Here is a 56,160-nt window from a genome sequence, read left to right as displayed (position 1 = left end):
CTATCTAATAGCGGTGCAACGCTTGGAGTTCCTAAGATATTAAAAATTAATGCGAATGCCAATGATGGTGTGGTTGGTTTTGAGTCGTTAAGCAAAAAACTCATTATAGAGTTTGCCTACTACTTCTTGAAAAGCATTACCGAGAGTCTCCGTGATAGGATTAGGCAAGGATCTGGCCAGCCCAATTTAAATACAGACATTGTCGGGGGTGTATTTATTCCCCTCCCGGAGCTAGAGGAACAGCGGGCGATCGCGAATCATATAAAAGAGCATATGGATGAGTATGAAGCTGCTGAAAAAGCAGCCGAAACTTTAATAGCTCTACTAACGGAGCGACGCTCCGCCCTGATCTCCGCCGCCGTCACCGGTAAGATCGATGTACGTGGCTGGCAGCCACCAGCGGGCTCATCGGCCACCAGTGAACACACGCAAACGGAGTTGGTATGACGCAAGGCCGCAGCATCCGACTCTTCCTGGTGGATGGCACGCCCAATGGCCTGCTCACCGCCGAGATCATGAACTGGACCGGCCACGTGCTGACCGGGCCGCGCAGCAAGCTCAGCGAGCTGGTCCAGCGCCCCGAGTGTGGCCGCACCGGCATCTACTTCCTGGTCGGCCCCGACCCCGACAACAGCCTGCGACCGCTGGTCTACATCGGCGAGAGCGACGACGTCGGCACCCGCCTCAAGCAGCACAACCGGCCCGAGGACAAAGGCGGCAAGGACTTCTGGGAGAAGGTCTGCCTGGTCACCAGCAAGGACCAGAACCTCACCAAGGCCCACGTGAAGTACCTGGAGAGCCTGCTGATCCAGAACGCCGGCCAGGTCGGCCGCTGCAAGCTGATCAACGGCACCGCCCACGAGTACATCAACCTGCCTGAGTCGGACCGCGCCGATATGGCCTTCTTCATGGAGCAGATCCGCACCGTGCTGCCGGTGCTGGGCCTCGACTTCTTGCGTGAATCCTTCGGTAACAAGGCTAAGGCCGAGCCCAGCGACGATGCCGGCGTTGACTCACCACGGCTCTATATGCAGATCACCAAGCAGGGTATCCAGGCCAGTGCCCAGGAGTACGAGGGCGAATTTATCGTCATGCAGGGATCGACGACGCGGGTTGACTGGGTGGCTCAGCCGGGCGGATATGGCGCCTTGTTTGCCCAGCTCTGCGAGGAAGGTGTGCTGTCCGAGCCGGAGGGCAAGGTGCGCCGCTTCACCAAGGACTTCGCCTTCTCCAGCCCCAGCGCCGCCGGCGCGATTGTAGCGGGCTACAACGTCAATGGCCGGACCACCTGGAAGGTTGACGGCAGCGGCATTACTTATGGCGAGTGGCAGGACCGCCAGGTGAGTGCAGCGGCAGCGGCCGCGGCCGCTCCTGAATAGCGATAGGGAGACAACATGGACGTTGAACGTATGAAAGCCTTGCTCGAAGGCGCTGCCCGGCTTCGGAGGCCATCCCGCGAGCGCACCCTCTTCGATATAGGGGCTCGTGGCTATTTCGAGAACCCCACCACGGACTTGCTGGCCTTCTTTCTCGACCCCGAGGCAGAGCATGGCTTCGGTAACGCTGTTCTCTCGGCGCTGCTGGACAGCCTGCCCGAGGCGCTGCAGCCCGCCGCCTGTGAGCGATACCTGACGCGCCCTCCTGTTCGCGAGTGGGTGACCTCCCGGCATCAACGCATTGACCTGGTGCTGGAATCAGACCGCTGGGTGCTGGCGGTGGAGCACAAGGTCTATCACGGGCTTCACAACGACTTCGCGCACTATGGCGAGGATATCGCGCTGCGGTTGTCGGGTCAGGACAGCCGCCAGGTGCTGTGCGTCGTGCTGTCGCCGGGTGGGCAGGCGCCGAGCAGCCCGGGTTGGCTGGGCCTTGGCTATCCCGACTTCCTGCGGCGCCTGAGATCGGCGGCAGGCTCCCTCTACGAGCAGCACGGCGAGAGCAAGTGGCTGCTGTTCCTGCGCGAATTCGTGATTCATCTGGAGAACCTGACCATGACCGATACCCTGACCGACGCTCAGGAGCAGTTTGCACTGGAGCACCTCGGAGAGATCGAGGCGCTGACCAAGGCAAAGAACGATGCGCTGGTCAGTCTTCGCCTTCGATTACAGGAGGGGCTCAACACCCGGCTTGATGACCTGGGCCTGCCGATCACCTCCTGGCAGGAGAATTGGCCTGTCGGCCCGGCCTTACGCTTTGTTCCCCATGGCTGGCAGGGATACTCCAGCGTGGTCATTTATCTGGAACCGCAAATCCCGAAGCAGGTTTGGGTCCAGACCTATATCGATAGGCGAAACGGAGACCTGGCCGAACTGGCAGGCAAGGGTATCGACTGCAATCAGTTCGATGAGCACAAGGTCGGCAGGTCTGTGTACAACTTCTATCATGGTTTCTCATCAATGGACTGGGACGCGGTCGAAGAGGCTGTCGCTTCTTACCTGCGTGCCATCATGGCCATGGAGCAGGGCTGGCAGCGCGAGCAGCTGGAGGAGGTCCAGGGTGACTGACTCTCTCCAGCGCTCCGTGAAAGGCACCTTGCCCTCTCAGAAGCATGACCAGCAGATCCAGGTCGCCATTGAGACTTACCTGCAGGCGCGGAGCGAGATCCTGGCGCTGGGCCGCGAGGTGCCAGAGCGGATCGGCGGCAACGACAACATCATCGGCCGGATCGGCGAGTTCATCGGGCTGCGCTTCCTGGAGGCGCTGGGCCAGCGGCCTGCCCGAGTGTCGGGTAGCGCAAACCCAGGCTATGACCTGGTGGAAGGCGCCTGTCGCACCCAGGTTAAGGCGATCACCCACGAGAACCAACGGGGTCGCAGCGTGCGGCTGACACCTGGCTGGACACAATTTCTGCTGATGGAGTTGGGGGAGCACTACACGCCCGACAGGATCGGGTTGCTTACCTTGGAACAACAGCAGCAGGCCCTTGGTGCCGGATTCGCCAAGACCGAGACGCCAGTGGTCAGCTTGACCATGCTGAGTGCCAAGGGGCTGATAGGCAGCTATGGTCGAGTGTATGACCGTGAGGAGATCGAGGCGCTCGGCATCTGATCGCGTCACACCCACCGCTTAGCAGTAACACCAACCACAGGGGAGATCATGGCGGACGGCAGGGAAGCCCGCTTCCAGCAGGACATCATCGAGGCCATGACGGCCCAGGGCTGGGAGACTGGTACGGCCAGCGGCTACGACCGTGCGTCTGCGCTCTATACCGAGGACCTGCTCGGCTACCGGTGAATGCGAGGATCCGGAGGTGATGGCCACTGATCCCTTGGTATAGTCGGATCCTACCTGACGAGGTTAACCATGTGCGGTCGCTTCGCCCTCTATAGCGATTTCCCCAGCCTGGCGCGCTCACTCAAGCTGCCGCTGGCGGAGGGTGAGCTGACGCCTCGCTACAACATCGCGCCGGGCACCTGGATTTCGGCGGTGCGTCGGCATGAGGACGGTTGCCAGCTGGGCCTTGATACGCTGTGGTGGGGCTACCGCCCCCACTGGGCCGACGACAAGGCCCCGCAGCCGATCAACGCGACCGTCGAGAAGGTCGCCACCTCACCCTACTTCCGCGGGGCCTTCGCCCATCACCGTTGCCTGGTGCCGGCCGACGGTTGGTACGAGTGGTTGGCCGTGGACGGCCGAAAGCAGCCCCACTACCTGACTCGCGGCGACGGCGAGCCGCTGTGGTTCGCCGGCATCTGGACAGATCGCCCGGACGGCAAACCCGGTTGCGCCATCCTCACCGAGCCTGCCCGCGGCATCGCCAAGGCGATCCACCCGCGCATGCCACTGACCCTGGATCAACAGAGCCTGGAGCCCTGGCTCGATCCCGAGCTGACCGACCGCGAGACGATCCGCCACCTCGTTCACCACCTCCAGCACGAGCGGCTGACTCACTGGCCGGTGAGCAACCGGGTCAACAAGCCGGTGGAGGATGACCCGGCCTTGATCGAGGAGGAGCGATGAAGCGCGATCGTGTGCAGGTGGTGGATACCTGCGGCGGGCTCAATATTCCATCGCAAGCATCGGAACCTTATGCCGTGGGATGGTCTGAAAAGGCTCATGAATGGCAATGGAGTGACCTGATGAAACAGAAGTTTTCGCTTGCGGCGCTGCTGGTCGGCACCCTGGTCCTCGCCGGTTGTGCCGGGTTTGAGGCAACCTCGAGTGGTGATACTGCCAATGAGCCCCTGGAGAATACCTACTGGAAGCTGGTGACGGTGGGTGAGCACCAGGCGGTGACCATCGATGAGGCCCGCGAAGCGCATCTGGTGCTGCATGCCGAGGATGCCCGCCTGGCAGGCTCCACCGGTTGCAACCGCATGATGGGCGAGTATGAGCGTGACGGCGACCGGTTACGTTTTGACCGGGTAGCCACTACCAGGATGGCCTGCCCCGGAGAACTGATGGAGCTCGAGCGTGAATTTCTCGATGCGCTCGGCGAGATCGCCAGCTGGCAGGTCGAGGGCAAAAACCTGACGCTCCTCGATGATGAGGGCGAGGCACGTGCCCGCTTCGAGGCGGTGCATCTCTACTGAGCGGATACCGTCACTCACTCATTGCTTGGCCGCCGCGGTGGTTTCCGGCCGTAGTGCCAATGGCCGTATCTCCTGGAAGGCTGAGGGCAGCGGCATGACTTACGGCGAGTGGCAGGACCGGCAGGTGAGTGCAGCAGCGGCGCAACCTGAAGAGATGGCGCCAACCTGATGGTTGAGACTTGGCAGCGGGCCTGTGCGTCCTTATACTGCTTCGTAACAACACCCCCCACGCCTCTCCCTGAAGCGCACCTTGGGGGGTTACTTTTTTCTGGAGGCCGGCCTTGCAGTTCAACAAGCCCCCGCTGAGCTTAGATGATCAGCTCGACCGGCTCATCCAGCGGGGGCTGTCGGTGCCGGATCGCCAGCGGGCGCTCCACTATCTGCGTCATCTCAATTACTATCGGTTGGGCGCCTATTGGTTGCCCTTCGAGGCCGATCACCAGACGCACCGCCTGCGCCCCGGCACCACCCTGGACGACGTGCTGAACCTCTATGTGTTCGATCGGGAGTTCCGGCTGCTGGTCATGGACGCCATCGAACGCATCGAGGTCTCGATTCGCACCTGCTGGGCCTACCACATGGCCCACACGCATGGGCCCCATTGCCACCTGGATCCGACTCTGTTCAAGTCACCTCACCGTTCTTGGCGTCACGAGGAGCGGCTCCGCGCCTTGGAAGGCGAGGTGCGGCGCAGCCAGGAAACCTTCATTCGCCACCTGAGCGCCACCTACGATGAGCCGCTGCCTCCGATCTGGGCCCTGGTGGAGATCATGACGTTCGGCCAGCTGTCACAGTGGTACGCCAACACACGTCAGCGCCGAGATCGTAATGCCGTGGCACGCGAGTACGACTTCGACGAGAGCGTGCTGACATCGGTGTTGCACCACCTGAGCACGGTACGCAACCAGTGTGCCCACCATGCTCGCCTGTGGAACCGTGAGTTCACCTTCCTTCCCAAGCTGCCAAAGGATCGGCCTGCTTTGGTGCTGGGCACTCTATCCTTCGACGCGTCGCGTCGTATCTACAATACCCTCACCCTGATGCTGTACCTGATGGATGTGGTGAACCCCCACCACCATTGGCGGGAACGGCTGATCAGACTCATCGATCACCATGCCGTCAATGTGGCCGAAATGGGGTTTCCTGACGACTGGCGAGATCGCCCTCTATGGGCAATGCATCGTCCTAAGTAGCCTTCTCCTTGCATCTCTGAAGCGCTAGGCTGTTACGCATAATTACGCCAAGCGCAGGGGATAATATGGCGGACAGCAGGGAAGCCCGCTTCCAGCAGGACATCATCGAGGTCATGACGGCCCACGGCTGGAAGGCCGGCACGGCCAGCGGCTACGACCGTGCCTCGGCGCTCTACACCGAGGATCTGCTCGGCTACGTGCGCGAGGCCTGGCCCGAGCGCTGGGAGAAGTTCCGCAAGGCCAACCCCCAGACGCCGGAGCAGGTGTTCGTGCAGAAGGTGGTGCGCGAGCTGGACCGGGCCGGCACCCTGGAGGTACTGCGCCACGGCTTCAAGGTGCCGGGGGTGAAGTTCGACCTGTGCAGCTTCCAGCCCGACCATGGAATGAATCCCGATTCGCTGGCCCGCTACCGCGCCAACCGCCTGCGGGTGGTGCCCGAGGTCTCCTACTCGCCCCACGCCCGCGAGAAGGGCAAGGGCGGCGGCGACAGCTACAATCCCCGCCTCGACCTGGTGCTGTTCGTCAACGGCATTCCCACCGCCACTCTGGAACTGAAGAGCCAGTTCAAGCAGACGGTGGAGAACGCCAAGCGGCAGTACCGGCAGGACCGTCCGATCAAGGATCCCGTCACCCGCAAGCCGGAGCCGCTGCTGACCTTCAAGCGTGGCGCCCTGGTCCACTTCGCGGTGAGCCAGGCCGAGGTGGCGATGACCACCAAGCTGGCCGGCAAGGAGACCTTCTTCCTGCCCTTCAACCGCGGCACGGAGGAGGGCGGTGCCGGCAACCCGCCCGCGCTGGATGAGGCCAGCTACGCCACCGCCTACCTGTGGGAAGAAGTCTTCGCCCCGGACGCCTGGCTGAAGGTTCTCGGCCGCTTCCTGCACCTGGAGAAGAAGACCACCGAGGACTTCCACGGCCGACGCCAGACCAAGGAGACGTTGATCTTCCCGCGCTATCACCAGTGGGAGGTGGTCAACCGCCTGGTGCAGGCCACCCTGGCCGAAGGGCCAGGACGCCGCTACCTGGTGCAGCACAGCGCCGGCTCCGGCAAATCCAACTCCATCGCCTGGGTTGCCCACCAGCTGGCCAACCTCTACGCCGAGGATGGGAAGAAGCTCTTCAACTCGGTGATCGTGGTCACCGACCGCACCGTGCTCGACAGCCAGCTGCAGGACACCATCTACCAGTTCGAGCACGCCCACGGCGTGGTGAGGCCCATCACCCGTGACATCGGCAACCAGAGCAAGTCCGAGCAGCTCGCCGAGGCCCTGGCCAGCAACACCCGCATCATCATCGTCACCATCCAGACCTTCCCCGCGCTGTTCGATGCCCTGGACAAGCGGCCCCAGCTCACCGAGGGCAACTACGCGGTGATCGCCGACGAGGCCCACTCCTCGCAGACCGGCAGCTCGGCCAGCAAGCTCAAGGCGCTGCTCGCGGCCGCAGGAGAGGCGACAGAAGGTGATGATGGTGAAATCAGCGCGGAGATGATGCTCGACGCCGCCGTGGCCTCGCGACGCCCCAGCGAGCGCATCAGCTACTACGCCTTCACCGCCACCCCCAAGGCCAAGACCCTGGAGCTGTTCGGGCGCCCGCCGGACCCGGACCTGCCGGCCGGCGCCGACAACAAGCCCGAGCCGTTCCACCTCTACTCCATGCGCCAGGCCATCGAGGAGGGCTTCATCCTCGATGTGCTCACCAACTACGTCACCTACAGCACCGCCTGGAAGCTCGCCCACCCCGAGGGCGAAGATAAGGAAGTCGATTCCAAGAAGGCCTCACGGACCCTGGCCAAGTGGGTGCGCCTGCACCCCTACAACATAGCCCAGCGGGTCGAGGTGATCGTCGAGCACTACCGCGACAACGTCCGCCACCTGCTCGACGGCCAGGCCAAGGCCATGGTGGTCACCGCCAGCCGCCAGGAGGCGGTTCGCTACCAGCTGGCCATGCGCGATTACATCGCCGAGAAGGGCTACGACGACGTCCACCCCATGGTCGCCTTCTCCGGCAGCGTGCCGCCCGACGAGGTGATTCCCGAGGTGGTCACCGAGACCAGCAAGCTGCTCAACCCCGGACTCAAGGGCCGCGGCCTGGCCGAGGCGTTCGACACCGACGACTTCAACGTCATGATCGCCGCCAACAAGTTCCAGACCGGCTTCGATCAGCCCAAGCTGTGCGCCATGTACGTGGACAAGAAGCTGCGTGATGTGGACTGCGTGCAGACCCTCTCGCGGCTCAACCGGCTGTTCCCCGGCAAGCAGACCTTCATCCTCGACTTCTACAACGACGAGCAGGAGATCCTCGACGCCTTCGCGCCCTACTACCGCAAGGCCGAGCTGGCCGATGTCTCCGATCCCAACGTGGTCTACGATCTGCAGCGCACCCTGGACGCCAGCGGCATCTATCACTGGCCCGAGGTGGAATCCTTCGCCAAAGCCTTCTTCGACCCCAAGGCGCCGGCCTCCAGCCTCAGCTACCATTGCCGCCCCGCCCAAGAGCGCTTCAAGCAGCGCTACCAGCTGGCCCTGGAGCAGCTTCAGGTCTGGAAGGAGGCTCGCCAGGCCGCAGAACAGAATGGTGACGACAAGGGCCTGAAGCGCGCCGGACAGGAGCTCAAGGAGGCAGGCACCACCCGCGACGAGCTCGACCTGTTCCGCAAGAACCTGCAGAGCTTCGTGCGCACCTACGAATTCCTCAGCCAGATCGTCACCTTCGATGATCCCGAGTTGGAACAGCTGTGCGTCTTCGCTCGCCATCTCCACCCGCTGCTGCGCACCGACCGGCTGCTGGAAGAGGAAAGCATCGACGTCAGCGAGCTGGAGTTGACCCACTACCGCCTCACCAAGCGTGAGGAGAAGCGCCTGCGCCTGGAGGAGGCCGAAGGCGACTACGGCCTCACACCGGTCAGCGAGGTGGGCTCAGGCAAGCCCCACGATCCCGAGAAGCAGCGCCTGGCCGAGATCATCGAGCGGCTCAACGACCTCTACGGCGCCGAGGTCAGCGACGACGACAAGCTGCACTTCGCCAATGGTATCGCCGACCGCATCGAGCGTGACGAAGCGGTAATGGCCCAGGTACGCAACCATAGCGAAGACCAGGTGATGCACGGCCTTTTCCCGAAGAAGGTCACCGACGCTGTGCTTGATGCCCTGAGCGACCACGAGAAGCTAAGCATGCCGCTGCTGGAGGATGAGGAGACGGGGAGGCAGTTTGCGCTGTTGATTTTGAAGCTGCTGGCGGGGAGGTCGAATCGTGACTCGCGTGCTGAGTAAAAACTTACGGTAGGAGTCTGTCATGGCGGATAGCGATCCAAAACCGACATGTCGGAAAAGGCAGCATGCTCGTTGATTGGTGTTATATAGCCACGTCAACGAAAATACAACGAAAAATCAGTGGTTTGATGTGGCGGTATAAGAATGTTGAACGCGCGCGCTCGTTCAAGTCAATAAACGAGCGCGCTGTCTAATACCTGTTAAGCATCAACAAGATTAGGGTGGCATTGTGAAGCCAGCAGAAAAAATCAAAACCCAAAAGATTGTTGATAAGATCGAGGCTGGCGATTTCGATGAAAACGATATTGATAATCTTTTCATGAAGCTGCGCGCTTATGCCTCCAATCACAGGGTCTTCAGAGAGATAGCCGACTTCGTAGCTCATAATGATAATCGGGACAGAGGGCTGGCAAACCAGGCTCTTGAAACCATGTATCTCAGAATGAGGTTCTTCCTAGAATACAATTCACCCAAAAAGACACTGGATTTATCACAGCCGTTTCCGCTTTGGATCAAACGCTTGATCATATTTCAGGTTGAAAAGTGCGAAGAAGAAATTCTAAAGGAAAGATTTAACGTAACTGCTTCTCGGTTAAAAAGCAGGATAGAAAACAGCTTTAAAAGCGATAAAAAGGCAAAAATCGCTCAGTATAAAGACGGCAAGCTATCGGAAAAAACTTTCGAAGCAATTCAGCACGTCATGAGCTTTATCAGCGGCCATGCCGCTTTTACTCAGGATCAACTGATTGACGAGTTGGTAGGTGTCCTCGATGCTAATCGCTTACGATTTGACACCGATGTAATCCTTTCTCTATCGGACAAGATAACGCTGTGCACGCTTCTGCTCTTCCATCAGTCAGAGTTTGACATCCGGGGCCATAAAAAAGCGCATTGTGAAGTCGCTGCAGAAAAAAGCTCGATATCACACAACGTACAGTTCGTCGACGTGCAGGGAAACCCTGTTGAACACCATGAGACGTTCGGCGCACTATCCGTTATGGGTACGGTCACGGTTAAAAGGGATGAACAGGACCTAGGAATCTCACACTGTGTAATGTCTACAAATCTCGACGTGGAGTCTTGGTGTTCCGAAAATCTTTTTCGTGTAGAGCCTTTAAGCGATGAAGTACCAAATCACATGTGTAAACGCATCCGGCTAGACACCGACCTGGCAATTGACAAGGATTTTAAACTGGCAGCCGCAAATGCTTAACAAACGGCTGCACAGCGACCGATTTTCCGCCGCTTCGCGGCTCCAAACCGGCGCGTGAGCCGGGCGTTAGTGATACGGTGAGCGTAAACAAAGATATTTTGGAGACGAAATGAATCGATGGAAAGAAGCCTTTGAGAAACATCCCGTACATGAAACTCTCTCGTGGCTCGACAATGCAGCTAGCTCAAATGCTGAAAACCTTTCTGAAGGCGAGGTAGAAGAACAGCGCCGTCTTAAAAAAATCATTGAGAGATACCGGGCTGTCTTATCGTCGATTGATCCCGAAATAGTGCCGGTAAACCAGTTGGATTCACTAAACAATCAGCTACGCCATCAAAATATTACAAACCAAGTAAATGCTTACCTACAAAATGGGAAACCATCGAATTTAGTCTCAGTTAATGACCAGGTCTCCAAGCATCTTACCCAGTTATCCCTATTTCAGTCTCTTTCTGAAAGTTCTGAGTTACAGGACAAAACCTCTTATATAGATAGCGTAGTCGATAGCACAATTAATGGTCTAGCAGCAAAAAAAGAAGCGTTAGAGGAGCAGTTAGATAATGTCGAGTCGTTAACGAAAGAGCAGACCAAAAAGCTAGAAGCACTCTCGGAAGAGATAAAGAAGAAGCAGGTAGAATTAACCAATCTCTCATCAGACTGGCAGAATCAATTCTCTGCTTCACAGGAATCCAGAAGCCAAGAATTTAGCAAGTGGAGAGACGCCTTTTCCTCCGAGAAAAGCAAGGAAGTTCAAGACATAATTGATAAATATAGTGAGATTCTTGATGACCAATCTGCTAGGAGTAAAGATGAGTTAGATAAGATCATCGTAGATTCAAAATTAAAGCACCAGTCGATACTAGATCTATATGAATTAACCGCTGGAGATAGTGTTGGTGCGGCATACATTAAAAGTGCCGATGACGAAAGGGGGCAGGCGAATTTATGGAGGGGAGTGTCAGTTGGATTTATAGTAATTACGGTTGTATGGCTAGTATTTTCATTTTTCTATAATGCAGAAAAATGGAATATATTAGACTCTAATACAGATGTCGTAGCTTCCCGAAACGATAACACCTCTCGGGAATCAAGTGAAGAGCTCTTGAATGTTCCTGATGCGGAAACGCAGAATAATGACTTCCCTTGGCACATTATGCTAATTGCATTCTCGATATCTGGGGTTCTATTGTGGGGTGCGGCTTACTCCGCTCAGCAATCAACCAAGCATAGGAACAACGAGAAACGAGCCAGATGGTTTGCGTTGGAAGTGAAAGCTTTTGACCCATTTATAAGCTCGTTGGAGCCTCAGCAGCAACAGGAACTCAAGAGGCAGTTAGCCGAGCGGATTTTTGGTCAAAATTCAACCGCAGATGAGGACTCCAAGGTGGTCGACGAACACGCGTTGAGAGCGGTTACTGACGCATTTGGAAAAGTGCTTTCAAAGTTGCCAAAATAATCACTAACAATCGGCTGCACGGCGACCAGCCTTCCGCTGCTTCGCAGCTCCAAACCGGCGCGTGAGCCAGGCGTTAAATTTGCACTGGCTGAGTGTCCTCTTTTAGCCGTAAGAGATCAGCATGCCTTTGAGGCGAGCGGTTTTTCGCTCCCCCTGAGGCATGCTATTCGGGAGAGAGGAAGATCTCAAACGGTACACAAGCGGTACACACACCAGCTTCGTGTGCTATCCTCAACTTTCGCTAAGCTACTGATTAAAAAGAACTATACCTTTCGCTCGATTACGGTCGCTTTTTCTTGTTTGTCAGTAACTTATTGTTTTAAAAGCGAACTCATAATCCCTTGGGCGCTGGTTCGAGTCCAGCTGGCCCCATCGCTATCAGGCAATTCCTCAGCTTTGCCTGTTGTCCTGGATTTCCGCGTAGCCGAGTCATCCTTGAGAGCTCCCGAACACAGGCAGCCTGAACGCAGGCCGCCTGTACGTCGTTCGATAACTGCGGATCAGACGCTGTGGATCGCCTAGAAGTCGCCGTCGGCGCACTGTAGGCAGGTCAGGCCGAGCCGGCGCCAGCCGGCCACCACGGCGTCACGGTCGTCGATAACGAGCCAGGGCCGGTGGCCATCCTCGCGCATGCACTCGAGTAGCTTCGCCTTGACCTCTTCGTCGGCCACCTCGTCATCGCCTGCCGGGCGCAGATAGAGCGCGTCGAAGGGAATGGCATTGGCGACCAGCCAGTCCCGGGTGTGGGCCGCATGACTCGCCGGGCGGCCGGAGCAGATCAGGATGCGCTGCCCCTGGGCCTTGAGCAGGTTCACCAGACGGACCACCGGCTCGATCACCGGCGCTTTGGCCATGTGCTGAAAGAACGGGTCCCAGTGCTTCACGGCGCCCAGTACCCAGGGGGCGACGGTCTCGGTGTCGAGCTCCGCCAGGGTGCCATCGACATCGACGATCACGGCATCGGTGGCTCCTTGACTGGAGCCCCAATGCTCATTCGAGAGAGTGGTGGCGTGCTGTTGGTCGAGCGGGCTAGAGGATATCTTGGCGGTCATCGTGGTTTCCAAGTAGATGGAAGGTCCAGCCCAGTGGGCCGGGACGTATCAAGAGCGGTCGGGCGTTGGGCAGCCGGGGACCTTCGGGGCGTCCGCGAACGAGTCGTTGGATCACCCGGTAGACGCCTGAGTGGGCGATGATCAGTGGGTACGGGTGAGCGGCAAGAGTAGCGTTGAGCGCAGCGACGACCCGTGCCTCGAAGCTCTCCCAGCTTTCGCCGCCGGGCGGGATGCTCATATAGGGCGGCTGATGCGCCAGCGGTGCGCACTCCAGCTGCCCCCAGTCGCGTTCGTCGAGCCCGGCGAGGCTCGCGAAATCCTGTCCGGGCACGGCAAGTTCGGTAGTCTGGCGGGCACGCAGGCGTGAACTTGTCACCACTTTCGACCAGGGTCGTTCGAGCAGCGGCCGGGCCGATCTTGCCTGGTCTTCACCCAGCCTCGTTAGCGGCACATCGGTGCTGCCACCTATCAGGCCATCGCGATTGAGAGGCGTCTCGCCGTGGCGCATGAACACAAAGGGGCTAGCCAGCAGCATCGCACACCTCGCTGGCCGGACGCAGACATCCAGTGGGGGTGGCCATGGCGAGTTCCCGTGCCGGAGGCGAGAGCGGGAAATCCTGCTGCCACTCCGGGGTCAGCTCGGTAAACAACGGCCACAGTTCCCGTGCCTGGAGCATGCTCATCAGTGTGGTGATGTCGGTCAATCGAGGATGGACATTCCAGCGTCGCCATGCGGCCTCGCCGGCGGCGACCTGGCGTCGGCGAGGCGGCGTCAGATAGCCGCTGTGCAGGGTGTGATAGCCGGGCCAGGTATTGCGGTGGCCATCGTCATCGACAAGCAGTAGATGCGGCGCGGCGGGTGGCGGTGCGGTGAGCAGTTCACGGAGCCTGGCGTCAATGCCTGGGCGGCGGAGTGTGGCCGGCAGCGCCAGCAGGCGCGTCAGCGCCTGGCGGCAGCCGTCGTCGAGGGCCAGCCGAGTGGCCCCCTCAGCGTTGCCATGCGTCGATTCCTGGTTATCGATGAACCACAGCGCTATCTCGGCGGCGCGACCGGAGGCCGGAACTGGCATCACGGTAGGACGCTCAAGGTGATCTGCCATGGCGGCCTGGGCTGCGGCCAGGGGCTGATCGTAGCGCCCGTAGGAAGCGTCCAGCAGGGCAATGGCGGCCGGCGGCGGTGGGTCGAAGGGAAACACCGCAGACTCCAGGCAGGTGTCGCCTGAGTAGAAGATGCCTTGGCCCAAGGCCAGATGCAGCCAGACACCATCTAGCGAGTGGCCGGCCTGGCCGGTGGTGACGCGTACACCGGCAATCCTCTGCTCTCCGCGGGAGGCAAGCGCTCGCCAGCGACGTCCGGCAGGCAGGGCCCTGGCTGTCTCGCTGGTGCAGTAGAGCGGAATATCGCTGGGTAGTTGTGCCAGGCTCCCGACATGGTCGGGGTGATCGTGGCTGAGCAGGATGGCATCGGGCCAGCCCCGGCGTTCAAGGTCGCTCACCCACTCGCAGGCTGCCCCTGGGTCCAGGGGACCTCCGGCATCGAGCAGCAGGCGAACCTTGGCCGTCTCTATCAAGATCGCCGCCGGCGCCTTGGCGCCGAGGCCACTGAGAACGGTGATCTCGACATGCTCTTCGCTGGAAATCTGGGTCATGCGTCCGGCTCCAGGCACCAGGCGCGCTGGATCGCGACGCCGACCGCACTCTCGGCGGCCAGGTGTGTCGGTGAATAGGCCTGCAGCTGGGTGCCGTCAGCGAGCCTCAAGTGCACTTCGTAACGTTCACCGCGAAAGATCGAGCTCACGACGCGGGCGCCTACCTGGCTACCTGAGCCGCTGTCGGGGTGGCTGCCCGACACAGCCCCGCGGGGCACAGTATCGATTGGCGTCAGGTGCACATGCTCCGGGCGCACCACGACACTGGTCGTCTCGGTGCCTTGCCCCTTGCCCCAGGCCCTGAGGGAGGCATTGAGGCATTCACCGCTGACCGCGGTGGATGGCGTCAGGCCGGGCAGCTCCATGACGCTACCCTGGCCGATGAAGCCGGCGACCCAGGGGCTGCGCGGCTGGCGATACAGGGTTTCCGGGGTGGCGAGCTGAATCAGCCTGCCGTCCTTCATCACCGCGATACGGTCGGCCAACGACATGGCCTCGCCCTGGTCGTGGGTGACATAGACCAGGGTGGCCCGGGTGCGCCGGTGAAAATCGCGGAAACTGTCTTCCATGGCGGCGCGCAGGTGGCGGTCGAGGTTGGCGAGGGGTTCGTCGAGCAGCACCACCTCAGGGGAGGTGACCAGGCAGCGGGCCAGCGCCACGCGCTGACGCTGGCCGCCACTAAGGTCCTGGGGGCGGCGGCTGGCATAGGTCGCGAGTTCGACCAGCGCCAAGGCCTCGCCGACGCGACGCTGATACTCCTGGCCGCGAATGCCCTGGAGCTTGAGCGCATAGCCCACGTTGTCGGCCACGCTCATATGCGGCCACAGGGCGTAGGCCTGGAACACCATGCCCATGTGGCGCTCTTCCGGAGGCAGCGGTCGGCTGCCGTCGTCGAGGTGACGCCCGTTCAGGGTGATGCGCCCGGCGCTCAATGTCTCGAAGCCGGCCAGGGTGCGCAGCATGGTCGTCTTGCCGCAGCCGCTGGGGCCGAGCAGGGCGACGAACTCGCCCGGGGCGATGTCCAGCGACACGTCGTTCAACGCCGCCTGGCTGCCGAAGTGCTTGGTGGCGCCGACGATGTTCAGGCCGCGGTGGCCATCGCTGGCCTCGCGAATGTCGGCGTCACCTGCCGGCAGAACAGAATCCCTGGCCTCGGCGGGAGCAAGGGGGTACGCCGAACGGCGTAAGGTTGACAGAAGATTCATGACTTCACTCCTTCCAGGGGACCACGCCACGAGGCAGGCGACCGGCCATCAGGTTCAGGGTAAGCATCAGGGCGGCCACCAGGACCACGACCACCACGGCGACCGCCGAGGCCAGCACACTGTCGCCGCCCTCATCGAGGTTGAAGATCAGTACGCCGAGGGTCTCGTTGCCGGCACTCCATAACAGCGCCGATACGGTCAGCTCGTTGACCGCGGTCAGGAAGACCAGGATGCCGCCGGCGGCGAGGGCCGGGGCGGTAAGCGGCATGATGATGGTCACCAGGCGCCGCCAGGGGCTGGCGCCGGCCAGCTGCGCGGCCTCTTCCAGTGAGGCGTCGAGCTGTCCCAGGCTCGCCGTCACCGGCTTCAGGCACACCACCATGAAGCGCGCCAGGTAGGCGACCAGGATGATCGCCAGGCTGCCGTAGAGGCTCACCTCGATCAGCGGCAGGGGACGCACGAAAAGCAGAATGCAGGCCACCGCCAGGACGACACCCGGCAACGCATATGGAATCTCGATGACGCCCAGTAGCCAGGCTTGCAGCCGCTCTGGCATGCGTCCCAGGCGATAGGCCAGCGGCAGGCACACTGCCATCAGCACCAGGGCCGCACCGCCGGCCAGCCATAGGCTGTTGGACATGGCTCGCCAGGTCACGCCCTGGCGACCCAGCATTTCGCGGTAGGCATCCAGGGTCGCGGTGGTGGTGTTCAGAGGCACGCCCATGGCCGGTACCAGTGAGCCGACCACCAGTGCCGTGAGCGGGGCGAGCAGAATCATCGCCAGCACCAGACCCATGCCCGCTTCCAACGGGACCCGAGAGCGTCCCAGAGAGAAGTCGTGAGCGCGTCCGCCGTGGCCGATCAGTCCGAACCGGCTGCGTCGTAGCAGGTGCTGCTGCAGGGCCACGCCGGCCAGTGCCAGCAGCCCGATCAGCACCGACAGCCCGGCCATCTCGGCGAGCACGTTGGTGCCGAAACTGGCCATGCGTTGATAGATCAGGGTCGGCAGCACCAGATAGCCGGCGGGAATGCCGAGCATGGCTGGGATGCCGAAATTGCCAAGACTGGCGGTGAAGGCCATGGCGCCGCCGGCGACCAGACCCGAGCGGGTGATGGGCACGATGATCTGGCCCCACACCTGACGCTGGCGGGCGCCCTGGATACGAGCCGCCTCGACCAGTTCTCGGGGTAGCGCCAACAGGCTTGTACGCAGCGCCAGAAAGACCAGAGGAGCGCTCTGGATGCCTAGCAGCAGACCGATGCCGGCCGGTGAGTACAGGGGCTGAGGGCTGCCGAGCTCCGGGGCCAGACCGAGGCTTGCCAGCAGAGGGCTTGCCGGGCCGAACAGCTGTAGCCAGGCCAGGGCCGTGACCTGGGGCGGAATCATCATCGGCAGCATGAAGCAGAAGACCCAGATGCCCTTGGCACGCACATCGGTCAGGGTGATGATGAAGGCGAAAAGGCTCCCGAGTGCCAGGGCGATCAGCATGCCCAGGGCAGAGGTCACCAGGCTGTGCCACAAGGCCTGCCAGGTGTCGGGGTCGCCGAGGACCTGGGCGAGCGGCGCCTCGTCCCTGAGCTCAAGCCCACCCAGCGCCTCGATGATGAGCCGGGCGCTCGGCGCCAGGCTCAGCAGTACTATCAGGATCGTCAGGGCGGTCAGCAGTCGGCGCTGGCGGTCCGCCCCTCGAGAAGCGTTGTCCATCATCAGTCGCCGAATAGCTCGGAGAAACGAGCCTTGGCGGCGGCTTCTTCGTTCAGGGCCCGCTCGCTGTCGAGCGGCATCAGCGTAATGTCCTCACGGGCCGGGAAGCCGGCCGGCGGTGCGATGCCATTGCGTGCCGGCAGATAGCCCATCTCGCTGACCAGTTGCTGGCCAGACTCCGAGAGCACGAAGTCGACGAAGCGCTGGGCCGCTTCGACATCGTCGGCACCCTTCATGATGGCTACCGGCTCGGTGACGGCACTTGAGCCCTCCTCGGGGAAGACGAAGGTCACCGGCGACCCCTTGACGGCCTCGCGAATCGGCAGGAAGTCGACGACCACGCCGTAGGGCTTGGTGCCGGAGGCTACCGCCTTGAACACGCCGCCATTCCCGCCCTGGGCCTCGGCGTCATTGGCCGCCAGTGCCTCGACGTAGTCCCAGCCAAGTGCGGCATTGTCGGTCAGGCTAGCCAGGTGAATCAGCGCAGCACCCGAGTAGAGCGGACTTGGCATTGTCACCTGGCCCTTGAGTGCCTCGTCGGTCAGGTCCTGCCAGCGCTGCGGGGCTTCGGCCGCGCGGTTGTTGTAGACGATGCCCGTGGTGATCAGCTTGGTGCCGTAGTAGTAGCCATCGCTATGGTATAGCTGTGCATCGAAGGCATCGCGCTCGGGGCTTTGGTAGGGCTGCAGCAGGTCATCGGCGATCAGCGATTCCATGGTCACGGCGTCGGCAATCAGCAGCACGTCGGGACGGCTGACGCCGGCCTCGAGTTCCGAGCGCAGACGCGCCATCAGGCGGGTGGTGCCATCGCGGACCCACTCGACGTCGATATCCGGGTTGGCTGCCTCGAAGGCGTCGACGGTCTGCTGGGCATCGCTGCTGGGCTGGCTGGTATAGAGCGTCAGGGTCGTCTCGGCGGCCTGGGCCGAGGCCGTCATCATGGCGAGGCTGGTGACCGCCAGGAGCGGCGTGAGATAGCGGGCGACGGTGGCAAGGTGACGTGTGGTGGACATGAAGCGTTCCTTGGGGCGATGGCGTGGGCGAATCATCCAGCCTGTGCGGCTCGGATGGCCGTCTCGCGATGGCGGGACCGGTGCGAGAACTGCCCTCAAGGTAGTGTCATCTGTTTACAACATGGTGACAGTAAGCTTTCGTTTGAAGGCGGTTGGCTTTCGTTTTTCCGCCACTGACTTTCGCTGACCGGAGCCTCAATGGATCACCATGAACGCCGCCGTCACTTGTTGACCCTTATTCATGAGTCGGGCAGCCAGTCGCCGGCAGCCCTGGCACGGCACTTCCATGTTTCGGTGCAGACCATTCGTGCCGATATTCGGGCGCTTTCCGAGCGCGGCCTGGTGCTCCGTCGCCAGGGCGAAGTACTGCCCTTTCCGGGCCGCGAGAATGATGACTTCGAGCGGCGTGCCATCATCAATATCGACGGAAAGCGACGCATTGCGGCCCTCGCCCAGGAGCTGATCGAGGACCACCAGGTGCTGTTTCTGGGCACAGGAACCACGGTCGAGCAGGTGGCCTTGCGCCTCGGTGTCCATCAGGACCTGCAAGTCATCACCAATAATCTGCATGCGGCGATGGCGCTGTGTCATCAGAGCTGCGAGGTGGTGGTTTGCGGTGGGCGTATTCGGCGCCGCGACAAGGATGTGATCGGCGGCGATGCCTGGCGCTTCTTTCAGCGTTATCGGGCCGATGTGGGCATCGTGTCGGTGGGGGGCATGGACGACGACGGGCGGCTGTATGACTACAACGATGACGAAGTGATGGCGAGGGAGGCACTGTTTGCCCACGCCGCACGGAGGGTACTGGTGCTCGATCGCACCAAGTTCGCGACACGGCTGTGCTGCACGGCGGGGAGGCTTGACGATTTCGACGCGGTGATCACCGATCAGGCCCTGCCGGACCAGCTGAGAAGCCCGCTGGCGGCCCGCGGTGTACGCTTTCTGAGTGCCTGACGGTGATCGCTGTCGCACCCTTATTCAGGAAGCACCGACTATCTCGGTCGCTTGATGCTTCACAAAGTAGGGGAAATTACCGCACTCGCCTGTAGACATGATCGGTTGACCTGCCCCTCCTCAACGCTGTGGGTTGTGTCGAGGCAGAGAGCGGAACACAGAGCCACTATCGAGGAGGTTCAGGTGCGATAACTAGCCAGTTGTCGCCATCCACCAACGAGGCACCAGGTCCGGGCTGCCTTCTTCTCACAGCTCTGAAGCGCTAGGCTGACGGTCTCGAAGACCATCATCGCCGAGGAGATGCGCATGGCACTATTCGACAGGGATCGCCGTGAGGAGAACCCACGCACCCGCAGGTTTTATGCCCTCTGGGAGCTGGTCTACACCTTCGTTGACTTCGGCGCTGCGGTGACCTTTCTGATCGGCTCGGTGCTGTTTCTCTACGAGAGCCTGCATACCATTGCGACCTGGTTTTTCATCGTTGGCTCGGTGCTGTTCGCCTTCAAGCCCACTATTCGCACCTGGCGCGATATCAAGCTGGCTTCGATGGGCCACGTAGAGGAGCTTGAAAAGAGAAAGGAGTGAAGATGCGCGGTGCACTGGAGCTGCCGGCTGTCGGGCTTCTGGCGAAGTTTAGCTCCGGGGCGGTACGCTCCTGAATGATCATGGCCAGTACGCCTGGCATCGCCAGCCGCGCGACTAGATCCCATAATGAGCGTCACGCGGCCGCCGCAGGCTCGGTTCTGCCGGCGGTCAGGGAGACACGCGAACTTCGAGGAGTGGGACACCATGAGCTATACGCCCTCGGCACACCGCTACGAGCGCATGCCCTATCACCGCTGCGGGCGCAGCGGCCTGAAGCTGCCGGCCATCTCGCTGGGGCTGTGGCAGAACTTCGGCGAGAACGCGAGCCCCGAGAATGCTCGGGCCATCTGCCGCACCGCCTTCGATCACGGCATTACCCACTTCGACCTGGCCAATAACTACGGGCCGCCGCCGGGCAGCGCCGAGTCGCTGTTCGGCCGACTCCTCAACAGTGATTTCGCCGGCCACCGTGACGAGCTGGTGATCTCCACCAAGGCGGGCTACTGGATGCATCCGGGGCCCTACGGTGAGTGGGGCAGCCGCAAGTACCTGCTCTCCAGCCTGGATCGCAGCCTCGAGCGGCTCGGCGTGGACTACGTGGATATCTTCTACTCCCACCGCTTCGACCCCGAGACACCGCTGGAGGAGACCATGATGGCGCTCGACCAGGCGGTGCGGCAGGGCAAGGCGCTCTACGTCGGCATCTCTTCCTATAGTGCCCAGCGCACCCGGGAGGCGGTCGAGATTCTGCGCTCGCTGGGCACCCCCTGCCTGATCCACCAGCCGAGCTACTCGATGCTCAACCGCTGGGTCGAGACCGATGGCCTGCTGGAGACCCTCGATGAGCTGGGCGTCGGCTCGATCGTCTTCTCGCCGCTGGCTCAGGGGTTGTTGACCGGCAAGTACCTGCAGGGCGTGCCCGAGGAGAGCCGTGCCGCCCTGGGCCAGAGCCTGAAGGAAGGGCACCTGTCGCCCGAGAATCTGGCCCGGGTGCAGGCGCTTAACGAGATCGCCGAACGTCGCGGCCAGAGCCTGGCGCAGATGGCCATCGCCTGGGTGCTGCGCCGCGGTCGCGTGACCTCGGCACTGATCGGCGCGAGCCGCCCGGAGCAGCTGCTTGAAAGCCTGGGGGCCCTCGATACCCCTGAGTTCAGCGATGCGGAGCTCGCCGAGATCGATCGCCATGCGGTCGATGGCGGCATCAACCTGTGGGCGGCCTCCTCGCAAGGATGATCCTCGCTTAGCCCCTTTAGCCAATCCTCCACATCCCCTGGGCATGGATGCCGGCCACGTGGCCGGCATCTGGGCCGAACGGACCAGTCTGGCCGCCGACCTCGGCGACTCCCGAGGCACTGGTGCCGGTCGATCGTCGCGGTGATGTGTCAGCCCACACACTCGAACATGAATGATATTGATGTTCGTCATGAGTTTCTTCAGCTTGCTTCATTAGGCGATGATTTCGATAATCCCTCCATCGCTTCGTCAGTGGCGTTCCCGCTGGGCAGTGACCGCCACCTCGGCCCGCGATATCGGACCCGACGAGCTCGAATGGCGACGATCCAGGGCGTCATCTCGAATATCGATCAATAGCGAGATGCCTTGGGTTCATGTCTCAGGAAGCAGGATGGCAAGCCAAAATGGATAAGGATTTTACGTTTACCGTCAAGAGTATTCGTTTCGATGAGAACTATCGGCCATCGGACAATACCCGTATCACGACCAACTTTGCCAATTTGGCCAGAGGGGAGCAGCGTAAGGAGAATCTGCGCAACACCTTGCGGATGATCGACAACCGCTTCAATGCCTTGGCGGATTGGGATAACCCGAAGGGGGATCGCTATGCCGTCGAGCTCGATATCATCTCTGTTGAAATGGCCGTTGATGCTGCCTGTGGTGATAGCGCGCTTCCGCTGATTGAAATCTTGAAAACAACGGTTGTCGACAAGAGATCCGGTGAACGTATTGAAGGCGTCGCCGGCAACAATTTTTCCTCCTATGTGCGGGATTACGACTTCAGTGTAGTGCTAAAGGAGCACAACAGGGACCGGAAGGAGTTCAGTGTTCCGAGTGATTTCGGCGTTCTGCATGGCAGCCTGTTCAAGGCGTTTGTCAACTCGGATACGTACAAGACGTATTTCAAGAAGCCTCCTGTCATCTGTATCAGTGTTTCGAGCAACAAGACATATCACCGCACCGAGAACCACCACCCCGTGCTGGGCGTTGAGTATGTTCAGCAGGAGCACTCACTGACGGATGACTACTTCGGAAAGATGGGGATGAAGGTTCGCTACTTCATGCCTCCGGGTAGCGTGGCGCCCCTGGCCTTCTATTTCATGGGTGACCTGCTGGGTGATTACACCACTCTGGAGCTTATCAGCACCATCAGCACCATGGACACGTTCCAGAAGATCTATCGCCCGGAAATCTACAATGCCAACTCGGCGGCGGGAAAGGCCTATCAGCCAAGCTTGAATCAGCAGGATTATTCGCTGACCCGTATCGTCTACGACAGAGAAGAGCGTAGCCAGCTGGCGACTGAACAAGGAAGGTTTGTCGAAGAGCACTTCATCAAGCCCTACCGACATATTCTCGAGCAATGGTCCGCCAACTTCGCTCTTTGACTCACCTATCACGAGATCTTCCATCATGGCAAAGCTGTTACCCACTTCGACGGCCGGCAGTCTTCCCAAGCCCTCCTGGCTTGCAGAGCCGGAGGTACTCTGGTCCCCCTGGAAGTTGCAGGGTGAGGGGCTGGCAGAAGGCAAGCAGGACGCACTGCGTCTGGCACTGCATGAGCAGCAACAGGCGGGCATCGATATCGTCAGTGATGGCGAGCAGTCGCGTCAGCACTTTGTCACGACGTTTATCGAAAATCTCAATGGCGTTGACTTCGACAAGCGCGAAACCGTCAGAATTCGCGACCGCTATGATGCCAGCGTCCCCTCGGTCGTCGGTGAGGTATCCCGTCAGAAGCCCGTTTTCGTGGATGACGCCAGGTTCTTGCGCCAGCAAACCACGCAACCCATCAAGTGGGCGCTGCCTGGGCCCATGACCATGATCGACACCCTTTACGATGGTCACTACCAGAGTCGTGAAAAGCTGGCGTGGGAGTTCGCCAAGATCCTGAACCAGGAGGCGCGCGAACTGGAGGCGGCGGGTGTCGATATCATCCAGTTCGATGAGCCCGCCTTCAATGTCTTCTTCGATGAGGTGAACGACTGGGGCATCGCGACGCTAGAGAAGGCAATCGAGGGCCTGAAGTGCGAGACGGCCGTACACATCTGTTACGGTTATGGCATCAAGGCGAATACCGACTGGAAAAGCACCCTCGGCAGCGAGTGGCGGCAATACGAGGAGGTGTTCCCCAAGCTGCAGAAATCCAATATCGATATCGTCTCTCTGGAGTGCCAGAACTCTCGCGTTCCCATGGAGCTGATCGAGCTGATCCGTGGCAAGAAGGTGATGGTGGGCGCGATTGACGTCGCCACCAACACCATTGAAACACCCGAAGAGGTAGCCGATACCCTGCGCAAGGCGCTCCAGTTTGTCGACGCCGAGAATCTCTATCCCAGCACCAACTGCGGCATGGCACCACTGTCACGCCGGGTGGCCAGAGCCAAGATGAATGCGTTGAGTGCGGGGGCGAAAATCGTGGCGGGGGAACTCGCCGGCTAGGCTAACGGCCTTTTTGCAGGCACCCACATAAGAAGGGCCCGGCCAATGGCCGGGCCCTTGTCGTCATGCAGTTCCTCATGCTGTCAGGCGCGGGAGTCGCATGTATCGATTACTCGGCGGCGTCCTGGGTCTTCTTGCCGACGTTCTCCAGTGCCTTGCCGATGTTGTCCAAGGCGCGAGAGGCACCTTCCTGGGTGGTCTCCCAGGCGCTGGCTGCGCCCTCCTTGGTCTGCTCCCAGGCCTCGTGGGCGCCCTGACGAGCGTCTTGCCACCAGTCGTTATCATAGGTCGGCTGCTGGCTGATCTGGGCGTCGCTCATGTCGACGATCACGCGATATTCGATGTCGTCGAGGTCGTCGCCGTTATGAGTTTCCACGCTGAAGCGGCCTGCCTCGATCACGAACTCCTGATCGCCGTCGATATCGAGCAGTTCCCCGGTATCGATCACCAGGGCGCGCACCCTCATGTCGTTATCCAGCAGGATATCCTCGACCTCGCCGATTTCTCGGCTATCGGCCGCGGTGTAGACATCGGCGTCGAGCAGTTCATCGCTTGAGTAGAGGCCCTGAGGCTCCGCCATGGCCGATGCGGATACCAGCAGGCCGCCAGCGATCAGGGTGCTCAGCGTGGCGTGACGCAGGAGAGGCTTTCCATACCGCATGTGATGACTCCTTGTTCCTTTCCTTGTGCCGGGCCCGCTGCCGCGGACCCGATTCGCCGGCGTGTCATGTTGCCGTACTGCCTTGGTCATGGGGGATTCGAACGAGTTCCACTTTTTATGTAACGTAGTGTTACGGCGTGGGCCTGTCGGCGGCGAGTGAGCAGCTCGACCCTGGCCGGTGAGTCCTGGGTCAATCGCCCGGTCGAGGATGCCCCTTCACTGATCGGGCCTCTCGAGGCGCCGTGATCGTCGGCAGCTCCCTCCAGCGCGTCGTCCAGCGGGGTGAGCGGTTGGCGCAGCGCAGGTGCCAGGCGGCGCTGGGGGAGGGCATCCCGAGTTTGACGGTGCCGCGGCCCATGCGCTGGTTAAGGGTATCGAGGGTCGCCATCAACTTCTCGCTGCGCTCGCGCTCCGCGGCACTCTGGGGTGACTCCAGCAGCGACATCTGCTGACGATTGGCGTCGATCAGGTCGATCAGCATCACCCCGGCCTTCATGAAGCGGTAGTGCGGCCGGTAGATGGCGGCGAAGGCCTGGCCGACCGCGTGCAGGATCTCGCGGCTGTCATCGCTGGGGCGTGCCAGCTCGACCACGGCGCCAGGCGAATACTGCGGCAGGTCCTGCCGGTGGCGGTTGGTCTTCAGGAAGACGTAGACGGCCCGGGCCAGGCTATCTTGGGCGCGCAGCTTCTCGGCACCGCGCTGCCCGAACTGGCGCAGCGCCTCGTGGATCTCGTCGCGGTTGTCGGTCAGCTTGCCGAAGGAGCGCGAGGTCATGATGCGCTGGCGGGGCTCGTAGGCGTCGTTCATCTCGGTACAGGGCACGCCGCGCAGCTCCAGGGCGGTGCGCTCCAGGGTCACCGAGAAGCGCCGGCGAATCGCCTTGGGGTCGGCCTGGGCCAGATCCCAGGCCGTGCGGATATCCATCAACGCCAGCCGCTCCACCAGGCGGCGGCCCACGCCCCACACATCGCCCAGCTCGGTTCGTTGCAGGAGACCCGCCGTTTCGGCGCCGCCCGCCGAGAGCACGCAGACACCCCGGTAGCCGGGCACCTTCTTGGCCGCCCGATTGGCCAGCTTGGCCAGGGTTCGCGTCGGTGCCACGCCGACACTCACCGGGATGCCGGTGAAGCGGCGCACCTTGTAGTGGAGCTCGCGGCAGTGGCTCAGCAACTGCTTCTGCGTGAAGCCGTCGAAGCGCACGAACATCTCGTCGATCGAGTAGGGCTCCACCCCGGCGGAGAACTCCTCCAGCACCGCCTGCACCCGGGCGGACATGTCGCCATACAGTTCGTAGTTGGAGGAGAGCAGCCGGATGCGCCCCTGGCGCAGCAGCCCCTTCAGCTCGAAGGCCGGGGTGCCCATCGCCACCCCCAGCGCCTTGAGCTCGTTGGAGCGAGCGATCACGCAGCCATCGTTGTTCGAGAGCACGCCCACCGGTAGTCCCTCCAGCCGAGGCTGGAAGACCCGCTCGCAGCTGACATAGAAGTTGTTGCAGTCGATCAGGCCGATCATGGTCACACCGGATACTCGTGGATGACCGAACGCACCACGCCCCACACCTGGCAGTCGAGGTCCTCGAGCGGGATCGGCGGGTAGGCCGGGTTGGCGGAGCAGAGGTAGGGCTGGCGGCCCTGCAGCTGGTAGCGCTTTACCATGATCTCGCCCTCCACCAGCGCCACCAGGATGTGCCCCGGTCGCGGCTCGATGGAGCGGTCGATCAGCAGCAGGTCGCCGTCGTGGATGCCCAGGGGGTCCATGCTGTCGCCGGTCACGGTCATGAAGAAGCTGGCCGAAGGGCGCTTCACCAGCCGCTCGTTGAGATCCAGGGTACGCCCCTCGTAGTCCTGGGCGGGGCTCGGAAAGCCGGAGACGCCGGCCCGCGTCAGCGCCAGGGGATGGGGCAGCGCCAGGCCGGGTGGCGTCGGGTGGGCGGGAATCGGGGTGTCGATGGTCATCGGGTGCCTCCTCTTGGTGCTGTTATTTTATACAGTATAGAGGGGTGGCAACACCATGTCGGGGATCGCTAGGGCCGAGTGTACGGGCTCGGCCTCGAGAGGGGCGTTAAAACTGGTGTGTGGCGGACTCCAGCCGGCCGTCTGCAAAGCACAGGGTGAAGTGCTCGAGCGGGGCAGTGTCATGTTCACGCAGCAGCAACGTTAGCCGATTGCCGCGAAGCTCGGCGTACTCCAGACGGGCTTCCTGGCCCTCCAGCCAGGCGCTGCCGGTGATGTCCTGGTATCTCTGCTTGAGCTCAACGCGGTACTGCCGATCGTCCGTTCCTGTCCACTCCCATGTCCCCGCCACCTGGGCCGGCACAATCCACAGAAAGAGGTTGGTGCCGTTGATACGGCGTCGCTCATCCGCTCGCCAGTCGCCCATGTCAAAGGCGTGTGACACGATGCGGGTTCCCGGGCGCAGCGTGCTCAGCAGCCGCGGGCGCAGCTCCACGTTCACCGAGTCGAGAAGGTAGAGCGTGACCACGGTGGCCTCACTGATGTCCGCCGTGAACAGACTTCCTTCAATGAAATCGACGAGATACTCGACGCCTGTCCAGCCCGCATACTCCATGGCATCGGCGACCCTCAGGGGGTCAAGATCGATGCCGATGCCGCGTGCATCGCGGGTTTTGGCCGCGGCAACCACAATCCGACCGTCCCCCGAGCCCAGGTCATAAAGTATGTCCTTCCGGCCGACATTGGCCAGACTGAGCATTTCCTCAATCACCGCTTCATCGGTGGGCACATAGGGCACGTCCAGTAACAGGTCTGGCTCCAGTGAATCGTTGTCAAGGTCACTGACGAGGTCCGTAAACAATGGCGATACCTGTGTGTGGGTGATTCTGGGGCTATCGGTGGGGCTGTCGCGGCTGTGCCTGGATTCAGGCTGTCACGCCGTGACCGCCGCCTCGGCCGTGCTGGCTCTTGTCGCTTTTTAACGCTTTCCGCTGCCATCCTCTGCGCGACGAGGCACGGGGGGCGCGGTGTTTCGATATTCTATTCTATTGCTTATATGATAACTATTTATTCCATCATGTGATAATTCGATAGGTGCTGGCAAATCGCCGTGTGGTCACCGGCTATTTCTCTTGCGGGCAAGTTGTCGCACTGGCAGGGAGAGGGTGTTGATGAAAGAGAACGGCGCCGAGAGGTTTTGCGCAAAGAGCGTCAGCAATGCTGCAACTGTGTCTCGCAGCTGCTATGCCCCGCCGCTATCACCTCGCAGCTATGCCTATAGTGTGATGAGAGGCGCCACTGATGGACCCACCGGGGAAGGCGCCTTGAGGTGGCGCGGAGCAGGCGTCGATGGTCGGCTAGATGAGGCGAGCGATCATGAACACGGGGCGAAACGGTTGGAAAAGAGGGTTGCAGGCACTGGGCCTGGCGGTGGGGATAGCAGGGCTGGGGGGCGCCTCGGACGCGTTCGCCGCCGACTTGAGCGGGGTCTACTGCGCGCGCGGCGGCGACGATATCCTGATCGTCGATGATCGCGGCAGCCGGCTCGGCTTCGAGCTCAGTTCGTGGCAGGGGGGCATGCACCATTGCGGAACGGGACGACTGACGGCGGCGCGCCAGGGCAACGGCTATACGGTGAGCGACGGCGCCTGCACGCTACGCCTGGGCAGCGATGGCACCGATATGGTTCTGGGGGCGGCACCCTTCGAGGCCTGCAAGCGCCAGTACTGCGGCGCCCGGGCGGCACTGAGCACCCTTCGCCTGCCGTTGGCCAGTCGGCGGGCGTTGCCACTTCCCTTCGATAGCATCTCGATGATGGAAACGCCGCTCTGCCGGTAGCGGGGGCGTCCAGGTGTTTCATCCCAAGGTGTCTCCCGCTCTCCCATTGGCACCATCACAGCCCCAGGGCCTGAATGCGTAGGCTCGCATCGGGCCCCCTGTCGACGCTGAGCCGGACGTTGAAGAGTGGCTCGAGATGATCAGCCGTCAAGCAGGCCGTTGCAGGGCCCGCCGCCTGGCAGCGCCCCTCCTTGAGCAACCAGCAGTGATCGGCGAACCGTGCGGCCAGATTGAGATCATGCAGCGCCAACAGCACGCTACGGCCGCGATCCGCTTCTGCTCGCACCCACTCCAGTACCCTGAGCTGCTGGTGGAGGTCCAGCGCACTCGTGGGTTCATCGAGCATCAACACCCGGGGCCGTCGCACCACGGCCTGAGCGATGGCGACGCGCTGGTACTGCCCTCCTGACAGGCTGGCGAGCCGTCGGCCCGCGAGCGCCATGAGCCCCATGCTGTCGAGAGCTGCCTCTACGTGGGCGAGATCCTGGCGACGAACGCGCCCCGGGTGCAGGGTCTTGTACGAGAGAAGCACCGCTTCATGCACGCTCAGTGCCGCCTGGCTGCCGCCTAACTGTGGAAGGTAGTAGAGGGCTTCGCGACGCTCGGCCGACGACAGGGTGGCGAGCTCGCTCCCGCCGAGGCTCGCCGCCAGCCTGGCCGGTTCGATGCCGGCCAGGGCCCTGAGCAGGGTCGACTTGCCGGCCCCATTGGGTCCCAGCAGTACCGTCACGGCGCCGGCGGGGGCCGCCAGAGGCCCTTCGATGGCGAGACGCCCGTCGAGCTCCACGGAGTGGACAAGCAGGTCATCGTCATGCATCAGGATGGCCTCCGACGCAGGATCAGCAGGAAGAAGGCGGGCAACCCGGCCAGTGCGGTGATGATGCCGATGGGCAGCACCAGCCCGGGCACGACGAGCTTGCTGACCAGGTCGGCGACGCACATCAGGGTGGCGCCACAGAGTGCCGAGAGCGGCAGGAAGTGACGCTGCTGCTCGCCTACCAGCAGGCGTGCCATATGCGGCGCCACGAGGCCGACGAATCCGATGGTTCCGACAGCCGCTACCACCACCGCGGTGAGTAGCGCCATGGCGGCCAGCATACCGAGGCGCAGCCGCGCCACGGGCACTCCCATCGCCTGTGCCTGGATGCTGCCCAGGCGCAGGGCGCCCAGCTGCCAGCCCAGCCGGTGGCTCAGCAGCAGGGTGCCCGCCAGCACGGCGGCGATCAGACCCAGCTTGAGGCCGCTGGGCCGAGACAGACTGCCCAGTGACCAGAACACCAGCTGTTGCAGGGCGTCCGGAGAAGCCAGGTACTGCAGCAAGCCGAGCAGGGCATTGAAGGTGAACATGGTCGCGATGCCCAGCAGGACCAGGGTGTCGAGCCCCACGCCGCGCAGGCGACTGAGAGAGTGGATCATGCCGGCCGCCACCAGGCTGAAGACGAAGGCATTGCCGGCGGCGGCGAGGTGTCCTGCCAGGGGCAGCAGGCTGATGCCGGCCACCACGGCCAGGGCGGCGCCGAAACTTGCGGCAGAGGCCAGGCCCAGGGTGAAAGGGTCGGCCAGGGGGTTGTCGAGCACGGTCTGCATCTGGGCGCCGGCGACGGCCAGTCCCGCGCCGGCCAGCACCGCCAGCAAGGCCGTGGGCAAGCGAAGTTGCCACACGGTGATGCGGACGAGAGGGCTGGCCTGTTCCGGGGTCAGCAGGGCCTCGAGCACCTGGCCCGGAGAGTGCCCTCCCGGCCCTAGCAGCAGATCGGCGAGAAAGGCGGCCAGCAGCATGCCGGCGCCGCCTAGCAGCCAGGCTCGATGGCGAACTTCGCGGCGGCGGAAGCCATCGGCGGCCACCAGACGGGGCGTGATGATGGCGGGGTCGAGGCTCATGGCGAGGCCTCCTCAAGCGTCGCCCAGAAGGCCCCCTCTGTCGACAGTGGCAGAAATGCTTCGTGGAGGTGGCGCCATAGTGCCTCGGGCTCTAGGTCTGCCATGGCCTGGGGGTGCAACCACTTGGCCAGGCGTTGCACCGCGATGAACTGATAGGGCGTGTTGTAGAACTGGTGCCAGAGCGCATGGACGCGTCCCGCGCGCACGGCGGCCAATTCGGGCCACCCCAGTCGGGCTTCGGTCAGCGCGCGCATGGCCTCGCGTGCCTCGCTCACCGAAGCGTCATAGCCTAGGGGTATCGCGGCCTCGCTCAGGTCCTGCCAGTCGCCGCCGGTCATGACGATGACGTCGGGGTTTTCGGCCAATACCCACTCCGGATGCAGGCGTCCGAACACGCCGGGGATCTGTTCGGCGGCGATGTTGTCGCCGCCGGCCAGGCGCACGACACGCCCCAGGTTGTCGTCGCCGACGCTGCGGCAGCACTCCGGATGAAGCCCGGCCGCTGTCTCCACCAGCACCCTGGGCCGCGTATCTGGCAGTCGATCCGCTACGGCCTCAAGGCTTTCCTGGCGCAGTGTCAGCAGGGCTTCGGCGCGCTTCTCGGCGGCGAATAGCTGGCCGAGAAGACGCACGCTCGGCGCCATGTGTTGATCCGGTTGGGTCAGGAAGTCGACGAATACTACCGGAATGCCGGCGGCTTCCAGTACCGGCAGGGCCGGACCATCGCGTAGTGCGGGCCAGGCGGCCAGGTCGAAGACGATGGCGTCGGGCTCGAGGGCCAGGGCCTGTTCAATGCTGAACTCGCCGTTGGCGGCCTTGCCGAAGGTGGCCAGAGATTCCGCGTGAGGGAAGCGTGCCCGGTAGCGAGCCCAGACATCACGGTCGAAGCGCTTGAGCTCGTCTCGCCAACCCACCAGGGGCGCGAAGGGGTCCTCCGGGCGAAGGGCGGCCAGCGTATAGAGCAACCGACCCTCGCCGAGGATCACCCGTCTTGCACCATGGGGAAGCGTGACCTCCCGGCCGGCCAGGTCGGTGACCGTGACCCTGTCAGAGGCACCTGGCGAGTCCGCCAGGGCGCTGCCCGATAGTAGGAGCCATATCAGCCCCACCACCAGGGATGACCAGCCGGGTGGTGGACGCCGTATGTGACGCTGGGGAGGGAAGGAGGGCATGGCGTCTCCGATAGCGATGAACTGACTGGTGAGTCTGACGGGTGAGCGCCCCGCACGCGGCTGGTCAGGTACGGGGCGGTGGGCGATGAGCGTACCTAGAAGGTCATGTCCAGTCCCAGGCTATAGGCACGACCGGCAAGCGGCACGCGTCCCACGGGACTCACGTCCACGCCGCGGAAGTAGGCGTCATCGTCGGTGAGGTTGTGCACGCCCAGGGTCAGGCTGGCATCGGCGGCCACCGGCAGGCGGTAGGCCAGGCTGGTGTCCACCTGCCAGTAGTCGGGCAGCTCGCCGGCGCTACCATTGGCTGTCTCCTCGCGTGTGTTGGCGGCATTCGAGAAGCTCTCGGCCACATAGCGGCCATTCAGATTCCAGGTCCAGTCGCCCTGGGTCCAGGCGGCATGCAGGTTAAGCAGGTGTGTGGGTGCATTGGGCACCTCCTGACCGGCATACTCGCCGTCGCGCTGCTCGGTATCCAGCCAGGTCCAGGTTCCCTCCAGACTGAGCGGCCCTCCGGCCGGCGCCCAGCCCAGGCGGGTCTCCACCCCTCGGTAGCGGGTGCGGCCCAGGTTCTTGAGGCTGTTGTCGGGCTGCTTGACGACCTGGTCCTGGTAATCGATCACAAAGCCGGTGCTCGATGCCTGCCAGTCTCCGGCGGTGTAGCGTGCTCCCAGCTCGTGGTTCCAGGCGGTCTCGTTGGCAACGTCGCCGGGGTTGGTGACTTGGGCCAGCTGCACCGGGGTAAGGGAGCGCTGGCTGTTGGCGAAGAGGTACCAGGCATCGCTGGCCTCATAGCCGACGGTCAGGCCGGGTAGCCACTCTTCGGCGCGGTTATCGTCCTTATCGCCGCCCAGGGCATCCGCGTAGTCCATCTCGACTTGCTCGTAGCGCAGCCCCGGCGTGAGGGTCCAGCCGCTGTCGCCGAGCCGCCAGGTATCGCTGACGTAGGCTGCCACGGCCTGGGTATCGAAGTCCCAGCGGCGCACCTCATTGGTGGTGCCACTGGCCTGCTCGCGGCGGTTGACGTCGAAGTCGACGCGCTCCTCCAAATAGCGGGCACCGAGCATCAGGGTATGGTCGCCGCGGCGTAGTGCCAGTCGCGGCTCACTGGCCCAGACCCGGAAGGCGCGGGGGGAGTCGGCTACGTGGGTGGTGGATGCCGCGGGGTCGGCCCAGTGGAAGTCGGTCGTCTTGTCCAGATGTTGACCGAACCAGAAGGTGCGATCACTGCGATGGCCGAAGTGGCGCCAGCTGAAGTCGACGTCTGCGTTGGGTTGCCAGTGCCAGGTCAGGTGGCCGCGCCAGGTGTCGGCCTCGAAGCGATCGTGGGGGCGTTGGGAGTCGGTGCGATCACGCTCGAAGGCATCCGGCGAGAGGGCGCCGGGAAGCTCGGCGTTGACTTGGTAGTACTGCAACTGGCCGTCCAGGGAGTGGGCGTCATCGATCAGATATTCGCCGTCGATGATGAAGTTGTCGACCTCGGTGTCGCTATGCTCGCGGCCCGCCTCGCCCCGCACAAGATTGGCCTGCACCTGAAGCCCCAGCTGCTCGCTCACTTGGCCGCCGGCTCGCAGGTAGCTGTCGGTCAGAAGATGGCCGGTCGCCTCATCCACGGTGAGTCGTTCACGCAGCTGGGTTTCTGTCTCGTAGGGGATGCCGCGGGTGACGAAGTTGAGCACGCCCCCGACGTTATTGGGACCGTAGTGAACCGCGGCGCCGCCCCTCACCACGTCGACCCTCTCCAGGGTGGGCAGGGTCACCGGGAACAGGGAAACGCCGATATTACTGTAGGGCCCCAGGGCTGCCGGTATGCCGTCGACGAGTATCTGCACCCGCTCGCTGCGGCGTGGGGACAGACCCCGCACGCCGATGTTGGGCAGGATGCCGGTGCCGGTTTCGTCCTGGACATGCACCCCCGGCACCCGTGCCAGGGCGTCCTCGAGGTTGCGCACCTCGCCTGCCTCCAGCGTCTCCTCGCCCAGGGACTGGCGTCCTCCCGGGGTGGTGCGCGGATCCGCCTGGGTCGCGCCCAGCCAGTCGCTGGATACCACCAGGGTGTCCAGCGTGATGTCCTCTTCGGCCCAGGCGGTAGAGGCGCCAAAAGTGATGGCCAACATGGCCAGGGTAAGTGGCGCGGGCAGAAACCGGGAATGCATGTCGTATCCTTTTGGCAATGATTATCAATAGCGACGCAGATGATATATAATTGGCGCCAATCTGCAAGGGAATTTGCTGGAGGAAACCATGCTGAAAAGCACGAGTGGCAATGAGATAGCCTGGCTGCAGGAGCGACTTCGTCTAGGCATGAGCGGCGGACGGTTTCCGGCGGGTAGCTGGCTGCGCCAGGACACCCTGGCCGAGCAGTACGGTGTGAGTCGCTTCGTGGTGCGTGGGGCACTGGAAAGACTTGCGGAGATGGGTAGCATCGAGCACGTGCCCAATCGCGGATACCGGGTACGCCACTGGAATCAGCGAGAGCGTGAGGAGCTGACCGAGGCGCGCCTGGTGATCGAGCAGGCCATGGTGCCCTTGATGATGGCGCGCAAGACGCCGGCGGGAGTGGCCATGGTGCGGCGGGCTATGGAGGGCTTTGAGAAGGCGGTTCGCGAGCAGGACGGTGAAGCCATGGCGTTGGCCAACCATGGCTTCCATCGCGCCCTGGCGGATCTGGCCGGCAACGCGGCCCTGGCGCGACAGGTTAACTGGTTGCGTGAGCAGGGGCTGCGTGGGGCCGGTCCGGGCTGGCCCCGGGTCGCCGGGGTGGAGCGTAGCCTGAGAGAGCACCGTGACATGTTGTCCGCCCTGGAGGCGGATGACCCCATGGCGCTCCAGGGGGCCATTCATCAGCACCTCACTGCCTGGCAAGAGCGTCCGCGTGGGGCAGGTGAAGAAGGTGGCAACCAAGCCACTGACACAACGACTACTTGATTCAGAATGGCGCCAACTTTGGTGCTTCGAGGCCTTCATAGACAGGCATAACGCGTTATTTGTAGAGAGGGTGCCCCCGCATCGGGCTGGGCCTCCCAGTCCTTGTTTCTTATGTTATTTTATAACAATATCATTCACCCCCAAGGATGCCCCCATGCCCGAGCCCCTGGCCAATATCCCCGTTCACCTGATCACCGGCTTTCTGGGCAGCGGCAAGAGCACCCTGATTCACCGCCTGATCGAGCAGAAGCCGCCCGGTGAGCGCTGGGCGGTGTTGATCAATGAGTTCGGGCAGGTGGGAATCGATCAGGCGATGTTCGAGACCCGCGATGATCTGGTGGTAAAGGGGCTGCCCGGTGGCTGTCTCTGCTGCCAGCTGGCCTTCGTGCTTCAGGCGACGCTGGTCAACCTGCTTCACCGTTATCGTCCCGATCGGGTGATCGTGGAGCCATCGGGGCTGGGTCATCCAGCGGGGCTGCTGGAGGTGCTGCGTGGCGAGGCCTTTGCCGAGGTGCTGGATGTGCGCAGCATTGTGGCCCTGCTCGATCCCCGCCGCCTGGATGATCCGCGCGCCCGCGACCACGAGACCTTCCGCGATCAGATCGCCATGGCCGACGGGGTGGCGCTGACCATGACCGACCTGGCCACTCCGGCACAGCGATCCGCCGCAGGCGAGTGGCTGGAAGGGTTCTGGCCACCCAAGCGCTGGGTCCTCGAAGCGCCCGGTGGTGCGCTCCCCCTGGCGCAGCTGATGGCTGGTGAGGAGGGTGAAGAGGATGGTGAAAGAGCGCCAGTGACGCGGGAAGTGCTCGACAGCGAGGCTCATCGTCGCCTACGGGAAGCCGCTAGCCATGTTCTGGCCCCGGGAGCGTTCGAAGCCCCGTTACCCGAGCGGGGCAGGCCGCAACGCGAAACCGGCGGCGCCCTGGGACATGCGACCCTCGGCTGGCGCTGGCATCCTCAGGACACCTTCGATCTCGATCGACTGGGAAATGTGCTCGCCGAACTGCCCCAGCCGCTCAGGGTAAAGGGGGTCTTTTCTACCGATGCCGGCTGGAAGCTCTACAACCGCGCCGACGGCGTGCTGACCCTCACCGATAGTGCCTGGCGCCGCGATTCGCGCCTCGAGGTCATTGGCGAGGCGGGCAGCCTGCCGGATGAGCGGCAGCTGGAGGCGGCGCTGGCGGCCTGCCTGGTGAGCGCAGCCTGATGCCCGGGCCTCTCCCTCAATCATTGCCGGAACAGTCGCCAGGAGGGCTGATCACAACACGAGGTGTTTCAGCGGCATCCAGATCCCCATGGCCATCATGATCAGGTTCTCGGTCAGGGAAACGAACCCCAGCGGGACATTGCTGTTGCCCCCGACGCAGGCGCACTTCAGCTCGCGCTTGTCGATATAGACGGCCTTGAAGACCGAGATGGCGCCTACCGTGCCGATAAACAGCGCCAGGGGCGCGGCAAGCCAGATCAGGGCGCCAGCCAGCATCAGCAGACCGGCCAGGGTCTCGGCGAAGGGGTAGAGGTAGCCGTAGGGCACATGGCGCTGGGCGAGCAGGTCATAGTTGAGAAACATGGTGCTGAAGCTCTCTACATCCTGCAGCTTCTGAAGCCCCAGCAGGATCATGGCGGTGGCAATCGCATACTCCGGCATGCGCGACGAGAAGAGCGTGCCACCGGCCACCCAGCTCACCGCCAGGCCGATCAGCAGAGAAGTCGCAAATATGGCGATTACCGGCCGATAGGTCGTCTCCTTCTCGCCGGGAACACTCATTCCCAGGTAAGCACGAACCTCTTCATAGCCCCCCACGCGCTTTTCACCGATATAGACCTGCGGGGTGGTGTCGACCCCCGCCTGCTCTTGAAAGTCCTCGACGGCCTGGCGTGAGGTAAGGGGATGGTCGTCTACCGTGTAGCCCTTGCGCTTGAGCAGATCCAAGGTCTTGAGACCGAATGGGCAGAGATGCTGCTCCATCTTCATGCGGTAGACATGCGCTGTTTCACGCTGGGTAGACGCTGTAGAAGAGGGGATTTTCATAACATCAACCTCCTTATCAGGCCTGAATTCAAGCAATACGCCTAGCCGCTGGCATGCAGGCACTGCCGCCATGCTCGCCAGGGGCGTATGGCCTCGGCACTTGTCACCTTAGACCCTTGCTCCACCCAAGGGTCAATGTCGGTGCTGGGATGGGGCCGGTCAGGGGGCTGTGCACACCATCTGAGGTGATTCCCAGGCACACAGATGTCAACGTGGTACCTTTTGTCGTGGTGCAGCTGATAGTGCTGGCACTGGTGCTCGCCTTCCCGTCCCTGGCGATGTGGTTGCCTGAGCAGCTGAGTGGTCCGTCATGGTGACGAGTGTTGAATTTTCACGGAGCATGATTTGATGAAGGACCTTGAAGCGCACCAAGAGGCGACCGTCCACCTCGATCGTGATGCCCTGATGAGCCTGTGCCGAAAGGTCCTTGCGCATCATGGCTTCAGCGATGAGCAGGTTGGCGCCCTCGCCGGCACGCTGGTGGCCGCCCAGCTGGATGCGAGCCACTCCCATGGCATCTATCGCTTGCTGGGTATCATCGACACCGTCAGAAAGGGGGGCGCCGTTGCCGATGCGGCCCCCGAGGTGGCGGACGTGGCCCCCGGCGTGGTGCGTGTCGATGCCAAGGGGGGCTTTTCTCCCTGCGCCTTCGAGCTCGGCCTGCCGCACCTGGTGGCCAAGGCGCGTGATGCGGGGATCGCCCTGATGGCGATCAATCACTGTGTGCATACCACCGCGCTGTGGGTCGAGCTCGAGCGGCTGACCGAGCAGGGGCTGGTGGGCATTGCCTGCAACCCGACACAGGCCTATGTGGCTCCACATGGCGGCAAGCAACCGCTGCTGGGTACCAATCCCATTGCCTTCGGCTGGCCCCATCCCGGCGATGCGCCGTTCATCTTCGACTTCGCCACCAGTGCCATCGCAAGGGGGGATATCGAGCTGTATCGGCGTGAGGGAAGGGCGATCCCCGAGGCGTGGGGCGTTGATCGTCATGGCGCGCCCTGCAGCGACCCCGCCGAGGTGCTCAATCATGGCGCCATGACCCCCTTCGGCGAGCACAAGGGGTCGGCGCTGGCGATCATGATCGAACTGATGGCCGGCCCGCTGATCGGTGATCTGCTCAGCGTCGAGTCCAGCGAGCATGATGAGGGGCGGCGTGGATTGCCGTATCATGGTGAATTGATCATTGCCATTGACCCTTCGCGCCTGACGGGGGAGGCGTCGAGCGCCCATATAGAGCGCTCGGGGCGCCTGTTCGAGGCGATCCTTGGGCAGGGGGCGCGTCTCCCTTCTCAGCGCCGTTATCGCGAACGTGCCCGTAGCCTGGAGCATGGGGCCGAGGTGCCACTCGCGTTGGTCAATGATATCGAGGCGCTGCTCGACTGAGCGGCGTCAGGGGCCGGGCGAGGGCACTGATACCCGCTCGCCGGCCCCGTTCGAGCCGACACTTAAAAGGAGTTATCCGAATGTTTAAACGCCATCTTTTCGTGCTGGTAACGCTGCTGGCGGCCCTGGTAATGGCCGGTTGCAGCTACACGCCAGCACGTATCAAGTCCGAGCCGTTGATCGAGATCGACGATGGCCGCCATCACGACCGTGACCATCGCCATGGGCATGGTGGCGATTTCTGTCCGCCGGGGCAGGCCAAAAAGGGGCGCTGCTGACCAAGTCCTTGCCTCTCGCTCTTGCCTCAAGCCATCGGCACACCGCTGCCGGCTCCCGGGCCGCAGTGTGGTGGTCACATGGTGGCGCGGCGAAATTGAAGTCAACCGCTGGATGAATGCAGAGGCCGGCTGGTGGTGTAACCCCGCCCTAGTCGCCAGGCGGATGGTCCTTCATTTCCTTGTCTGCCAGGGCGGCCGCCACGGCCTCTTCCCATTCACCTTCCGTGATGTCCCACTGCTTCATCTCCTTCTCGTCGGCGGGACCCTCGGCGGCCTTGCGCAGCTGCTCTTCGGAGCCCTTCTCGTAGCAGTGCCGGGCAAAGGCCCGGGTCTTGGTGTCGTTCAACTGGTCGATCACTGACATATTGCTACCTCCTCTTTCCTGAGCCTTGAGACTGCCTGGTCCATGAACCAGGGCGATATGGCATCGTTTGTTGCTGGTGGGCCTGGTCGGTCAGCTTCACCCTGGTTAGGCAGCCGTACCCAAGGCAGGGTGCCACCGCCACGGTCGATACTTCAACTCGGCCGGTGTTTCAACTTGCCAAGTGCTGCAACTCGACAGGCCTTCCATCCACCAAGAAGGCTCAGGCGTTGCTGCCGGAACCGCGCCGCAGAACCAGAGCGGCCAGCAGGGCCGAGGCCACCATCAGCACCAGGGCCGCGGCATTGAGCACCGGGGTGGAGCCCTCACGCAGGCGGTTGAACAGCGCCACGGTCAGCGGGGTATCGCTGCCGGTAAGCATCACCGTGGTGTTGAAGTTCTCGAACGACATCAGGAATGCCATGGCGGCGGCGCCGAAAATGGCCGGCAGCAGCCAGGGCAGGGTCACGGTGAACCAGGCCACCAGCGGCGTGGCGCCGAGGTTGAGCGCCGCCTCCTCGAGCTGGGGGTCGAACTTGCGCAGCCGAGCGGCAATGACCAGGGTGCTCAGGGTAGTGATGAAGCTGACCTGACCCATCACCACCAGCGGAGTGCCGGGACGAAACAGATCCAGCTCCACCGCCCAGGCGCGGGAGACCTCGTTGGCCATGCCGCTGTAGAACACCAGGATCGACACACCGAGGATCACCCCGGGAATCACCAGTGGCAGCAACAGCAGCAGATAGAGAAGCTCCTTGCCACGGAAGTCGAGCCGCTCGAACAGCACGGCATTGCCACACCCCAGTGCCACGCTGACCAGCGTCACCCAGAACGCGATCTTGACGCTGACCCATAGCGCCGCGAGCAGACCGCTGTCGTGGAAGAAGCCGGTACGCCCGTCACTGCCGTCGGCGATGAACCAGTCCAGGGTGGCGCCCTTCCAGGGCAGCGAGGGGAAGGGCGCATCGTTGAAGGCAAACGTCGCCGTTATCAGCAGCGGCAGCGCCAGGTAGATAAAGAAGGCGATGAGGTAGGCCAGGTAGAGGCCATTGAACCAGCGCGAGCGCGGTACCGAACGAATCATCCGCTTATCCTCACCATTCGATTTAGCCCATGACCTTGCGCAGCGACTGGCCGGTCAGCTTGAGCCCGAGCCATACGATCAGCGACGACAGCACCAGCAGCAGTACCCCCAGCGCCGCCCCCTGCTCCCAGTTGAAGCGGGTGATGAACTGGGTAAAGATCTGGCCGGTGAACCAGGCGCTGTCCTTGCCCCCCATCAGGATCGGCGTGAGGTAGCTGCCCAGGGTCAGCATGAAGACCACGATGCAGCCGGAGACGATGCCGGGCATGGCCCAGGGCACGACGATTTCCCGCATGACCGTGACATGGCCGCCGCCCAGGTCGTAACCCGCCTCGACCAGGTTGTCGTCCATGCCTTCCAGGGTGGTGACCAGGGGCACCACCATGAACAGCAGCCCGTTGTAGACCAGCCCGACGATCACCGCCACGTCGTTGTAGAGCATCTCGACCGGCTCATCGGCCCAGCCCAGGGCCTGCAGCGCGGCGCTGAACAGTCCACTTTCGCGCAGCAGGATCATCCAGCCATAGGTGCGCACCAGCTCGCTGGCCCAGAACGGCACCAGGCAGGCCAGAAACAGCCAGCCCTTGGCCCGCCCGCGTGCCAGCCGGGCGATATACCAGGCCACCGGGAAGGCGATCAGCAGGGTGATCAGGGTGGTAAATAGCGACATCACCCCGGTACGCAGGAAGGTACGCCAGTAGTAGGACTCGGTGAAGAAGTTGCGGTACTGCTCGACACCGAAGGCCAGGGTGTCCCAGCTTTCGCGTACCTGAAAGGAGACCCGCAGCATCTGCACATGGGGCAGCAGCACCAGCAGCACGATCCACAGCACGAAAGGGGTCAGCAGCAACCACAGCGAGAGCCGGCCAGTCGAGCGCATCAGCTGGCCTCCGCGGCAAACACCCGCGCCAGCTGCGGCTCCCATGCCAGCGTTACGCTGGACCCCTCCTGGGGTGCCGGCACGCTGCCATCCTGAGGCAGGCGCACATAGCAGCGCTCGCCGGCCGCCTCGACCTCCACCCGGCTGTTGGCACCGTCGAACAGGGTGGCGCGTACCCGGGCCGTCAGCGTGCAGTGCCCCGGCTCGGCAGCGCCCAGCACCAGGGACTCGGGGCGGATAAACAGCTCGGCTCGGTCGCCTATTTTCGGTGTCGGATGATGACCAGAGTCGGCCAGCCGACCGCTGACCGAACGACCATCCGCCAGCGCGACCTGCGCCAGCTCGCCGTCTCTCGCCAACAGCTTGCCGCCGAGACGGTTGTTGTCACCGACGAAGCTTGCCACGAAGGGAGTGGCGGGCTCGCGATAGAGCGCTTCGGGCGAGGCTACCTGGTCGAAGCGGCCGTCACGCATGACTGCAACCCGGTCGGACATCACCAGTGCCTCGGACTGGTCATGGGTGATATACACGAAGGTGGTGCCGAAGGCCTTCTGCAGGTTCTTGAGCTCGACCTTCATCTGGTCGCGCAGCTTCAGGTCCAGGGCGCCGAGCGGCTCATCGAGCAGCAGCAGGGTGGGCTTGAGCACCAGGCAGCGCGCCAGGGCCACGCGCTGGCGCTGACCACCGGAAAGCTGCTGGGGGAGGCGTGTTTCCATGCCGGCCAGCCCAACCTGCTCCAGTACCTCGGCGATGCGGCGCTGCCGCTCGGCAGTCGGGACCTTGCGGCGCCTGAGGCCGTAGGCGATGTTGTCGCCCACGCTCATGGTGGGAAACAGCGCCAGGTGCTGGAAGACCATATTGACCGGGCGATGATTGGGCGCGACATCGTTCATGCGTTGGCCGCGGATCATGATGTCGCCCGAATCTGGCCGGTCGAAACCGGCCAGCAGGCGCAGCAGCGTGGTCTTGCCGCAGCCCGAGGGGCCCAGGATGGAGAAGAAGCTTCCTGCAGGGATTTCAAGCGATACCTGATTCACGGCGGTGTGCGATCCAAAGCGGCGAACCAGGTCCTGGCAGTGCAGATCGATATCAACTGCCATGCCGGTCACTTCGCGGCCTGGACGCGATCCAGCACCTGGCCTTCGGCGGCCTCGAGACCCGGGGGTACCGGCGGATACCACTTGATGTTGTCGATGGCGTCATCATCGAAGCTGGCGCGATAGGCGTCACGCAGATCGGCATCGACGAACTCGTCGGCGCCCTTGGAGGCCGTGAAGTTGCCCGAGGCGTTGGTGATCTTGGCGGCGATCTCCGGCTGCATCACGAAGTTGATCCACTGGTAGGCGGCATCCTCGTTCTCGCTGCGGCGCGGAATGGCGAAGGTGTCGATCCAGCCAAGCGCACCGGACTCCGGCGCCACGAAGTTGATCGCGGGGTCTTCGGCATTCAGCTTCCAGCCGCCGGCATCCCAGGCCATGGCGGCCTTCACCTCGCCGGTACGCAGCAGCGACAGCAGCTGGTCGCCGCCGGTCCAGTAGGTCTTCACATTGGCCTTGCAGTCGATCAGCTTCTCTTCCACCTGGGAGAGAATTTCGCCATAGGCGTCCTGATCCTGATAGGCGGCGAAGGGGTCGAGACCCATGGAGAAGGCGAAGCCCATCAGTGTCGGCCGCTTCAGTCGGTAGCTGACCTGACCGGCCACCTCGTCGTGGCACAGATCGGTATAGTCGGTGACGATGTCCTTCACGCTGTCATGCACGATCAGTCCGCTGGTGCCCCACACCGCCGGCACGCCATAGTAGTTGCCATCGAGCTCGGTGGCCTGCTGGGTTGCCTCGATCATCGAGGCCTGCAGGTTGGCGGTCTCCAGACGGCTGTAGTCCACCGGCTTGTAGACATTGAACTGGCGCTGCACGCCGACGATGCGGTCCTGGCTGGGCTGGGCCAGATCGAACCCTGCTCCGCCGGTGGCGCGCAGCTTGGAGATCATGTCCTCGTTGTTGGAGAGGGTGATCTGTACATCGATGCCGGTCTGCTCCTCGAAGGCTGCCACCACCTCGTCGGGGGCATAGCCGCCCCAGGTGATGATCCTCAGCTCTTCGGCCGAGGCCGCGCCTGCCGACAGCCCCAGGGTCGAGGCTAGGGCGACCATTGTTAGTGTTGTTGTACGCATCTTTGTCATGAGTGTCCCCTTGAAGGTGGTAGGCCAAACATTCGTCGATGGTGATAGACCCAAGGAAGGTTATAGCCCATAAGTGACACCTTTGTGAAACCGGGAGGGGCCAAATCGGCAAGGGAGAAACCGGGAAGTGTGAAACCGACAAGCCATGCAAGGGGACAGGCATGCCGGTTATCTCGCTGAGAGACGTTGCGGGTTTACACTAGGCTAGTGCGGGCCAGAGCTGTCGGAACAGCGCCGCCACCAGGATGCCCCCGGCAATGGCCGGCAGCGGCTTCTTCAGCGTCAGCATGATCACCGCGGTGGTCAGCAGGGCCAGGCGGGCGCCGTTGTCGCCACTTACCGCCAGTGGGGCGAGCAGCGCCACCAGCACCGAGCCCGACATGGCGTGGATGAAGCGCCTGACGCGGTAGCCGATGGGGACGAAGGACATCACGAATACACCGCCCCAGCGAGTCGCCAGAGTGACCAGCGCCATGGCCAGGATGATGATCACTGTTCCCAGACCGGTTGCCTCAATGCTCATGGTCACGCTTCCCCCAGGTCAGGCCGGCCAGGCCACCGGCGATGGCTCCCACCACCACGTGGCTGTTGTCCGGGAGATAGTAGAAGGCGAGCAGCGAGGCGCCGGCGGCCACCGCCCAGATCAGCAGCATGCGCAGGTTCTTCTCGCCGCCCACCACCATGGCCAGCAGGAAGCAGCCCATCACCATGTCGAGTCCCAGGCTGGCGGGATCGCTTATGGCACCCCCCACGTTGAGGCCGAGCCAGGTGCCGAGAACCCAGAAACACCACAGGGCGATGCCGCCACCCAGCATCAGGCCGAGCCCAGGGCGGCCGCGGGTGAACGCCTGGGTGGCCATGGCCCAGTTGGCGTCGGAGGCGACCAGCATGATGCCGTAGCGCTTGGCAGGCGGGAGCGGTTCGAGCCAGGGGTAGAGGGTAGCCCCCATCAGCAGGTGTCGAGCATTGATGGCGAAGACGGTCACCATCATGGTGAACAGCGGGATCTGCGGCTCCCACAGCTCCAGGGCGGCAAACTGGGAGGCGCCGGCGAACACCAGGGTGCTCATCAGCATGATGGTGCCGTCACCGAGCCCGGCCTGGGTGGCGGCCAGGCCGAAGGCGATGCCGAAGATGGTGACGAATAGCGAGATGGGCAGCAGCGCCTTGAATCCATCCCACACCAGCGCTCGATCCAGCCGGTGCAATGTCGCCTCCTTGCGTGCCATGTCATGCTCCTCTACGCCCTGGTACTCGGATCAGGTATTTAGATTGGTTGATGTTACAGCAAGAGCCGTTCGTCCGGTTCGATGGCCGCCAACCAGCGGATCATGCCGGCCGGTGATGGTGTTTCCATGACGCGGCAGTCGCTTGGCGAGGATGACATCGTCGCGCAGCTCCGGACGGACGAGGTCTTCCTGAGTCAGGTCCAGTGCAGCGAGGCAGGCGCGCGGGGTGTTCGAGGGCCGTTTAGCGGTGGTCTGTATCGAGTAGGTCATGATGGTGGTCTCCCATTCCCCTGTAAGACGATGGTTAGCGTAGTCGGCAAGCGCCGACCCAGGGGAGTGGAGCCGTGCGCCGCTTTAGCTGCATTTATATTCCGCCCGCAAGTTGGTGCTTAAATCGGCGGTGGCCCGAGGGCCAGAAACAGAAAACCCGCTTTGCATGGGCTAAAGCGGGCTCTGGGCGTCGCTTTAGCGGAACTTGTAGAGCGCCCGCAAGCTGGGAGTCAAATCGGCGCTGGGTTCACAGTACGGCGGCGGCCTGGGGCTGTCAATGGCTGCCTTGAAGGGGCCTGTTCATTCTCAGGAGCGGTCTCCCGACGGAGGGTGGGGCCTGGGGGTGAACTCGTCTCGCGCCAATGTCACCAGATTGTGCAGTGCCGGTGAGTCGTTGCCACTGCGCCACGCCAGCCATAGCGGCATGTCACAGCTCGTCAGCTCATTCATTTCCAGGAAGCGGATGCCAGGCATTGGGTGGCAGATGCTGGCGGCAGGCACGATGGAGATGCCCAGGCCGGCGGCCACCATGCTGAGGATGGCGATGTTGTCGGCGCCGAGCTGGACCACTCGGGGGTGGAAATCGAGGCGCTGGAAGTGCCTCATCACGCGGTCGTGATAGACCGGCGAGACACTACGAAAGCCCCAGATGAAGTCGGCCTGCTCGAGCTCTGCCAGGCGCCCGGGGGGTGTCACTGACCAGTGGGAGTCGGCTGGGACCGCAAGAGCCAGGTGGTCGTTCTGTAAGCGGTGAGTCTCAAGCCCATGCTGCTCGACGTCATCGAGATAGAGAATGCCCGCATCCAGGGTGCCCTCGCGCAGGCGGTCCAGCTGCGGGCCGGAGAGCAGCGGGAAGACCTCGAAGCCGACCTGGGGGTAGCGGCCACGATAGTGTCTCAGCAACGATGCCACCTCGGGTACCCACAGGTGGGTCACCGTGACCCCCAGACTCAGCTTGCCGGTCAGGCCGCTGCTCAGTGCCGCCAGGCGGGTCTTGATCTGGGTGCGTCTGTCTAGCAGTGCAACGGCCTCTTCATAGAGCGCCTCGCCGGCCACGGTCAGTCTCACGCCCCGGGCATGGCGCTCGAGAAGAGTGGCCTCCAGCCCCTCCTCCAATAGTCGTATCTGACGGGTCAAGGCGGGCTGAGCAACATGAACGCGGCGACTGGCAGCGGAGATGGAACCCGTCTCGGCGACGGCGACGAAGTAGCTGAGTTGGCGGAATTCCATGGCAGGAGGGCTCGGGGTCGGGAGGGTGTAGTGACTTTAGCCATGCCGATTCGATATGACAGCCATCTAGAATCTGTATTTTTGATATCGGCGAGGGCATTCCATAGTCAGCAGACAACCCATAACAAGTCTCGCCTTGCGAGCCGGACGACCCATGACCAAGACCTACCACCTGCTGACGGGGCTGCACTTCGCGCTGTGCACCCTGGCCATGATCTGGCCGGGGGCCCTGATCGCCAACCGTATCGAACCCACCGTGCTGGGCCTGCCCTTCCTGTTCTTCTGGTACACCCTGTGGATGATGCTGCTCTTCATCGGCATGTGGGTAGCCTTTGCCATCCGCCATGGGGGGGATCGTCATGAGTGATTCCATGATCGTGATCGGCATTACCCTGTTCTATCTCGTCATGGTGCTCGCCGTGGGGCTACGGGCCAGGGGCCAGGCGAGCTCGAGCCTCGAGGGCTATGTGGCCGGTGGGCGCCATGTGGGGGTGGTAATCCTGTTCTTCATCCTGGGCGCCGAGATCTTCTCCGCCTTCGCCTTCCTGGGCACGCCCGGCTGGTCCTATCAGCATGGGGCGCCGGCGCTCTATATCCTTGCCTACCTTTCCCTGGTACCGATTACCATCTGGGCGCTGGGGCCGCGGGTGGCCAAGCTGGGGCGTGAGCGCGGCTATCTGACCCAGGGCGACATGATCGCCGACCACTACCGCAGCAAGCCGCTGGGCATGCTGGCCGGGGGGATCGGCGTGGTGGCTCTGGTGCCCTATCTCACCATCCAGATCGCCGGGGCGGGGCTGCTGTTTCAGGCGGCCACCGATGGTGCGGTGCCCTTCTGGCTGGGTGGCCTGCTGGCCTTCCTGGTCGTGGCGGCCTATGTCTTTAGCAGCGGACTGAGTGGCATCGGTTGGACCAACCTGCTGCAGGGATTGATGATGATCGTTATCGCCTGGTTTCTTGGCCTGGCCATTCCCGAGCGGCTCTATGGCGGGGTGGGGGAGATGTTTGCCCAACTTCAGCAGCAGGCACCGGAGTATCTGACCATGCCCGGGGCCAACGGCATGGGCTGGGGCTACTTCAGCACCGCGGTGTTGGTCAGCGCCTTCGGCGGCGCCATGTGGCCGCATCTGTTCATGAAGTTCTACTCCGCCGACAGTGGCAAGACCCTGCGTAAGGTCAGCGTCTTCTATCCGCTCTACGCCTACCTGCTGGTGCCGCTGCTGTTTATCGGCTTCGCCGGCATTCTGGCCTTTGCCGACACGCCCCTGGAGCGCTCCGATACGGTGCTGCTGCGCATGGTGATGGATGTTGCCAACTTCTCACCCTGGGTGATTGGCCTGATGCTGTCTGGCGCGCTGGCGGCGGCGATGTCCACGGGTGCCAATCTGGCGCATACCGCGGCCGTGGTGCTGGTGCGTGACGTGATGGGCCCTACGGTGATGAAAAACGCCAGCGAAAAGAGTGCGGTGAGTGCTACCCGCTGGAGCGTGCTGGGGCTGTCGCTGGCGGCTTATCTGCTCGCACTGCTCAACCCCGGCTCGCTGGTGATGATCCTGCTGACCGCCTATGGCCTGATCGTGCAGCTGTTCCCGATGGTGATCGGAGCGCTGTTCATGCCGTCGTTGCGTCGCGCAAGCGTGATGGCCGGTGCACTGGTCGGTAGCCTGGGGTATCTGTTGATGGATTTTGTATGGAGCTCGCCCTTCGGCTGGCATGCCGGAGTGTGGGCCATGTTGTTGAATATTGCGGTGGTGGCCATCTGGCAGCGCTTCGTGCGTGCCGACCATGACACTCTTCAGGCCAGCCCTGTTAGCCATTAAGCGAACAAGGAAACTCCAATAATGACTCATATCGATACTGTCGCTAGCCAGACCACCAGTCTCAAGACCGCCATTGGCGAGCAGGTAGACGCCGCGTTCGATGAGGTACAGGCGCTCTATCGCCGGCTTCACCAGTACCCTGAGCTGCCCTTTCAGGAGTACGAGACCAGTGCACAACTGGCCGATATGCTGGAGTCCCTTGGCTATGAGGTAACCCGCGGTGTGGGCGGCACCGGCGTGGTGGCGCTGCTGAAGAACGGCGAGGGCCCCACGGTGATGCTGCGCGGAGACATGGATGCGCTTCCGATCAAGGAAGACACCGGCTTGGACTATGCCAGTACGCGCACGGCAGAAACCGAGAGTGGCACGGTGCCGCTGATGCATGCCTGTGGTCATGACCTGCATAGCAGTTGCATTGTCGGGGCAGCGGCGGTGATGGCCGGGCTCAAGGCGGAGTGGTCCGGCACACTGATGCTGATCTGCCAGCCTGCCGAGGAGATCTTTGGCGGTGCCAAGGCGATGCTGGACGATGGTCTCTACGAGCGTTTTGCCCGTCCGGACGTGATTCTCGGCCAGCACAACATGCCGGCGCTCGCCGGTACCGTGGGCCATCTTGCCGGTAGTGCCATGGCCGCCTGTACCAACCTGGCCGTCACCATTCACGGTGCCGGCGGCCACGGCTCCATGCCGGCCCAGGCGGTGGATCCGGTGGTGATCGCCGCGCACGTGGTGACGCGACTGCAGACGATCGTCTCACGTGAGGTGCCCCCGGAGGAAACCACGGTGGTGACTGTCGGCAAGCTGCATGCCGGTACTCAGGCCAACATCATCCCCCACTCGGCGGAGCTGGAGATCAATATCCGCAGCTTCGACAATACGCTGCACGCCCGGATAGTGGATTCGATCGAGCGCATCATCCAGGCCGAGTGCGAGGCGGGGCGCTCCCCGAAACCGCCTGAGATCCGCGTGCTCAATGAGACCATTGCCCTGCACAACGATGCCGATACGGTGGAGCGAGTGCGTCGTGCCCATGGTGAGCAGTTCGGTGAGGCTAATCTCTACGGGATGCCGCGTCTCAATGGCAGCGAGGATTTCCCCTACTTCGGCAATGCCGAGGCCGGTGGTTTCGGCGGCGAGGATATCCCCTATGTCTACTGGTTCATCGGCGCCACGCCGGCCGAGCGCTGGGCTGAGACCCCGGGGGAGGGGGTGGTGCAGAAGATGCGTAATCTTGAGATGCCGCATTCACCCTACTACTTCCCGGGCAATGAGGTCACGATGCGTACCGGCATGGCGGCCATGGCATCGGGAGCGCTGGCCTATCTGATGCCTTGATCCGGTTTATCCGATTTAGAACGCAGCAGGCCGCCCCAAGGGCGGCCTGCTGCATTTCGGGAGGAGCCTTGCCTCAGTGTTTCAACACTCGATGGCGTTGACGGCGAGGCCGCCTTTCGAGGTCTCCTTGTATTTGTCCTGCATGTCGGCGCCGGTATCACGCATGGTGCGGATCACCTTGTCCAGGGAGATGAACTGCTTGCCGTCACCACGCAGCGCCATCTGGGCGGCGTTGATCGCCTTCACCGAGGCGATGGCGTTGCGCTCGATACAGGGCACCTGCACCAGGCCGCCCACCGGGTCGCAGGTCAGTCCCAGGTTGTGCTCCAGGCCGATCTCGGCGGCGTTCTCCACCTGGTCGACGCTGCCGCCCATCAGTTCGGTGAGGCCGGCGGCGGCCATGGCGCAGGCCGAACCCACCTCGCCCTGGCAGCCCACTTCGGCACCGGAGATGGAGGCGTTCTTCTTGCACAGGATGCCCACGGCGCCGGCCGCCAGCAGGAAGTCGACCACGTCGCGCTCGCACGCGCCCTGCCGGAACTGCATATAGTACTGGAGCACCGCCGGGATGATGCCCGCCGCGCCGTTGGTGGGCGCGGTGACCATGCGCCCGCCGGCGGCGTTCTCCTCGTTGACCGCCAGCGCATAGAGGTTGACCCAGTCCATGGCCGACATGGTGGAGGCGATCAGCGAGTGGTCGTCCTTGCTGGCCAGCATGCGCTGGTGCAGGTTCCTGGCGCGACGCTTGACGTTGAGCCCGCCGGGCAGCACGCCCTCGGCTTCCATGCCCTTCTCGATGCACGCCTGCATCGCCGTCCAGATGGTCAGCAGACCCTTACGGATCTCCGCTTCGCTGCGCCACGCCTTCTCGTTTTCGAGCATCAGCTCGCTGATGCGCAGGCCGTGCTCGTGGCACATGCGCAGCAGCTCGTCGCCGGTCTGGAAATCGAAGGGCAGCTTGGTCCGGTCGGTATCCAGCTCCCCTTCGGCGGCCTGGGCCTCGTCGACGACGAAGCCGCCGCCCACCGAGTAGTAGGTGTTGCGGTAGAGCTCATCGCCGTGTCCATGGGCAATCAGGCGCATGGCGTTGGGGTGATGGGGCAGGCTCTCCTCGAGCAGCTGCATGTCACGGACCCAGCGGAAGGAGACGCTGTGGCGGTCATCCAGGAGCAGTGCCTCCGACTCCTTCAGCTCCTCGATGGAAGGCGCGATGATGTCGGGGTCGATGCTGTCGGGTCGCTCGCCCATCAGGCCCATGATCACCGCGTGATCGGTGCCGTGGCCGATGCCGGTGGCGGAGAGCGAGCCGAAGAGCTGGACCTCCACGCGGGCCACACGGGTCAGCAGGTCACGCTCGTTGAGCTCGCCGACGAAGTCGTAGGCGGCTCGCATCGGGCCCACGGTGTGTGAGCTCGAGGGCCCCACGCCGATCTTGAACAGGTCAAAGACGCTGATGGACATAGTCATTCACCTTTTGTTGTCTGAGTGACCGCTTGATATGTGACGGCTGTTCGAGTGACACGGGTCAGTTCTGGCGGTTTTCCGCGGCTCGACAGGCGGCCGCGGTAAACAGCACGTCGGTGGAGGAGTTCAGCGCGGTTTCGGTGGAGTCCTGCACCACGCTGATCACGAAGCCGATGGCGACGACCTGCATGGCCACATCGGTGGAGATGCCGAACAGGCTGGCGGCCATGGGAATCAGCAGCAGCGAGCCGCCGGCGACGCCCGAGACGCCACAGGCGGCCAGTGCCGAGACCACGCACAGCAGCAGGGCCGTGGGGAAGTCGACGCTGATCCCCAGGGTATTGGCCGCGGCCAGGGTGATCACCGAGATGGTGATCGCCGCGCCGGCCATGTTGACGGTAGCGCCCAGCGGGATGGAGATGGCGTAGGTGTCGGGGTCCAGCTCGAGCCGCTCGCAGAGTGCCATGTTGACCGGGATGTTCGCCGCCGAACTGCGCGTGAAGAAGGCGGTGATGGCACTGCCACGCAGGCAGGCGAAGACCAGCGGGTAGGGGTTGCGACGGGTCTGCCAGAAGACGATCAGCGGGTTGGTCACCAGTGCCACGAACAGCATGCAGCCGACGATGACGCCCAGCAGCTGGCCGTACTCGAGCAGGGCGCCCAGTCCCGCCTCGGCCAGGGTGTTGGCGACCAGGCCGAAGATGCCCAGGGGGGCGAATCGAATGACCACGCGCACGATGCCCGAGACCGCCTCGGAGAGATCGTTGAGGGTGTTACGGGTGCTGTCACTGGCGTGGCGCAGCATCAGGCCGAGGCCGATGGCCCAGGCCAGGATGGCGATGAAGTTGGCCTCCATCAGGGCGCTGACCGGGTTGGCAACGGCGTTGAGCAGCAGGTTGCGCAGGATCTCGATGATGCCACCCGGCGGGTTGCCGCTGACTTCTGGCATATCGAGCGTCAGGGTGGTGGGGAAGGTGAAGCTTGCCACCACGGCGACCAGCGCCGCCACCAGGGTGCCGATCACATAGAGCAGCAGCACGCCGCGAATATGAGTGGGCTGTCCCTTGCGATGACCGGTAATGGCGGCCGCCACCAGCACGAAGACCAGGATCGGGGCCACGGCCTTGAGGGCCGAGACGAACAGCTCGCCGAGCAGTGAAAACGAGAGCGCGAGCTCCGGAGAGAGGGCGGCGAGCAGGATGCCGCAGACGATTCCGATGGCAATCTGGGTAATCAGGCCCAGGCGCATCAGGGGGCCGAAGAGGGCTTTCAGGGTGGAAGTCATCGAGGGTCTCTCGCTGGTTGGAAGCGTGCTGGATTGCCCTTGGGCCGGATCCGCGGCCCTGGCATGGCAGCCTGCCCCGGCGCGGTGGCGCCAGGGCAGGAGGCGGTACTGCTGTGGCGGCCGAAGGCGTTGTTCGCCTTACCGGTGCCGCGTAGATCAATCAGTTGCTGCGATCGTTATTTGCCACGGTAGTAACCCGGGGCGATAAACGGGGTCTTGCTGACGGTCATGGGCAGGCGCTTGCCGCGCACCTCGGCGTAGACGGTGGTGCCTATCTCGGCATGGGCGATGGGCAGATATCCCATGGCGACCGGCTTGCCGACGCTGGGGCCGAAACCGCCGGAGGTCACGGTGCCGATGGTGTTGCCGTCGGCGTCGACCAGCGGGGCGCCTTCACGCACGGGAGCACGCCCCTCGCCGAGCAGGCCGACCCGCTTGCGGGTGTGGTCCTTGGCCTCGACCTGATGGAGGATCGCTTCGGCACCCGGGAAACCGCCGGGGCGCTCGCCGTCGTTGCGGCGCGGCTTGGCGATGGCCCAGATCAGCCCGGCCTCAACCGGCAGGGTGGTGGTGTCGATATCGTGGCCGTAGAGACACAGGCCGGCCTCCAGGCGCAGGGAGTCACGGGCGCCGAGGCCGATCGCCTCGACCTCCGGCTCGGCCAGCAGGCGGCGAGTCAGGGCGTCGGTCTGGTCGGCGGGCATCGAGATCTCGAAACCGTCTTCACCGGTGTAGCCGCTGCGGCTGATCCAGACCGGAATGCCGTCGATCTCGAAGTGGCCATGCTGCATGAAGACCAGCTCGGTGGCGGCGGGGCAGAGGCGTTTCATCACCTCGGCGGTCTGGGGTCCCTGGATGGCGATCAGGCCGCGATCCAGCTCCTCGATCTCGTGCCCCGCGGGCAGGTTGCCGCGCAGGTGGGCGATATCCTGGTCGCGGCAGGCGGCATTGACCACCAGATAGAGTTCGGCGCCGGTATTGGCCACCATCAGGTCGTCGAGGATGCCGCCGGCGTCGTTGGTGAACATCGCATAGCGCTGCATGCCCTCCGGCAGGCCGACAATATCCGAGGGGACCAGGGTCTCCAGCGCCTCGGCGGGGGCGGGGCCGCGCAGCAGCAGCTGGCCCATGTGCGAGACATCGAACAGCCCGCAGGCGGTGCGCGTGTGCTCATGCTCCTTCTTTACGCCCAACGGGTACTGAACCGGCATCTCGTAGCCGGCAAAGGGGACCAGCTTGGCGCCCAGCTCGACGTGCAGGTCGTAAAGAGGGGTGCGCTTCAACTCGCTCATGGGGGCCTCCGATAACAGGAAATAACGAAGCGGGGTGCCACAAGGGTAGCGGCAACCGGATAGCACGGTATCTAGGGTAGACGATGTTTCCTATTGGAAACAATGGGCGGCAAGAAGAATACCCGCTCGGCTGGAGCATGAGGAGCAGGTGAGTCACTCTTGGCAAGGGGGTGGCGAGCGCCGTGAAACACGCTGGCACGAGCCTGATAGCCGGCTTGAGAAGGAGGCGGGCAGTGGTACGTCGCGGCTTGGTGTCGAGTTTTCTTATTGGAAACACTGTGCCGCCGGGTGGTGGTCATGCTGCTGATGCTCAGCCCTCTACCGGACCATCGTTGATGGCGGATAGTGCCTCATTGGTCTCGAGGATCTGCGCCTCGATACCCGTCACGCCCATGCCTTCCAGACGTGCGGTATGCATCTGTCGATAGGCTTCGGCGTCCTCGCGGGTGGCAAACAGGTAGACGCCGCCGGCAAGACCGGCCTGGGGGTCTTCCGTCCAGATCTTCCAGATCAGGCCGGGTTCATCGTTGATGGACCTGGCCAGTGGTGTCATTGCCTTGACCATTGCCTTGCCGAAGGGGCCCTCGAAAGGGAAGTGTACCTGCAGAATTACGGCCATCTTTGGCCTCCTTTCGTTGGGAAGTCGATGAATGCTGGCAGGTAGAGTCGTGACGTGGGTCAGACGAGCTCGGGATTGTCGCTGCGAAAGATCGCTTCCTCCTCACCGGGTAGTGTCACCGAGAACTCGCCACCCCCCAGGTAGTTGACCGGATGACCTTCGCGGGTGCGCAGGCTGGGAGGGCCGCTGACCGGTCCGGCGCGGGTCAGTTCGCCGAGTTCCTTGACGCTAACCTGGATGTCGATCATCACCTCACGGCCCTGATCGTCGAAGGCCATGATGGTGCGCTCGTGCTCGCTCATGGGGCAGTCTCCGGCTGGTGGGGTGGTAATCAGTATCGGCATTTTTGACACCAGAGGCGAGTGGCACAACGCAGCGGGGCCTGCCCAAAGGCAGGCCCCGTATGGGTCAAACGCGGTGTCGAACGGCGATGTCAGGCGGTCAGAGCCGGCTGGCCACGGCGTCGAGGAAGCCCTGCATATCGACCAGGGTCTCATTGGCCGGGTCGCTGGTCTTGCCCTTGAGATCACCGGTAATGACGCCGGCAGCAACGGTGTCGATCAGCGCCTCCTTGAGGCGCTGGGCGTACTCCACCAGCGTGGCGTTCGCTTCACGCTCGCCCAGGGTCTCCAGGGCATTGGCCACGGCGAACAGCAGGGCGGAGGAGTTGAAGTGAGCCTCCTTGCCATCGCTCTCCAGGTACTTGAGGTAGAGATCGTGGGCCGTGCCGTGGGGCGCCTCGAACAGCATGGTGCCGTCCTTGCTCTCGATGATCGAGCTGGCGGTGGCCAGGCTGCCCCCCAGGGCGGCGGAGATATCCGAGAAGATATCGCCGTCCAGGTTCTGTGCCGGGTAGAGCGCGTTGCGGGGCGGATCGGTGATCATCTTGATCAGCTGGCTGGAGGGTCGCATGATCATGAACGAGGGCGGCGCGGTGTCGTTTTCGGCCAGCTTGCGACGCACGTCGGTGATCACGGTGCTGAACACCTCGTCATACTCCATGTACTCGCGCTTGAGACCGAAGTAGACCTCCTTGTTCTTGCGCGAGGCATCGCGGAACACCTGCAGCACCCAATCCCGGATCGCCACATGATCGTTGGACATCAGCAGGATGGGGTCGCCCTTCCTGACATGGCGAGCGTGCTTCTCCTCTCCGTCGACGATTACCTTGAGGATGCCGTCCTCCGCGGCGGGAGCGTTGAAGCTGCCGTACTGGTCCCCGCCACCGGCACTCATGCGCGAGATGGAGACCTGGGCCTTGCGGTCGGGAATGCCGAACTGCTTGAGCTGCTCGACCAGCTTGTAGAGCTTGCGTCCGGTGTTGTTGTCGGGCACGCCCCAGATGGCACGCTCGGGCGGGTTGGCGACCAGGCGCGCGGCCTGAGCGTCGATCAGCTCATAGAAGTAGCTGAGTCCCAGGGCCTCGACCTGCCCGCGGTAGTGCTCTTCATAGATGGTCTCGATGGCGGCACGCATCACGCCATCGTAGCCGGCGATGACGGTGTCCTTGAGGCCAAGATAGATATCGCGCTTTTCGTCGACGGCGCGCTGGAAGAAACGGTGTGCCCAGGCCTTGACGTCCTCCAGGTCATTGGTCGCCAGCAGCCAGGGATCGCCCTTCTGCACCTCGCGGCGGTGGAGCTCCACCGGGTCTCCGCTGGAGCCCACGAACATCAGCTTGACCACGCCGGTAGCGCCGGAGAGTTCGTTGAAGCTCTCCTTGATGCCGCCACTCTCCATGGTGTCGACCACGATATCGCGGCCGACCCACTCGGGGCGCTTGACCAGCAGGTTGCGGAACTGGATGTCCTCGCGGGTGATGTTGCCGCCGATCCCCTTGCGGATGGCCCCGTTGGGGGACTTGGTAGCCAGCGGATGGAGTCGAGCGCTGTCGATGTCGGGGTGCTTGGCGAGCAGTTCGCCGAGCTGCGTGCGATTGACCGTCATGCCGGCATTCTTGATGCCTACACCGTAGCGCTTGAGGGCCTCCACGGCATCGATCACCACCTGGCCGTTGGTCACCAGACGGTTCTCGGCGGAGAGGTCGATCTCGACGAGCGGGATCTCTAGTCGGGAGGTCACGAAGGTGTCGAGAATCTTCTCGAAGGCTACTTGAGCCATCTCGTCACCGTGGAGAATGACCAGGGGGGCCTCGACCTTGATCTTGCTGCTCATCGCCTCGCCTCTTTTAGCGTACTTGAAGGGGCATATAGGGTACGCCGGAAGGCACGATGGCGCCATGCCTCCAAGGGGGGAGGCAGGGCCATCGTCGATTGCCTGCATCGTTCAGGGCAGGTCTGGCGCTTCTCGTGGAACAACCTGTTGGGTGGTCACACCAGGCGGACCCGTTGCGGGTCAGCTCCCGCTGCCGGCCCAACGCTCGTCCGGGTGGACCTCGTTGGCCGGCAGTACCGGATCATAGCCGTCGCGTCGCAGCGCCTCGATCACCTCGTGGGTGTGGTCGCTGCCCAGGGTCTCCAGGGTGGCCTCGACCTCGGTGGCGCGCAGCGAGAGGTCGGTAAAGGTGCGGTGGTGGGCGATATGGATGACGTTGGCGTGCTGCTCGGCAAGCTGCCGGGTCAGCTCGGCCAGGGCGCCGGGTACGTCGGGAATCGCCACACGCACGCGCACGATTCGTCCGGTGCGCACCAGGCCGCGCTGAATCACCGAGGAGAGGGCCAGCATGTCGATATTACCCCCGCACAGCACCAATCCCACCTTGCGACCACGGTAGCGTTCGGGGTCAGAGAGCACGGCGGCCAGGCCGGCGGCGCCGGCGCCCTCCGCCACGCTCTTCTCGATCTCCAGCAGCAGCAGGATGGCGCGCTCGATCTCCGGCTCGTCCACCAGCACGATGTCGCGCACCCGCTCGCGCACGATGGGCAGGGTCAGTTTGCCGGGCTGCTTGACCGCAATGCCCTCGGCCAGGGTGGCCAGGCCGCAGTTGATCTCCTCTCCGGCCAGCGCCTGCTGCATGGCGGGGAAGCGCTGGGTCTGTACCCCCACGATCTCGATATCGGGCTTGAGCTCGGTGGCGGCGATGGCATTGCCACTGATCAGCCCGCCGCCGCCGATGGGTATCACCAGGGTGTCGAGATCGGGGGCGTCCTCGAGCATCTCCAGAGCGATGGTGCCCTGGCCGGCGATGATGCGTTCGTCGTCGTAGGGGTGCACGAACACCAGGTCACGTTCGGCGGCCAGGCGGTGGGCATATTCGCCGGCCTCGGCCACTCCTTCGCCCTCGAGGTGAACTTCCGCCCCGAGCTTGCGGGTGTTGTGCACCTTGAGGTTAGGCGTATGGCGAGGCATGACGATGGTGGCACGGATGCCCAGGCGTGCCGCGTGGTAGGCCACCGCCTGGGCGTGGTTACCGGCGGACATGGCGATGACGCCGCGCTGTCGCTCCTGCTCGCTTAGCGTCAGCAGGTGGTTGAGTGCGCCGCGCTCCTTGAAAGCGGCGGTGAACTGATGG

The 56,160-nt window shown here is 63.1% G+C and carries 55 protein-coding genes (2 of these 55 running past the window's edge); 24 read left to right on the top strand and 31 right to left on the bottom strand.

Translation table 11 applies throughout. The annotated features are described in order from the left end of the window. The 11 genes from E0702_RS05115 to E0702_RS05065 form a co-directional block, all read left to right on the top strand. Positions 1-447: the 3' portion of a restriction endonuclease subunit S gene (locus tag E0702_RS05115; RefSeq protein ID WP_205741883.1), read on the top strand. Its footprint begins 945 nt before the window's first position; only the last 447 of its 1,392 coding nucleotides appear in the window; its start codon lies off the left edge, out of view; the stop codon is at positions 445-447. Beyond that, positions 444-1,379 carry a GIY-YIG nuclease family protein gene (locus tag E0702_RS05110; RefSeq protein ID WP_132041896.1) on the top strand — a complete coding sequence of 312 codons (936 nt, stop codon included), beginning with the start codon at positions 444-446 and terminating at the stop codon, positions 1,377-1,379. Before E0702_RS05115 ends, E0702_RS05110 begins: the two co-directional genes overlap by 4 nt. A gap of 15 nt (positions 1,380-1,394) precedes the next feature. Further along, complete coding sequence (locus E0702_RS05105; RefSeq protein ID WP_132041895.1) at positions 1,395-2,504, top strand: PD-(D/E)XK nuclease family protein; 1,110 nt, start codon at positions 1,395-1,397, stop codon at positions 2,502-2,504. Then, the gene (locus E0702_RS05100; RefSeq protein ID WP_132041894.1) at positions 2,497-3,048 is read left to right on the top strand and encodes a hypothetical protein; all 552 of its coding nucleotides are present in this window, start codon (positions 2,497-2,499) and stop codon (positions 3,046-3,048) included. Before E0702_RS05105 ends, E0702_RS05100 begins: the two co-directional genes overlap by 8 nt. 48 nt (positions 3,049-3,096) lie before the next feature. Beyond that, entirely contained in the window at positions 3,097-3,234 is a 138-nt protein-coding gene (locus tag E0702_RS19020; RefSeq protein WP_165927485.1) for a hypothetical protein, read from the top strand. Between the two features lie 69 nt (positions 3,235-3,303). Next, the gene (locus E0702_RS05095) at positions 3,304-3,960 is read left to right on the top strand and encodes an SOS response-associated peptidase (RefSeq protein ID WP_132041893.1); all 657 of its coding nucleotides are present in this window, start codon (positions 3,304-3,306) and stop codon (positions 3,958-3,960) included. A 119-nt stretch (positions 3,961-4,079) separates the two neighbouring features. Then, complete coding sequence (locus tag E0702_RS05090) at positions 4,080-4,532, top strand: META domain-containing protein (RefSeq protein WP_240721675.1); 453 nt, start codon at positions 4,080-4,082, stop codon at positions 4,530-4,532. Between the two features lie 281 nt (positions 4,533-4,813). Beyond that, positions 4,814-5,725, top strand: a complete 912-nt coding sequence (locus E0702_RS05080) for an Abi family protein (RefSeq protein WP_132041892.1) — start codon at positions 4,814-4,816, stop codon at positions 5,723-5,725. A gap of 65 nt (positions 5,726-5,790) precedes the next feature. Next, positions 5,791-8,997: a type I restriction endonuclease subunit R gene (locus tag E0702_RS05075; protein ID WP_132041891.1), complete on the top strand. Its 3,207-nt coding sequence runs from the start codon at positions 5,791-5,793 to the stop codon at positions 8,995-8,997. 229 nt (positions 8,998-9,226) lie between these two features. Further along, a complete protein-coding gene (locus E0702_RS05070) occupies positions 9,227-10,210 on the top strand; it encodes a hypothetical protein (RefSeq protein WP_132041890.1) in 984 nt (327 codons plus the stop codon). Between the two features lie 109 nt (positions 10,211-10,319). Next, positions 10,320-11,666 carry a hypothetical protein gene (locus E0702_RS05065; RefSeq protein WP_132041889.1) on the top strand — a complete coding sequence of 449 codons (1,347 nt, stop codon included), beginning with the start codon at positions 10,320-10,322 and terminating at the stop codon, positions 11,664-11,666. A 518-nt stretch (positions 11,667-12,184) separates the two neighbouring features. Here the strand turns inward: E0702_RS05065 and E0702_RS05060 are convergent. Genes E0702_RS05060 through E0702_RS05035 form a run of 6 tightly spaced genes read right to left on the bottom strand, consistent with a single transcriptional unit; the run spans position 12,185 to position 18,218 of the window. Beyond that, on the bottom strand, positions 12,185-12,718 hold the full coding sequence (locus E0702_RS05060; RefSeq protein ID WP_240721674.1) for a phosphatase domain-containing protein: 534 nt from the start codon (positions 12,716-12,718) through the stop codon (positions 12,185-12,187). After that, positions 12,696-13,253, bottom strand: a complete 558-nt coding sequence (locus tag E0702_RS05055) for a histidine phosphatase family protein (RefSeq protein WP_132041888.1) — start codon at positions 13,251-13,253, stop codon at positions 12,696-12,698. Before E0702_RS05055 ends, E0702_RS05060 begins: the two co-directional genes overlap by 23 nt. Continuing rightward, positions 13,240-14,367: an MBL fold metallo-hydrolase gene (locus E0702_RS05050; RefSeq protein ID WP_132041887.1), complete on the bottom strand. Its 1,128-nt coding sequence runs from the start codon at positions 14,365-14,367 to the stop codon at positions 13,240-13,242. Before E0702_RS05050 ends, E0702_RS05055 begins: the two co-directional genes overlap by 14 nt. Then, positions 14,364-15,572: an ABC transporter ATP-binding protein gene (locus E0702_RS05045; RefSeq protein WP_132041886.1), complete on the bottom strand. Its 1,209-nt coding sequence runs from the start codon at positions 15,570-15,572 to the stop codon at positions 14,364-14,366. The genes E0702_RS05050 and E0702_RS05045 overlap by 4 nt, the downstream gene beginning before the upstream one ends. Before the next feature lie 4 nt (positions 15,573-15,576). Further along, positions 15,577-17,280 carry an ABC transporter permease gene (locus tag E0702_RS05040; protein ID WP_132041885.1) on the bottom strand — a complete coding sequence of 568 codons (1,704 nt, stop codon included), beginning with the start codon at positions 17,278-17,280 and terminating at the stop codon, positions 15,577-15,579. Beyond that, positions 17,280-18,218, bottom strand: coding sequence for an ABC transporter substrate-binding protein (locus E0702_RS05035; RefSeq protein WP_237562130.1), 939 nt, complete (start codon positions 18,216-18,218; stop codon positions 17,280-17,282). The genes E0702_RS05040 and E0702_RS05035 overlap by 1 nt, the downstream gene beginning before the upstream one ends. 270 nt (positions 18,219-18,488) lie before the next feature. Here E0702_RS05035 and E0702_RS05030 point away from each other — a divergent pair, with 270 nt between their 5' ends. The 5 genes from E0702_RS05030 (at position 18,489) to E0702_RS05010 (ending at position 23,504) form a co-directional block, all read left to right on the top strand. Then, positions 18,489-19,244, top strand: a complete 756-nt coding sequence (locus E0702_RS05030; RefSeq protein ID WP_132041883.1) for a DeoR/GlpR family DNA-binding transcription regulator — start codon at positions 18,489-18,491, stop codon at positions 19,242-19,244. Positions 19,245-19,550: 306 nt separating this feature from the next. Continuing rightward, positions 19,551-19,829 carry a YrhK family protein gene (locus E0702_RS05025; RefSeq protein ID WP_132041882.1) on the top strand — a complete coding sequence of 93 codons (279 nt, stop codon included), beginning with the start codon at positions 19,551-19,553 and terminating at the stop codon, positions 19,827-19,829. Positions 19,830-20,033: 204 nt separating this feature from the next. Continuing rightward, positions 20,034-21,062, top strand: a complete 1,029-nt coding sequence (mgrA, locus tag E0702_RS05020) for an L-glyceraldehyde 3-phosphate reductase (protein ID WP_132041881.1) — start codon at positions 20,034-20,036, stop codon at positions 21,060-21,062. A 404-nt stretch (positions 21,063-21,466) separates the two neighbouring features. Beyond that, positions 21,467-22,450 (top strand): DUF1852 domain-containing protein, encoded by a 984-nt coding sequence (locus E0702_RS05015; protein WP_132041946.1) that lies wholly within the window; start codon positions 21,467-21,469, stop codon positions 22,448-22,450. Positions 22,451-22,475: 25 nt separating this feature from the next. Beyond that, entirely contained in the window at positions 22,476-23,504 is a 1,029-nt protein-coding gene (locus tag E0702_RS05010) for a methionine synthase (RefSeq protein ID WP_132041880.1), read from the top strand. A 109-nt stretch (positions 23,505-23,613) separates the two neighbouring features. Here E0702_RS05010 and E0702_RS05005 read toward each other — a convergent pair whose 3' ends face one another. From E0702_RS05005 to E0702_RS04990, 4 genes are all read right to left on the bottom strand, one after another. Further along, positions 23,614-24,165 (bottom strand): PRC-barrel domain-containing protein, encoded by a 552-nt coding sequence (locus E0702_RS05005; protein ID WP_132041879.1) that lies wholly within the window; start codon positions 24,163-24,165, stop codon positions 23,614-23,616. A gap of 190 nt (positions 24,166-24,355) precedes the next feature. Continuing rightward, entirely contained in the window at positions 24,356-25,678 is a 1,323-nt protein-coding gene (locus E0702_RS05000; RefSeq protein WP_132041945.1) for a Y-family DNA polymerase, read from the bottom strand. A gap of 2 nt (positions 25,679-25,680) precedes the next feature. Next, entirely contained in the window at positions 25,681-26,121 is a 441-nt protein-coding gene (locus tag E0702_RS04995; protein WP_132041878.1) for a LexA family protein, read from the bottom strand. A gap of 106 nt (positions 26,122-26,227) precedes the next feature. Continuing rightward, positions 26,228-26,980 (bottom strand): class I SAM-dependent methyltransferase, encoded by a 753-nt coding sequence (locus E0702_RS04990; protein ID WP_132041877.1) that lies wholly within the window; start codon positions 26,978-26,980, stop codon positions 26,228-26,230. 548 nt (positions 26,981-27,528) lie between these two features. On the opposite strand from E0702_RS04990, the gene E0702_RS04985 reads away from it, so the two are divergent. Continuing rightward, positions 27,529-27,957, top strand: coding sequence for a hypothetical protein (locus E0702_RS04985; RefSeq protein WP_132041876.1), 429 nt, complete (start codon positions 27,529-27,531; stop codon positions 27,955-27,957). Between the two features lie 55 nt (positions 27,958-28,012). On the opposite strand, the gene E0702_RS04980 is transcribed toward E0702_RS04985, so the two are convergent. The 4 genes from E0702_RS04980 to E0702_RS04965 all read right to left on the bottom strand — a co-directional run bounded on the left by E0702_RS04980 (position 28,013) and on the right by E0702_RS04965 (position 33,166). Then, positions 28,013-28,774 carry an ABC transporter ATP-binding protein gene (locus tag E0702_RS04980; protein ID WP_132041875.1) on the bottom strand — a complete coding sequence of 254 codons (762 nt, stop codon included), beginning with the start codon at positions 28,772-28,774 and terminating at the stop codon, positions 28,013-28,015. Next, the gene (locus tag E0702_RS04975; protein ID WP_132041874.1) at positions 28,774-29,838 is read right to left on the bottom strand and encodes a FecCD family ABC transporter permease; all 1,065 of its coding nucleotides are present in this window, start codon (positions 29,836-29,838) and stop codon (positions 28,774-28,776) included. The genes E0702_RS04980 and E0702_RS04975 overlap by 1 nt, the downstream gene beginning before the upstream one ends. Then, positions 29,835-31,010: an ABC transporter substrate-binding protein gene (locus E0702_RS04970; RefSeq protein ID WP_132041873.1), complete on the bottom strand. Its 1,176-nt coding sequence runs from the start codon at positions 31,008-31,010 to the stop codon at positions 29,835-29,837. The genes E0702_RS04975 and E0702_RS04970 overlap by 4 nt, the downstream gene beginning before the upstream one ends. Positions 31,011-31,105: 95 nt before the next feature. Next, positions 31,106-33,166 (bottom strand): TonB-dependent receptor family protein, encoded by a 2,061-nt coding sequence (locus E0702_RS04965; protein WP_240721673.1) that lies wholly within the window; start codon positions 33,164-33,166, stop codon positions 31,106-31,108. A gap of 88 nt (positions 33,167-33,254) precedes the next feature. On the opposite strand from E0702_RS04965, the gene E0702_RS04960 reads away from it, so the two are divergent. Together E0702_RS04960 and E0702_RS04955 are read left to right on the top strand one after the other, a co-directional pair. After that, on the top strand, positions 33,255-33,938 hold the full coding sequence (locus E0702_RS04960) for a GntR family transcriptional regulator (RefSeq protein WP_132041872.1): 684 nt from the start codon (positions 33,255-33,257) through the stop codon (positions 33,936-33,938). A 154-nt stretch (positions 33,939-34,092) separates the two neighbouring features. Next, positions 34,093-35,148 (top strand): CobW family GTP-binding protein, encoded by a 1,056-nt coding sequence (locus tag E0702_RS04955; protein ID WP_132041871.1) that lies wholly within the window; start codon positions 34,093-34,095, stop codon positions 35,146-35,148. A 51-nt stretch (positions 35,149-35,199) separates the two neighbouring features. Here the strand turns inward: E0702_RS04955 and E0702_RS04950 are convergent, their stop codons facing one another. Then, positions 35,200-35,973, bottom strand: a complete 774-nt coding sequence (locus E0702_RS04950) for a glutaredoxin family protein (protein WP_205741882.1) — start codon at positions 35,971-35,973, stop codon at positions 35,200-35,202. A 348-nt stretch (positions 35,974-36,321) separates the two neighbouring features. Here E0702_RS04950 and E0702_RS04945 point away from each other — a divergent pair, with 348 nt between their 5' ends. Both E0702_RS04945 and E0702_RS04940 read left to right on the top strand, forming a co-directional pair. After that, on the top strand, positions 36,322-37,359 hold the full coding sequence (locus tag E0702_RS04945) for an Ldh family oxidoreductase (RefSeq protein WP_205741881.1): 1,038 nt from the start codon (positions 36,322-36,324) through the stop codon (positions 37,357-37,359). Between the two features lie 80 nt (positions 37,360-37,439). Continuing rightward, positions 37,440-37,637 carry a hypothetical protein gene (locus E0702_RS04940; RefSeq protein WP_132041870.1) on the top strand — a complete coding sequence of 66 codons (198 nt, stop codon included), beginning with the start codon at positions 37,440-37,442 and terminating at the stop codon, positions 37,635-37,637. 148 nt (positions 37,638-37,785) lie between these two features. On the opposite strand, the gene E0702_RS04935 is transcribed toward E0702_RS04940, so the two are convergent. The 9 genes from E0702_RS04935 to E0702_RS04895 all read right to left on the bottom strand — a co-directional run bounded on the left by E0702_RS04935 (position 37,786) and on the right by E0702_RS04895 (position 44,873). After that, positions 37,786-38,001, bottom strand: coding sequence for a hypothetical protein (locus E0702_RS04935; RefSeq protein ID WP_132041869.1), 216 nt, complete (start codon positions 37,999-38,001; stop codon positions 37,786-37,788). Between the two features lie 220 nt (positions 38,002-38,221). Then, on the bottom strand, positions 38,222-39,082 hold the full coding sequence (locus tag E0702_RS04930) for an ABC transporter permease (RefSeq protein ID WP_132041868.1): 861 nt from the start codon (positions 39,080-39,082) through the stop codon (positions 38,222-38,224). A 22-nt stretch (positions 39,083-39,104) separates the two neighbouring features. Then, on the bottom strand, positions 39,105-39,962 hold the full coding sequence (locus tag E0702_RS04925; protein ID WP_132041867.1) for an ABC transporter permease: 858 nt from the start codon (positions 39,960-39,962) through the stop codon (positions 39,105-39,107). Then, positions 39,962-41,062: an ABC transporter ATP-binding protein gene (locus E0702_RS04920; protein ID WP_132041866.1), complete on the bottom strand. Its 1,101-nt coding sequence runs from the start codon at positions 41,060-41,062 to the stop codon at positions 39,962-39,964. Before E0702_RS04920 ends, E0702_RS04925 begins: the two co-directional genes overlap by 1 nt. Positions 41,063-41,067: 5 nt before the next feature. Further along, positions 41,068-42,144, bottom strand: coding sequence for an extracellular solute-binding protein (locus tag E0702_RS04915; protein ID WP_202597377.1), 1,077 nt, complete (start codon positions 42,142-42,144; stop codon positions 41,068-41,070). 199 nt (positions 42,145-42,343) lie between these two features. After that, positions 42,344-42,667, bottom strand: a complete 324-nt coding sequence (locus E0702_RS04910; RefSeq protein WP_132041865.1) for an AzlD family protein — start codon at positions 42,665-42,667, stop codon at positions 42,344-42,346. Then, positions 42,657-43,373 (bottom strand): AzlC family ABC transporter permease, encoded by a 717-nt coding sequence (locus tag E0702_RS04905; protein WP_132041864.1) that lies wholly within the window; start codon positions 43,371-43,373, stop codon positions 42,657-42,659. Before E0702_RS04905 ends, E0702_RS04910 begins: the two co-directional genes overlap by 11 nt. Before the next feature lie 30 nt (positions 43,374-43,403). After that, entirely contained in the window at positions 43,404-43,643 is a 240-nt protein-coding gene (locus E0702_RS04900) for a hypothetical protein (protein WP_132041863.1), read from the bottom strand. Between the two features lie 306 nt (positions 43,644-43,949). Then, positions 43,950-44,873 carry a LysR family transcriptional regulator gene (locus tag E0702_RS04895; protein WP_132041862.1) on the bottom strand — a complete coding sequence of 308 codons (924 nt, stop codon included), beginning with the start codon at positions 44,871-44,873 and terminating at the stop codon, positions 43,950-43,952. 154 nt (positions 44,874-45,027) lie between these two features. Between E0702_RS04895 and E0702_RS04890 the strand changes: the two genes are divergently transcribed. From E0702_RS04890 to E0702_RS04880, 3 genes are read left to right on the top strand one after another with little or no spacing between them, the layout of a single operon-like run. Continuing rightward, the gene (locus E0702_RS04890) at positions 45,028-45,240 is read left to right on the top strand and encodes a DUF3311 domain-containing protein (RefSeq protein ID WP_132041861.1); all 213 of its coding nucleotides are present in this window, start codon (positions 45,028-45,030) and stop codon (positions 45,238-45,240) included. After that, entirely contained in the window at positions 45,233-46,693 is a 1,461-nt protein-coding gene (locus E0702_RS04885) for a sodium:solute symporter family protein (protein ID WP_132041860.1), read from the top strand. The genes E0702_RS04890 and E0702_RS04885 overlap by 8 nt, the downstream gene beginning before the upstream one ends. A gap of 21 nt (positions 46,694-46,714) precedes the next feature. Next, positions 46,715-48,028, top strand: a complete 1,314-nt coding sequence (locus E0702_RS04880; RefSeq protein WP_132041859.1) for an amidohydrolase — start codon at positions 46,715-46,717, stop codon at positions 48,026-48,028. Positions 48,029-48,109: 81 nt separating this feature from the next. Here E0702_RS04880 and E0702_RS04875 read toward each other — a convergent pair whose 3' ends face one another. The 7 genes from E0702_RS04875 to E0702_RS04845 form a co-directional block, all read right to left on the bottom strand. After that, complete coding sequence (locus tag E0702_RS04875; protein ID WP_132041858.1) at positions 48,110-49,489, bottom strand: L-serine ammonia-lyase; 1,380 nt, start codon at positions 49,487-49,489, stop codon at positions 48,110-48,112. 64 nt (positions 49,490-49,553) lie between these two features. Continuing rightward, positions 49,554-50,777 carry a serine/threonine transporter SstT gene (sstT, locus tag E0702_RS04870; RefSeq protein WP_132041857.1) on the bottom strand — a complete coding sequence of 408 codons (1,224 nt, stop codon included), beginning with the start codon at positions 50,775-50,777 and terminating at the stop codon, positions 49,554-49,556. A gap of 176 nt (positions 50,778-50,953) precedes the next feature. Continuing rightward, positions 50,954-52,069 carry a glycine cleavage system aminomethyltransferase GcvT gene (gene gcvT, locus E0702_RS04865; protein WP_132041856.1) on the bottom strand — a complete coding sequence of 372 codons (1,116 nt, stop codon included), beginning with the start codon at positions 52,067-52,069 and terminating at the stop codon, positions 50,954-50,956. Positions 52,070-52,379: 310 nt separating this feature from the next. Continuing rightward, the gene (locus E0702_RS04860; protein ID WP_132041855.1) at positions 52,380-52,688 is read right to left on the bottom strand and encodes a monooxygenase; all 309 of its coding nucleotides are present in this window, start codon (positions 52,686-52,688) and stop codon (positions 52,380-52,382) included. A 59-nt stretch (positions 52,689-52,747) separates the two neighbouring features. Then, positions 52,748-52,990 carry a hypothetical protein gene (locus tag E0702_RS04855; protein WP_132041854.1) on the bottom strand — a complete coding sequence of 81 codons (243 nt, stop codon included), beginning with the start codon at positions 52,988-52,990 and terminating at the stop codon, positions 52,748-52,750. A gap of 139 nt (positions 52,991-53,129) precedes the next feature. After that, the gene (locus E0702_RS04850; RefSeq protein WP_132041853.1) at positions 53,130-54,863 is read right to left on the bottom strand and encodes an NADP-dependent isocitrate dehydrogenase; all 1,734 of its coding nucleotides are present in this window, start codon (positions 54,861-54,863) and stop codon (positions 53,130-53,132) included. A gap of 180 nt (positions 54,864-55,043) precedes the next feature. Beyond that, positions 55,044-56,160: the 3' portion of a threonine ammonia-lyase gene (locus tag E0702_RS04845; protein ID WP_237561947.1), read on the bottom strand. Its footprint extends 167 nt past the window's final position; the window shows 1,117 of its 1,284 coding nt (coding positions 168-1,284); its start codon lies beyond the right edge, outside the window; its stop codon occupies positions 55,044-55,046.

Source organism: Halomonas marinisediminis (assembly GCF_004347715.1).
Classification (GTDB): Bacteria; Pseudomonadota; Gammaproteobacteria; order Pseudomonadales; family Halomonadaceae; genus Halomonas; species Halomonas icarae.
The sequence above is the reverse complement of the archived record's forward strand: the minus strand, read 5'-3'. Positions and strand labels throughout refer to the sequence as shown.

Excerpts from the sequence above, each read along its gene's own strand:
- E0702_RS05110 (WP_132041896.1), top strand. The coding sequence starts at position 444 with ATGACGCAAGGCCGCAGCATCCGACTCTTCCTGGTGGATGGCACGCCC.
- E0702_RS05105 (WP_132041895.1), top strand. The coding sequence starts at position 1,395 with ATGGACGTTGAACGTATGAAAGCCTTGCTCGAAGGCGCTGCCCGGCTT.
- E0702_RS19020 (WP_165927485.1), top strand. The coding sequence starts at position 3,097 with ATGGCGGACGGCAGGGAAGCCCGCTTCCAGCAGGACATCATCGAGGCC.
- E0702_RS05095 (WP_132041893.1), top strand. The coding sequence starts at position 3,304 with ATGTGCGGTCGCTTCGCCCTCTATAGCGATTTCCCCAGCCTGGCGCGC.
- E0702_RS05090 (WP_240721675.1), top strand. The coding sequence starts at position 4,080 with ATGAAACAGAAGTTTTCGCTTGCGGCGCTGCTGGTCGGCACCCTGGTC.
- E0702_RS05075 (WP_132041891.1), top strand. The coding sequence starts at position 5,791 with ATGGCGGACAGCAGGGAAGCCCGCTTCCAGCAGGACATCATCGAGGTC.
- E0702_RS05065 (WP_132041889.1), top strand. The coding sequence starts at position 10,320 with ATGAATCGATGGAAAGAAGCCTTTGAGAAACATCCCGTACATGAAACT.
- E0702_RS05060 (WP_240721674.1), bottom strand. The coding sequence starts at position 12,718 with ATGACCGCCAAGATATCCTCTAGCCCGCTCGACCAACAGCACGCCACC.
- E0702_RS05055 (WP_132041888.1), bottom strand. The coding sequence starts at position 13,253 with ATGCTGCTGGCTAGCCCCTTTGTGTTCATGCGCCACGGCGAGACGCCT.
- E0702_RS05050 (WP_132041887.1), bottom strand. The coding sequence starts at position 14,367 with ATGACCCAGATTTCCAGCGAAGAGCATGTCGAGATCACCGTTCTCAGT.
- E0702_RS05045 (WP_132041886.1), bottom strand. The coding sequence starts at position 15,572 with ATGAATCTTCTGTCAACCTTACGCCGTTCGGCGTACCCCCTTGCTCCC.
- E0702_RS05040 (WP_132041885.1), bottom strand. The coding sequence starts at position 17,280 with ATGATGGACAACGCTTCTCGAGGGGCGGACCGCCAGCGCCGACTGCTG.
- E0702_RS05035 (WP_237562130.1), bottom strand. The coding sequence starts at position 18,218 with ATGATGACGGCCTCGGCCCAGGCCGCCGAGACGACCCTGACGCTCTAT.
- E0702_RS05030 (WP_132041883.1), top strand. The coding sequence starts at position 18,489 with ATGGATCACCATGAACGCCGCCGTCACTTGTTGACCCTTATTCATGAG.
- E0702_RS05025 (WP_132041882.1), top strand. The coding sequence starts at position 19,551 with ATGGCACTATTCGACAGGGATCGCCGTGAGGAGAACCCACGCACCCGC.
- mgrA (WP_132041881.1), top strand. The coding sequence starts at position 20,034 with ATGAGCTATACGCCCTCGGCACACCGCTACGAGCGCATGCCCTATCAC.
- E0702_RS05015 (WP_132041946.1), top strand. The coding sequence starts at position 21,467 with ATGGATAAGGATTTTACGTTTACCGTCAAGAGTATTCGTTTCGATGAG.
- E0702_RS05010 (WP_132041880.1), top strand. The coding sequence starts at position 22,476 with ATGGCAAAGCTGTTACCCACTTCGACGGCCGGCAGTCTTCCCAAGCCC.
- E0702_RS05005 (WP_132041879.1), bottom strand. The coding sequence starts at position 24,165 with ATGCGGTATGGAAAGCCTCTCCTGCGTCACGCCACGCTGAGCACCCTG.
- E0702_RS05000 (WP_132041945.1), bottom strand. The coding sequence starts at position 25,678 with ATGATCGGCCTGATCGACTGCAACAACTTCTATGTCAGCTGCGAGCGG.
- E0702_RS04995 (WP_132041878.1), bottom strand. The coding sequence starts at position 26,121 with ATGACCATCGACACCCCGATTCCCGCCCACCCGACGCCACCCGGCCTG.
- E0702_RS04980 (WP_132041875.1), bottom strand. The coding sequence starts at position 28,774 with ATGCATGACGATGACCTGCTTGTCCACTCCGTGGAGCTCGACGGGCGT.
- E0702_RS04975 (WP_132041874.1), bottom strand. The coding sequence starts at position 29,838 with ATGAGCCTCGACCCCGCCATCATCACGCCCCGTCTGGTGGCCGCCGAT.
- E0702_RS04970 (WP_132041873.1), bottom strand. The coding sequence starts at position 31,010 with ATGCCCTCCTTCCCTCCCCAGCGTCACATACGGCGTCCACCACCCGGC.
- E0702_RS04965 (WP_240721673.1), bottom strand. The coding sequence starts at position 33,166 with ATGCATTCCCGGTTTCTGCCCGCGCCACTTACCCTGGCCATGTTGGCC.
- E0702_RS04960 (WP_132041872.1), top strand. The coding sequence starts at position 33,255 with ATGCTGAAAAGCACGAGTGGCAATGAGATAGCCTGGCTGCAGGAGCGA.
- E0702_RS04955 (WP_132041871.1), top strand. The coding sequence starts at position 34,093 with ATGCCCGAGCCCCTGGCCAATATCCCCGTTCACCTGATCACCGGCTTT.
- E0702_RS04950 (WP_205741882.1), bottom strand. The coding sequence starts at position 35,973 with ATGAAAATCCCCTCTTCTACAGCGTCTACCCAGCGTGAAACAGCGCAT.
- E0702_RS04945 (WP_205741881.1), top strand. The coding sequence starts at position 36,322 with ATGAAGGACCTTGAAGCGCACCAAGAGGCGACCGTCCACCTCGATCGT.
- E0702_RS04940 (WP_132041870.1), top strand. The coding sequence starts at position 37,440 with ATGTTTAAACGCCATCTTTTCGTGCTGGTAACGCTGCTGGCGGCCCTG.
- E0702_RS04935 (WP_132041869.1), bottom strand. The coding sequence starts at position 38,001 with ATGTCAGTGATCGACCAGTTGAACGACACCAAGACCCGGGCCTTTGCC.
- E0702_RS04930 (WP_132041868.1), bottom strand. The coding sequence starts at position 39,082 with ATGATTCGTTCGGTACCGCGCTCGCGCTGGTTCAATGGCCTCTACCTG.
- E0702_RS04925 (WP_132041867.1), bottom strand. The coding sequence starts at position 39,962 with ATGCGCTCGACTGGCCGGCTCTCGCTGTGGTTGCTGCTGACCCCTTTC.
- E0702_RS04920 (WP_132041866.1), bottom strand. The coding sequence starts at position 41,062 with ATGGCAGTTGATATCGATCTGCACTGCCAGGACCTGGTTCGCCGCTTT.
- E0702_RS04915 (WP_202597377.1), bottom strand. The coding sequence starts at position 42,144 with ATGACAAAGATGCGTACAACAACACTAACAATGGTCGCCCTAGCCTCG.
- E0702_RS04910 (WP_132041865.1), bottom strand. The coding sequence starts at position 42,667 with ATGAGCATTGAGGCAACCGGTCTGGGAACAGTGATCATCATCCTGGCC.
- E0702_RS04905 (WP_132041864.1), bottom strand. The coding sequence starts at position 43,373 with ATGGCACGCAAGGAGGCGACATTGCACCGGCTGGATCGAGCGCTGGTG.
- E0702_RS04900 (WP_132041863.1), bottom strand. The coding sequence starts at position 43,643 with ATGACCTACTCGATACAGACCACCGCTAAACGGCCCTCGAACACCCCG.
- E0702_RS04895 (WP_132041862.1), bottom strand. The coding sequence starts at position 44,873 with ATGGAATTCCGCCAACTCAGCTACTTCGTCGCCGTCGCCGAGACGGGT.
- E0702_RS04890 (WP_132041861.1), top strand. The coding sequence starts at position 45,028 with ATGACCAAGACCTACCACCTGCTGACGGGGCTGCACTTCGCGCTGTGC.
- E0702_RS04885 (WP_132041860.1), top strand. The coding sequence starts at position 45,233 with ATGAGTGATTCCATGATCGTGATCGGCATTACCCTGTTCTATCTCGTC.
- E0702_RS04880 (WP_132041859.1), top strand. The coding sequence starts at position 46,715 with ATGACTCATATCGATACTGTCGCTAGCCAGACCACCAGTCTCAAGACC.
- E0702_RS04875 (WP_132041858.1), bottom strand. The coding sequence starts at position 49,489 with ATGTCCATCAGCGTCTTTGACCTGTTCAAGATCGGCGTGGGGCCCTCG.
- sstT (WP_132041857.1), bottom strand. The coding sequence starts at position 50,777 with ATGACTTCCACCCTGAAAGCCCTCTTCGGCCCCCTGATGCGCCTGGGC.
- gcvT (WP_132041856.1), bottom strand. The coding sequence starts at position 52,069 with ATGAGCGAGTTGAAGCGCACCCCTCTTTACGACCTGCACGTCGAGCTG.
- E0702_RS04860 (WP_132041855.1), bottom strand. The coding sequence starts at position 52,688 with ATGGCCGTAATTCTGCAGGTACACTTCCCTTTCGAGGGCCCCTTCGGC.
- E0702_RS04855 (WP_132041854.1), bottom strand. The coding sequence starts at position 52,990 with ATGAGCGAGCACGAGCGCACCATCATGGCCTTCGACGATCAGGGCCGT.
- E0702_RS04850 (WP_132041853.1), bottom strand. The coding sequence starts at position 54,863 with ATGAGCAGCAAGATCAAGGTCGAGGCCCCCCTGGTCATTCTCCACGGT.